The organism is Streptomyces yamdrokensis (genome assembly GCF_053890455.1).
The window spans coordinates 57672-115342 of the sequence record NZ_JBSSMB010000003.1; the positions used below are offsets into that span (position 1 = coordinate 57672).

A 57671-nucleotide genomic window follows, 5' to 3' on the forward strand; every position below is an offset into this window, starting at 1 on the left:
TGCAGAAGTGCGGTCCGAAGCCGAACGCGCCGTGGCGCTTGGCGCCGTCGCGCGTGATGTCGAAGGTGTGCGGGTCGGGGAAGACGGACGCGTCCCGGTTGGCCGAGCCGATCCAGGCGACGACCGCCCCGCGGGCCGGGATGGTGCCCCCGCCGATCTGGACGTCGTCGACCGCGTACCGCATGAAGTTGCAGGCGGCCGAGGTCCAGCGCAGTCCTTCCTCGACGAGATTGGGGATCAGCGTCGGGTCGGCCTGGGCCTTGGCGAACTGCTCGGGCCGTTCGACGAGCGCCTGCACGGTGCCGGAGACGGTGTGCGGGGTCGTCACGTTGGCGCCCAGGAGGATGCTGTAGCCGTCGAGGGCGATCTCCTCGTCGCTCAGCGGGGCGCCTGCGGGGCGGACGCTCATGAGGTGGTGCAGGAGGCTGTCGTCCTCCCCGCCGTCCGCCCGTCGCGTGGTGGCCCAGTCCCGGACGTAGTTGAGGAGTTCGTGGTGGGAGATGGCCAGGGTCGCCGCCTCGCTGCCCACCAGGAAGTGCGGGTCGGAGGGGGCGGTGACCATCGCGGTGAGCTGGACGAGTTCCGCCCAGTCCTTCTCGGGGATGCCGAGGAGCGGGCCGGTGACCAGCGCGGGGAGCAGCAGTGCCCGCTCGGCCAGGTCGAAGGTCTCGCCGTCGAGCGCCGGTTCCAGGAAGCGGCGGACCGTCGCGCGGATCTTGTCCTCCCAGGACCGTACGGCCCGGGCGGTGAGCTTGGCGTTGAGCGGCCGGCGGACCTCGGTGTGCCGGGGCGGGTCGGTGGACGTCATCAGGACGCCGGCGGCGGCGTCGTCCGTGCCGAGGTGGGTGGGGACCGTGCCGCGTTCCGAGGTGAATTCCCGGTGGTCGCCGAGCACCCGGCGGACGTCCTCGTAGCGGGTGACCGACCAGAACTCCCGGCCGTCGGGGAGGACCTGGTGGTGCAGGGGCGCCCGCTCGCGCATCACGTCCCAGATCGGGTGCGGGTCGCCCGTGGAGTAGAGGTCCAGGTCGAACAGGTCGAGGGTGTCGAGATCGACGTCGCGCGCGGGACCCGGCGTGAGCCTCACGTCCCGGCCCTCCCCTGCTCGATCAGCTCGGCGACCTTGGTGGGGGTCCCCGCGAGGTAGAAGTCGCGCACGGACAGGCGGACGCCGTGGTCCTGGAGCACCCGTTCGATGATTTTGATTCCGGCCAGTGAGTTGCCGCCGAGCGCGAAGAAGTCGTCCTCCGGCCCCACCCCGGGGCTGTCGAGGTGTTCCCCCCACAGCTCGGCGATCTCCTGCGCCAGGGACGCCGACGCGCCCGAAGGCCCGGCCTGCGGCTGCGGCGTCTCTTCCGGCCCACCTCGCTCGTGAACCACCTGCGGTGAGGATTCCATTTCCAGCCCTTCCTTCGCACTGTCCCGCCGGCGGGACACATTCTTCGAATGGCCGAATCGAGTGTCGCGTGCGTTCGCCTTTCCGCACACCGCTGCCGACGGTGTGCGGCACCCGCCGACCGGTGGGGTTGAGAGCGCACCGGTACGCCCGCACGCTGACACTTCTGGAACATCCGCTCCCCGGACAGCCGTCCCGCCGGCGGGACGGGGGAAGCGGGAAATCGGCTCGCTTTTCGTGCATGGGGAAATGACCCGACGCCGCCACAGGCTCGGTGAAGCGGCACTGGAATTTCAGTGGAACAGCACTGGAAATGAGGGGGCAACGACGTGGAACACACCGGCATGGACGCGGACGTGGTGGTCGCGGGCGCCGGGCCGACCGGCCTGATGCTCGCCTGTGAGCTGCGGCTGGCCGGCGTCGACGTGGTGGTGGCCGAGCGCCTCGCCGAGCCCACGGGCGAGTCCCGGGCCGGCGGGATCCACTCCCGCACCCTGGAGGTGCTGGACCAGCGCGGGATCCTGGACCGCTTCCTGGTGGAGGGCGAGCTGCAGCCGGTGGGCCACTTCGCCGGCCTGTACCTGGAGTTCGACGAGTCCGAGTCCCGGCACCCCTACCCGCTGATGATCCTCCAGTCCACCATCGAGCGGCTGCTGGAGGAGTGGGCCGCCGAACTCGGCGTGCGGGTGCTCAGGTCGGCCGAGGTCAGCGGTCTGCGCCAGGACGAGGACGGCGTGACGGTCGAGCTGGACAGGCCGGAGGCCGGGCCCGCGACGCTGCGCGCCCGCTACCTCGTGGGCTGCGACGGCGGGCGCAGCACGGTGCGCAAGCTGGCGGGCATCGAGTTCCCCGGCACCGAGGCGACGATGACCGCGCTGATCGGCGACGTGGAACTCCCGGAGCTGACCGAGGACTACGTGTGGGTGCGGCGCACCCCGGTCGGCGACTACTCGGCGATCGCCTTCGAGCCGGGCTGGTTCCGGGTGATCACCTCCGAGTTCGACCGGGTCGCGGGCCGCGACGACGCCGTGACGTTCGAGCAGCTGCGTCAGTCGCTGGTCAGGGTCGCGGGGACCGACTTCGGGATGCGCAACCCCCGGTGGGTGTCCCGGTTCAGCGACGCCGCGCGGCAGGCCGCCGAGTACCGCAGGGGCCGGGTGCTGCTCGCGGGCGACGCGGCGCACATCCACTTCCCGGCCGGCGGGCAGGGCCTGAACATGGGCGTGCAGGACGCGGTCAACCTCGGCTGGAAGCTCGCCTCGGTGGTGCGCGGCCGGGCGCCGGAGAGCCTGCTGGACACCTATCACGCCGAGCGCCACCCGGTGGCGGCGCGCGTGCTGCACAACACCCGGGCGCAGTCGGCCCTGGTGCGGCCCGGCCCGCAGACGGACGCACTGCGCGAGGTGTTCGGCTCCCTCATGGTGTTCGAAGACGTCAACCGGTATCTGCGTCACCTGCTGACCGCGCTGGACATCCGCTACCCGGTCCACGGCGACCATCCGCTGGAGGGCCGCCGGGTTCCCGACGCCGACCTGAAGACGGCCGAGGGGATCATCGGCGTGCACGAACTGCTGCACGCCGGCCGCCCCGTCCTGCTGGACCTGCACGGCAGCCCCGAGGTGGCGGCGGTCGCCGGCGGCTGGGCCGACCGCGTGGACCTGGTCGAGGCGCGCGGCGAGGACGGCCACTGGATCGTCCCGGCCATCGGCGAGGTGCCCGCTCCGGCCGCGCTGCTGATCCGTCCCGACGGCCATGTCGCCTGGGCGGCCGACGAGGGCGGCGCGGGCGGCACCGACGCGCTGCGGACCGCCCTCACCACATGGTGCGGGCCGGCCGCCCACGGCTGACCGGACACTCCTGACAACCGGCCGCCGGGACCACACCGTGGTCCCGGCGGCCTTCGCCGTACCCGGACGTGACACCGACCGGCACCAGCGCCGGGTGCCGGCGGACAGCGCGGCGCCGCCCCGGCGGACCGTGGTCCGCCGGGGCGGCGCGGAAAGGGAAAGGGAGCGCGTCAGCGTGCGCGGGCGGACTCCGCCTCGATCACGTCGAGCACCTCACGGCCGAGATCGACCAGGTACATGTGGTCGCCCGGGAACTCGGCGTAGCTGAAGCCGCCCGTGGTCGCGCCCTGCCACTGCCGGGCCTCCTCCGCGGTGACCAGGCCGTCCCGGTCGCCGCGCAGCGAGGTGACCGGCACCGACACCGGTACGTCGGTGCTCGGGACGTAGGCCTCGTGCATCTCGCAGTCGGCCTGGAGGGTGGGGAGGATCAGTTCCCGCATCTCCGGGTGGTCGAGGGCCTCGTGCCGGAACCCGGCGAACTCCTCGACCCGGGCGAGGAACTCGTCGCCCTCCAGCCCCGCCGCGCGCCTCTCGCGCTGCGTCCACGGCCCCGGTGAGCCGCTGACGACCAGCCGCTCGACGTGCACGCCGCGCGCGCCCAGCAGGTGTGTCAGCTCGTAGGCGAGGACCGCGCCCAGGCTGTGCCCGAACAGCACGGTCCTCGCTCCCTCGCCGAGGTCCGCGGCGACGGCGTCGATCTCGCCCTTGGCCGCCTCGACGACGTTGCGGTACGGCGGGTCCAGGAACCGCCGCTCCCTGCCGGGCAGTTCGACCGACGTCACCCGCCACCGAGCCCCCGCCAGCTGCTGCCACGGGTGGAAGAAGGACGGGCCCGCGCCGGCGAACGGCACGCACAGCAGCGTGGTCCGGTCCCGGTTCTCCTCGGATGTGCCGGGTTCTTTCACAACCGACCCCAATCATGCGTTCGATGGTTCGTCGAACCGGATCCGGGACATCATGGCGCGACGTCCCGGAGTTCCCCGGTCAATCGGCCAGCTTGCGGTTGATCACCGCGAAGATCTCGGACACGGGTGCGGGCATGTGCAGGTCGCCGTGGGTGGCCTGCACGTCGTGCTCCTCGATGGAGCCCTGGACGTACGGCCGCCACAGGGGTGCCCACGACCCCTCGTCCTTCAGCGCCGCGTTGAAGAACAGCACGTCGCCGCCGTAGACCGGCGAGTGGTACTTCGCCATGACGGCCTGGTTGTTGGCCAGTACCTTCGACATGGTGTCCAGGAACTGTTCCTTGTTGTCGGTCTTCACGAACTGGCCGAAGTACTCCTCCAGGTCCGCCCGGTACTCCGCCACGGCCCGGCCGGCCAGTTGCGCGAATCCTTCCTGGGCGGGCAGGGAGTCCAGGATGGCCAGGAACGCGACCTCGTGCCCGCGCCGTTCCAGCTCGGCGGCGATGGCGTGCGCGACGGTGCCGCCGTAGGACCAGCCGATCAGGTCGAAGGGCCCTTCCGGCTGGACGCGCAGCATCTGGGTGACGTAGTCGTCGATCATCTCCTCCACCGACCCCGGCAGCACGTCCGTGCCGTCGAAGCCGCGGGACTGCAGGGCGTAGGCCTGCCGGTCCGGCAGGTGCAGCACGAAGCTGAAGTAGCCCCAGCCCACGCCGCCGCCGCCGTGGAAGAACCACACTGGCGGCTTGTCCGTCTCCGGGACGCTGTTCAGCGCCATCACGACCGCGAACGGGTCGGTGTGCTCGTCGTGAGCGCCGCCGGTGAGGAGCACCACGGCCAGTTCGGCCACCGTGGGGTACTTGATGATCGTGCTGAGGGGCAGCGAGACGTCGAACTGCTTGCGGATGCGGGAGCTGAGCCGGGTGGCCATGAGCGAGTGCCCGCCGAGCGCGAAGAAGTCGTCGTCGATGCCGATCTTCTCCACGCCGAGCAGCTCGGCGAAGAGGGAGCACAGCTTCTCCTCGTGCGCGTTGCGCGGTTCCCGGCCGGCCGCGGTGGTCGCGTGCTCCGCCGGCAGGGCCCGCCGGTCGAGCTTGCCGCTCGGGGTCAGCGGGATCCGCGAGAGGGGGACCAGCGTGGCGGGCACCATGTACTCCGGCAGCCCGGCCCGCAGGTGCTCGGTGACTCGGGCGATCAGCGGGCCGGCCGCCTCGGCGTCGTGGACCTGGCACCCCTGCCCCGCCTGGACCCCGCCGTCGCCCGGCACGGCGCCGGGCCGGGGCACCACGTAGCCCACGAGGCGCTTGTCGCCCTGCTGGTTCTCGCGTACGACGACGACCGCGTTGTCGACGTCCGGGTGGGCGGTCAGTGCCTGCTCGATCTCACCGAGTTCGATGCGGAAGCCGCGGACCTTGACCTGGAAGTCGGTGCGGCCGATGTACTCGACCTGACCGTCCCCGGTCCAGCGCACCAGGTCACCGGTGCGGTACATGCGGGCGCCGGGCTCACCGAAGGGGCAGGCCACGAACCGGCCCGCGGTCAGCCCCGTCTGCCCCAGGTAACCCCGCGCCAGACCCGCGCCGGCGAGGTACAGCTCACCGGCGACCCCGGGCGCGACCGGACGCAGCGCCGCGTCCAGGACGTACACCTGCGTGTTCCAGACCGGCGCGCCGATCGGCACCCGGTCCGCGCCCGGCACGTGCTGCCACGCCGTGACCTCCACCGACGCCTCGGTCGGCCCGTAGAGGTTGTGCACCCCGCAGTTCGGCAGCACCTCGACGGCCTTGTTCGCCAGCTCCGCCGGGAACGCCTCGCCCGCCACCTCGATCCAGCGCAGGCTCTCGCACTCCTTGGCCCCCGGCTCGGCGACGAACGCCTCCAGGAGCGAGGGCACGAAGTCGGCGCCGGTCACTCCTTCGCGCCGGATCAGCTCGGCGAGGTAGGACGGGTCCCGGCGGCCGTCGGGACGCGCGATCACGATCGCCGCGCCGGCCTGGAGCGGCGCGAACAGCTCCGGCACCGACACGTCGAAGCTCGCCGTGGTGCTCAGCAGCACCCGGTCCTCGGCACCCACCTCGAAGTGCGACAGCCCCCACGCCAGCCGGTTCATGATCGACCGGTGCGCCACCTGCACACCCTTCGGGCCGCCCGTGGAACCCGAGGTGAAGATGACGTACGCCGCGTGGTCCGGCGACAGGACGCGCTCCGGGTTCGCGTCCGAGTACGCGGAGACCTCCGGCAGCTCATCGTCCAGGACCAGCAGCGGCTTCGCACTGTCCAGCACGTGCCGCACCCGGTCCTCGGGCAGCTCCGGGTCGATCGGCACGTACGCGGCACCGGACTTCACCACCGCGTACAGCGCCACCAGGAGGTCGACCGAGCGCGGGATCCTCACCGCGACCAGCCGCTCCGGACCCGCGCCCTGCTCCACCAGCCAGTGCGCCAGCCGGTTCGCCCGCCGGTTGAACTCCCCGTACGTCAGCGACTCGCCCTCGCCGACCAGCGCCACCCGCTCCGGATCCCGCGCCACCTGCGCCTCGAAGGCACCCGGCAGCGTGCCCGGGACCACCTCGCGCGCCGTGTCGTTGACCCCACGCACCAGCCGGTCCCGCTCGTCCGCGTCCAGCACGTCGACGTCACCGACCGGCACCCTCGGGTCCGCCAGCACCTGCTCCAGCACCCGGACGAACCGCGCGGCGATCACCTCGGCCGTGCCGCGGTCGAACAGGTGGGTCGCGTACTGGAGGTCGCCGCGCAGCGAGCCCGCGGCGTCCTCGGCCAGGAAGAAGAACAGGTCGGACATGGCGGTCGACGTGATGGCCTGCTCGAACTCCACCTTGAGCCCAGGGAGTTCGAGGTCCCGGCTCGCGAAGTTCTGCCAGGCGAACATCACCTGGAACAGCGGCTGGTAGGCGGCCGAGCGGTCGGGGTTGATCGCCTCGACCACCAGGTCGAACGGCACGTCCTGGTGCTCGTAGGCCGTCAGCGCCTTGTTCCGCACCTGGGTGAGCAGGTCGGTGAACATCGGGTCGCCGGAGAGGTCCACGCGCAGCACCTGGGTGTTGACGAAGCATCCGACCAGGTCGGCCAGTGCTTCGTCGGTCCGCCCGGCGATCGGCGAACCGATCGTCACGTCGTTCCCGCCGCCGAGCTTCTGCAGCAGCACCCCCAGGGCGGCCTGGAGGAGCATCGACATGGTCGTCCCACGCTCCTGGGCCAGCTTCTGCAGCCCGGCCGCCACCTTCGGGTCCACGGTGAGGGGGACCGTGTCGCCGCGCGAGCCGGCCTCCGCGGACCGCGGGCGGTCCAGCGGCAGGTTGAGCGGCTGCGGCACCCCGGCCAGTTCGCCCCGCCAGTACTCGATCTGCGCCGCGGCCGCACTGTCCGGGTCGGCCGCGTCGCCGAGCACCTCGCGCTGCCACAGCGCGTACTCCTTGTACTGCACGGGCAGCGGCTCCCACGCCGGCTCCCGGCCCTGAAGGCGGGCGGTGTAGGCCTCGGCCAGGTCCCGGGCCAGCGGCGCGCCGGAGCTGCCGTCCGAGGCGATGTGGTGGATGACCAGGACCAGGACGTGCTCCTCGGGGGAGCAGCGCAGCAGGCTCGCACGGAAGGGCAGCTCGGCCGTCAGGTCGAAGCGGTGGGAGACGGCCTCGTCGATCGCGGCGGCCACGTTCCCCGGCGTCACCTCGACCACCGGCAGCCGCGGCGACGCCTCCTCGAGCGGCAGGATCCGCGAGGAGGGCTCACCCTCGTCGTCCGTCACATAGGTGGTGCGCAGGATCTCGTGCCGGCCGACCACGTCGCCGATCGCCGCGACGAGGGCCGCCCGGTCCAGGGGCCCGGTCAGCCGGAACGCCGCCGATATGTTGTAGGTCTCCGCTCCCTGCTCCAGTTGGTGCAGAAGCCACATACGGCGTTGCGCGAAGGACAGCGGAATCATTGCTTCACTCCTTTGGCGAACATCTGGCGCAGACTGGGGCGACGGGGAGCAACCGATTCCTCCGACCACGCGGCGAGCGCGGCCACTGTCGGCAGGTCGAAGATCTTGCGGATGGGTATCTCTACGCCCAACTCGGCGCGGGCCCGGCTGATCAGCCGGGTGGCCAGGAGCGAGTGCCCGCCGAAGGCGAAGAAGTCGTCGTCGATGCCGACCGTCCCCAGGCCGAGCACCTCCGCGAACAGCGCGCAGAAGGTCTCCTCGCGCGGGGTGCGCGGGGCGCGGCCGGTCGACACCTGGGCGTGGTCCGGGGCCGGCAGCGCCCGCCGGTTCAGCTTTCCGTTGGGCGTCAGCGGGATCTCCGACAGCGGCACCACCGTGGACGGGACCATGTACTCGGGCAGCCGCCCCCGCAGGTGCTGGGGGAGGTCGGCGAGCAGGGGGCCGATCACCCGGGCGAGGCCGGGGTGGTTGTACCGGGTCCGTCCGGCGACGCCGCTGGGCACGAACGCCCCGTGGACCGTCGGCTGTCCGGCGGCCCGTGCGGGCAGCAGGACGGCGTCGAAGCAGCGCACGTCCGCGCCCGACGGGGTGAGGACCGCGTGCCGGCCCTGCTGCCGCGCCCACGCGGTGAACTCCTGCGGGTCGAGCGCCCTGCCGGACGCGGCGGCCGTGGTCACGACACCGGCGGAGGCCGCGGCGGCGGTCTCGGCGTCCAGCCGCGCGTTCGGTATCCCGCTCACCCGCACCGGGCGGTCGCCCGCCTTGTCGACGTGGCGGCGCAGTTCGTCGAGGCCGGGCACCTGACGGCCCCACTCGGTGGCGGGCACGCCCGCCAGGTCGAGCACGTCGGCCGGTTCCTTGTGCAGGACGGCCTCGTACCGGTGCCGGGTCAGCTCGTTGTGCGCCTGTCCCGGCTTCACCCGGATGTCCACGCCGTCGGCGTGCTCGCGCGCCCACTCGGCGAACCACTCGGGGGCGACCACCAGTTCCCGCTCGGCGAGCAGCGCCTTCTCCACCAGCGTCCGCAGCTCCTCGTGCGAGGCGTGCGGGTGCGCGGCGCGCTGCACCGCGGTCAGCAGGACCCGCAGCGTCGTGGCGTTGCGGACGTCACCGACGACGATCCGGCCGCCGGGCGCGACCAGTTCCATCGCCTGGCGCAGCACCCTGTCCAGGTACTCCACGCTCGGGAAGTACTGCGCGACCGAGTTGAGCACCACGGTGTCGAACCCGGCGCGGGGCAGTCCGTCGATGTCGTCGGCGGGCTGGGCGCTCAGCCGGACCCGGTCGCCGTACCCGTCCTGTTCGGCCTGGGCCCGTACGCGGTCCACGACCGGGGCGGACAGGTCGGTGCCCCAGTACTCCTCGACCTGGTCGACGATCTTCGCCAGCAGCAGGCCGGAGCCCACACCGATCTCCAGCACCCGGCGTGGCGAGAACGCCAGTACCTGGGCCACGGCGGTGTCCCGCCACTCCAGCATCTGCTCGCGGGGGATCGGCTCACCGTCGTACGTGGACTTCCACAGCTGGAAGTCCTCGCCCAGCGCCTCGTCCTCGGAGGCCGTGTAGCTGTCGTCGTAGACCTCGCGCCACTCGTCCACCTGGCCGGCGACGTCGGCCACCGCGGCGTGCAGGGCCGGCACCACGTAGCCCACCAGGCGCTTGTCGTCCTGCCGGTCCTCGTGCACCACGACCGCGGCCTGCGCCACGCCGGGGTGGGTGGTCAGTGCGTGCTCGATCTCGCCGAGTTCGATGCGAAAGCCCCGGATCTTGACCTGGAAGTCGGTCCGTCCGACGTATTCCAGACGGCCGTTCCCGCCCCACCGCACCAGGTCCCCGGTGCGGTACATGCGCGTGCCGGGTGCGCCGAACGGGCAGGCCACGAACCGTCCGGTGGTCAGGTCCGGCCGGCCCTGGTACCCGCGGGCCAGGCCGTCGCCGGCGATGTACAGCTCGCCGTTCACCCCGCGCGGGACCGGGCGCAGCCGCGCGTCGAGGACGTACACCTGGGTGTTGCCGATCGGTCGGCCGATCGACGGGACACCGGAGCCCGGTTCGACGGGGGCCGTCGTCGACCAGATCGTCGTCTCGGTCGGGCCGTACATGTTGGACACCTCGGCGGCCTGCCCGGCCAGTGCTTCGGCCAGGGGCGCGGGCAGGGCTTCCCCGCCGACGAGTATCCGCAGGCCCCGCGCGCCGTCCGGGTCGTCGGTGAGCAGCATCTGCCAGAAGGCGGGGGTGGCCTGCACGACGGTGACGTCGTGGCGGCGCATCGCCGCCACCGCGGCCGACGGCTGGGAGAGGGTCTCCTTTCCCGCGAGCACCACCGCCGCTCCGGAGATCAGCGGGAGGTACAGCTCGAGTCCGGCGATGTCGAACGACACGGTCGTCACGGCGAACAGCCGGTCGCTCGGCGTCAGCGGGAACCGCCGCCCCATCGTGGCCAGGAAGTTCGCCAGCGCGCCGCGCGGGACCGCGACGCCCTTCGGGGTCCCGGTCGACCCCGACGTGTAGATCACGTACGCGGTGTTGTCGGGCGAGGCGGCCACGGCCGGCGGTGTGTCCGGGTACGCGGACCGGTCCTCGGCCAGCGCGTCGGCGTCGAGCACGAGCGCCGGGGCCGAGTCCTTCAGGATGTGGTCGATCCGGGAGCTCGGGTGGTCCGGGTCGATCGGGATGTAGGCCGCGCCGGCCTTCAGCACCGCCAGCAGGGCCACCACGAGGTCCGTGGTCCGGGGCAGGCGGACGGCGACCAGGGACTCCGGCCGCACACCGCGGTCGATCAGCCGGTGCGCCAGCCGGTTGGCCCGCGTGTCCAGGTCCCGGTAGGTGAGCGACCGCTCCTCGCCGATGACGGCGAGGGCCTGCGGTGTCGCCCGCGCCTGCCGCTCCACGGCCGCCACCAGGCCCTGTTCCAGGGTCGGTTCAGTGGTGTCGTTGGCCGTGTGCAGCAGCCACCGCCGCTCGTCCTCGCCGAGCACGTCGAGGTCCCCGACGCGGACGCCCGGGTCGGCGACGACCTGCCCGAGGACGCGCACGAACCGGTCGACGATCTCGGCGGCCGTGTCCTGGTCCAGCTTGTCCCGGTGGTACTGCAGGGCCATCTGGAGGTGCGGTTCGGACGCGGCGGTCAGCGTGATCGGGTAGTGCGAGCCGGCGAACGGCTGCAGCCCGGTGATGGCCACACCGGCCGTGGTGTTGGCCTCGTCGAGGGCGTCCCGGTCGACCGGGAACGACTCGAACAGGACCAGGGTGTCGAACAGCGTGCTCAGCCCGGTGGCCTGCTGGATCTCGGCGAGGCTGTGGTGGTGGTGGTCCAGCAGCGCGCCCTGGCGGTTCTGCAGCTCGGTGAGCAGGCCGGCGAAGGTGTCGCGGCGTTCGCAGCGCACCCGGACGGGGATGGTGTTGATGAACATCCCGACCATGTCCCCGGCGTCCAGGAAGGCGGCCGGGCGGCCGGCCACGGTGGCGCCGAAGACGATGTCGGACCGCCCGGTGAGGTTGGCCAGCAGGACGGCCCAGGCGCCCTGCACGAGCGTGTTGACGGTGACGCCGAGCTGCGCGGCGCGCCGGGTCAGGCCGGGCATGTCCTCGAACGTCACGTCGAGGTCCCCCACCCCCGCGGGTCCGTGCTCCGCGGTCGCGCGCGGCACGAGCAGCGTGGGTTCGTCGACGCCGTCGAGTTCAGCCGCCCACACCCGTGCGGACTCCTCCTTGTCCTGCCGGACGAACCAGGCCAGGAACTCGCCGAAGCTGCGGACGGCGGGCAGCCCGGCCGGGTCGCCGTCGGACGCGTAGAGCAGCATCAGGTCCCGCATCAGCAGCGGCGTGGACCAGCCGTCGTACAGCACGTGGTGGCCGGTGAGCACGAGTTCGGACCGGCCGGGCCCGAGGTCGACCAGGGCCAGCCGGATCAGCGGTGGGGTGCTCAGGTCGAAGTGCGCGGCCCGGTCCTCGACGAGGAACCTCTCGAACGCCTCGGTCCGCTCGGCCGCGTCGGCGGCGCTCAGGTCCAGGTGACGCCAGGGCAGGGTCACGTTCCGCGGCACGACCTGCACCACGTCGCCGTCCGCGCGGTCGACGAACGCCGCGCGGAGGTTGTCGTAGCGCTCCAGCAGTGCCTGCCCGGCCCGGCGCATCCGTTCCGGGTCGACGTCGCCGGACAGATGGAACACGAGCTGCATGTGGTAGACGTCGAACGACTCGTCGGCGGTCAGCATCGAGTGGAAGAGAAGCCCGGACTGCACGGGGGTCACCGGCCACACCTCGGCCAGCTCGCCGAGGCGGGCCTCCCAGGTGTCGATCTCCCCCCGGCTCACCTTCACCAGGGACGCATCGCTCGGGGTGAGCCCGCCGGCGCCGGGGGTCACGGCGTGCCGGGCGAGGGCGGTCAGCGCCTCGACCCACAACCCGGCCAGCTCGGTCACCTCGTCGCGGGTGAGGACACCGGTCGGGAAGCCGAAGTAGGCGGTCAGTTCCTCGCCGTCGCCGGTGCTGGTGGCCACCGCGTTGATCTCCAGCGCGGACAGCACCGGCATGTCCGCGTCCGGCGCGGCGATCAGGTCCCGGTGCGTGGTGTCCGGGGCCCAGCCCAGACCCCGCAGTTCCTCGGGGATGTCCGCGCCGGAGGCCCGGCCGAGGTAGTTGAAGCCGATCTGGGGTTCTCGCAGTCCGGCCAGCGCGGCGGCGGTCTCGGGGTTGAGGTGGCGCAGCAGGCCGTAACCGACGCCGTTGTCGGGCACCGCCCGGAGCTGCTCCTTGACGGCCTTGACCGCGTTCCCCGCGTCCTTGCCCGAGGCGAAGGCGTCCGCCACGTCGATGCCGGCCAGGTCGAGCCGGACCGGGTACATGGCGGTGAACCATCCGACCGTGCCCGACAGGTCGGCGCCGGGGACCAGGTGGTCCTCCCGGCCGTGTCCTTCCAGCCGGACCAGCGTCGAGGAGGCGGCGGACACGCCTCGGCCGTGGCGCCAGCGGGCCAGCGCCAGCGCCAGCCCGGCGAGCAGGCCGTCGTCGACACCGCCGCGGAACACCGCGGGCACCGTGTTCAGCAAGGTCTCCGTGACGTCCGCGGGTACCCGGACGCGCACCGTGTCCACGGTGGCCGTCACATCGCGCGCCGGGTCGGTCTCCCGTGCTCCCAGCACCGCTTCGTCGGTGCGCAGGATGTCCTGCCACACGGGCAGTTCCGCCACCCTCGCCGGGGAGGCCGCCTCGTCGGACAGCGCGTGCACCCACCGGCGCAGCGACGTGCCCACCTCGGTCTGTGCCGGGGTGGTGCGGTCGCCCCGGATCCGCTGCCAGGCGGCGGCGAGGTCCGGGACCAGGATCCGCCACGACACCCCGTCGACGACCAGGTGGTGCAGCACGACCAGCAGCCGGTCCGTGTCCGTGCCGGAGGTCAGCCACACGAACTGCGCCATGACGCCCGCGTCCGGGTCGAGCCGGTCCGCGGCCGCGTCCAGCTCGGCCTGCACGTCGACGTCGCCGCAGGGGACTTCCCGCAGCAGCACGCCGGCGTCCACGCTGCCGGGTGCCTCGATCGTCAGGCCCGGCCGCTCCCGGTCGAGCCGGGAGCGCAGCACGTCGTGCCGGTCGAGGACGGCCTGCAGGGTCGCGACCAGCCCGTCGCGGTCGATGTCCTGGGGCAGGGTCAGCAGCGCGGACATGCAGAACCGGCCGATGCCGCCGCCCAGCGCGAGGACGTGCGCCGCCGTCGGCGGCAGCGGCATCCGGCCCACGCCGCCGCCCGGCAGCTCGGCCAGGACCACGCGCTCCTCGTCCTCCCGGCCCTCGACCAGTTCCGCGAGCCGGGCGACCGTGCGGTGCTCGAAGATCTCCCGCGTGGTGACCACCACGCCGCGTGTCTTGGCCCGCGCCACGACCTGGATGGACCGGATGCTGTCCCCGCCGCTGGTGAAGAAGTCGTCGTCGGCCCCCACCTGTTCGGCGCCGAGGACGTCGGCGTACACCTCGGCCAGGAGCCGTTCCGTCTCGTTGCGCGGCGCCCGGTACTCGGTGCCGGCGAACTCCGGCTCGGGCAGCGCGGCCCGGTCCACCTTCCCGTTCGCGGTCAGCGGCAGCCGGTCGAGCACCATGATCGTGGTGGGCACCATGTAGTCCGGCAGCCTCTCGGACACGAAACGGCGCAGGTCCGCCGCCGAGACGGCGGTGTCCGGCGTGGCCGTGCCGTCCGCGGCGCCCGCCGGCGCCACGTAGCCGACGAGGCGCGCGCTGCCGGTGTGGTCCTCGCGGACCGTGACGGCGGCCTGGCCGATCGCGGGGTGCCGGGCGAGGACTGTCTCGATCTCGGTCGGCTCGACGCGGATGCCGTTCACCTTCACCTGGGTGTCGGCGCGTCCGGCGTACCTCAGCCGGCCGTCCCCGTCCCACTGGGCCAGGTCACCGGTGCGGTACATGCGGGCGCCGGCGGGGCCGAAGGGGCAGGCCACGAACCGCTCCGCGGTCGCCGCGCCGTTGCCGTGGTAGCCGCGGGCGACCGGCCCGCCGACGTACAGTTCGCCGATCACACCGGGCGCGACGGGCGTCAGTTCCGGCCCCAGGACGTAGGCGCGCATGTTGGCCAGGGGCTGTCCGACCGGTACCGCGCCGGTCGAGGCCCACTGCCCCTCGAGCGTGTAGGTGGAGGCGTAGAAGCTCTCGGTCTGTCCGTAGGCGTTGACGACGCGGACGTCGGGCAGGGCGTCCTGGATCTTGCGGACCAGGTCGCCCGGGAGTGCCTCGCCGGCGAGGACGACGGTGTCGACGTCGAGCGCGAGACGGCCCGGGGCGTCCTCGGCCAGCTGGTCGAGCAGCGCGGAGAACACCGTGGGGACGGCGCTGACGGTGGTGCCCGACCAGCTGCCGCGTTCGGCGAGTTCGAGCACGTCGCGGACGATCTCCACGCTCGCCCCGGTGGTGAGCGCGGTGAAGATCTCGAACACGGAGACGTCGAAGTTCACGGAGGTCGCGGCGAGCATCCGGGAGCCCGCCTCGACACCCACCGTCCGGCGCAGGTCGCTGACGCCGTTGACGACGGCGGCGTGCGTGACGGCGACGCCCTTGGGGGTGCCGGTGGATCCGGACGTGAACATCACGTAGGCCAGGTGGTCCGGGCCGATCCGGACGGCCGGGGCGTCGGGGGCGGGGCCGTCGAGGTCCTGGTCGTCGAGGTGGAGCACCGGCGCGCGGCATCCGGCCACGGTCGCCGCCGCCTCGCGGTCGGTGAGCACCAGCGCGGGGTCGGCCGTGCTGAGCAGGAGGCCGACGCGGGCGGCCGGGTACTGAGGGTCGATCGGCAGGTAGGCGCCGCCGGCCTTGAGCACGGCGAGGAGCGCGACCACCAGGTCCGCCGACCGGGGCAGCGCCACGGCGACCAGGGCGTCGGGCCCGACCCCGTGGTCGCGCAGCACCGCGGCCAGCCGGGCCGCTCGGCCCTCCAGCTCCGCGTAGGTCAGGGTGGTCCGGCCGGACACCACCGCCGTCGCGTCCGGTGTCCGCGCGGCCTGGGCGGCGACCAGTTCCGGCACCGTCGCCGCCTGCGCCGGTGCCGCCGTCTCGTTCACCCGGGTCAGCAGGTCCCGTTCGGCGCCGGTGAGCACGTCCACGGAACCGAGCCGCGTCCCGGGGTCGGTGACGACCTGCCGGAGCACGCGCACGTAGCGGTCGACGAGGTTCTCGGCCGTGGAGTGGTCGAACAGTTCCGTCGCGTACTCGAGCCGCCCGTACGCGCCCCCGGACGGGGCCGGGACGATGTTGAGGAACAGGTCGAACTTGGCGGTGCCGGTGCCCGCCGGGAGGGGGGTGACGCGCAGGCCCGGTATCTCGATCTGCGACCACTCGAACTGCCAGGCCAGCATCACCTGGAACAGCGGCTGGTAGGCCGTGGTGCGTTCCGGGCTCAGCAGTTCCACCAGGCGTTCGAAGGGGACGTCCTGGTTGTCGTACGCGGCGAGGGCACTCTCCCTCACCTGGTCCAGCAGGTCGTTGAACGACGGGTTGTGCGACAGGTCGACGCGCAGCACCCAGGTGTTGGCGAAGAACCCGATCAGCTGGTCGAGCTGCTCGTCGGCACGTCCTTCGATCGGGCTGCCGATCGTCAGGTCGTTGCCCGCGCCGAGGTGGTGCAGGAGCACCGCGAGCACGGACTGGGCGAGCATCGGCGCGGTGGCGCCGCGCTCGGCGGCCAGCTTCCCGACCCCGGAGAGCAGCTCCGCGTCCAGTTCGAAGTCGACGTGACCGCCGCGGTGGCCGGCCACCGTCGGCCGCGGCCGGTCCAGCGGCAGCTGCACGGGCTGCGGCACCCCGGCCAGCTCCCGCCGCCAGTAGGCGAGTTGCTCCGCGGCAACGCTCTCCGGGTCCTCTTCGTCGCCCAGCAGCTGCCGCTGCCACAGCGTGTAGTCCTTGTACTGCACCGGGAGCGGCGTCCACTCCGGCTCGTCCCCCTGCTGACGGGCCGCGTACGCCGACAGCAGGTCCCGCAGGAACGGCGCCATCGACGCCCCGTCCGCGGCGATGTGGTGGAACACGAACACCAGCACGTGCTCCTGCGGGGAGAGCCGGAACACGGTGGTGCGCAGCGGCAGTTCCGTGTCCAGGTCGAAGCCCTCGCGCGCCGCCTCCTGTACGGCGGCGTCCACCGCCTCGGCGGCCACGTCGACCAGCCGGAACTGGAGGACCGCCTCCTCGGGCGGCAGGATCCGCTGCTCCGGTGTGCCGTCCTCGTTCTCGGCGATCAGGGTGCGCAGGCTGTCGTGCCGGTTCGCGACGTCCGTCACCGCGGCGGCCAGGGCCGCCGTGTCCAGTGCCCCGTCCAGGCGCAGCACGAACGGGATGTTGTAGGTCGCGGACGGGCCTTCCAGACGGTGGAGGAACCACATCCGTCGCTGGGCGAAGGACAAGGGGATCATCGACGCTTCTCCTAAACGGTCATCTGGCCCAGCTGGGGGCGCAGCCGGGGGCGTTTCGACGTGGCCAGTTCCTCGATCTGGACCGCCAGCTGGGCGGCGGTCGGATTACGGAAGACCGTCGTGACTTTCACGTCGACGTCGAGCTCGTTGCGTATGCGGCCGGTCAGCCGGGTGGCCAGCAGCGAGTGCCCGCCGTGGTCGAAGAAGTCGATGTCGATGCCGACCTCCTCCAGGCCGAGCAGTTCGGCGAACAGCCGGCAGAGGACTTCCTCGGTGTGGTTGCGCGGCCCTCGTCCGGCCGCAGCCTCGGTGTGGTCCGGAGCGGGGAGCGCCCTGCGGTCGAGCTTCCCGCTCGGTGTCATGGGCAGTTCGGCGAGCGGCACGATCGCCGAGGGGACCATGTACTCCGGCAGGTGTTCCCGGGCCCGGTCCGTGAGGGCCGTGAGGTCCAGGTCGGTGTGTGCCGTGCCGTTGCCCGGCACCACGTAGGCGACCAGTCGCTGGACGTCGGCGCTGTCCTCGCGTACGACGACGACCGCGTTGTCGACGTCCGGGTGCGCGGTCAGTGCCTGCTCGATCTCACCGAGTTCGATGCGAAACCCGCGGACCTTGACCTGGAAGTCGGTCCGGCCGATGTACTCGACCTGGCCCTCCCCGGTCCACCGCACCAGGTCGCCGGTGCGGTACATGCGGGTGCCCGGCTCACCGAACGGGCAGGCCACGAACCGGTTCGCGGTCAGCCCGGTCTGCCCGAGGTAACCCCGGGCCAGACCGGCGCCGGCGAGGTACAGCTCACCGGCGACCCCGGGCGCGACGGGGCGCAGGGCCGCGTCCAGGATGTACACCCGGGTGTTCCAGATCGGCGCGCCGATCGGCACCCGGCCGGCGCCCGGCACGTGCTGCCACGCCGTGACCTCCACCGACGCCTCGGTCGGCCCGTACAGGTTGTGCACCCCGCAGCCGGGCAGCACCTCGACGGCCTTGTTCGCCAGCTCCGCCGGGAACGCCTCGCCCGCCACCTCGATCCAGCGCAGGCTCTCGCACTCCTTGGCCCCCGGCTCGGCGACGAAGGCCTCCAGGAGCGAGGGCACGAAGTCCGCGCCGGTCACGCCCTCGCGCCGGATCAGCTCGGCGAGATAGGACGGGTCCCGGCGCCCGTCGGGACGCGCGATCACGATCGCGGCGCCGGCCTGGAGCGGCGCGAACAGCTCCGGCACCGACACGTCGAAACTCGCCGTGGTGCTCAGCAGCACCCGGTCCTCGGCACCCACGACGAAGTGCGCCAGGCCCCACTTGAGCCGGTTCATGATCGACCGGTGCGCCACCTGCACGCCCTTGGGCCCACCCGTGGAACCGGAGGTGTAGATGACATACGCCGCGTTGTCCGGCGACAGAACCCGCTTCGGGTTCATGTCCGGGTACACGCAGACGTCCGGCAGCTCCTCGTCGAGCACCAGCAGCGGCTTCGCACTGTCCAGCACGTGCCGCACCCGGTCCTCGGGCAGCTCCGGATCGATCGGCAGATACGCCGCGCCGGCCTTCACCACCGCGTAGATCGCGACCAGGAGGTCCACCGACCGCGGGATCCTCACCGCGACCAGCCGCTCCGGACCCGCACCCCGCTCCACCAGCCAGTGCGCCAGCCGGTTCGCCCGCCGGTTGAACTCCCCGTACGTCAGCGATTCCCGCTCACCGACCAGCGCCACCCGCTCCGGGTCACGGGCCACCTGCGCCTCGAACGCACCCGGCAACGTGTCCGGGGCCACCGCACGCGCCGTGTCGTTGACCTGGCACACCAGCCGGTCCCGCTCCTCCTCGCCCAGCACCTCCACCGCACCCACCGGCACGTGCGGGTCCTCAAGGACCTGCTCCAGCACCCGGACGAACCGCGCGGCGATCACCCCGGCCGTCTCGCGGTCGTAGAGGTTGCGCTGGTAGTCGAGGGAGAGTCGCAGGTAGGGGTCGGAGGAGTTGAGGGTGAGGGGGTAGTGCGAGCCGGCGAAGGGCCGGATCGCGTCGATCGTGACGCCCGCCGAGGCGTTCGCCTCGACGATGCCCTCGCGGTCGATCGGGTAGTTCTCGAAGACGACGATCGTGTCGAAGAGGGCCGGCAGTCCGACGCCGCGCTGGATGTCGGCGAGGCCGTAGTAGTGGTGGTCGAGCAGGGTGATCTGCCGGTCCTGGAGGTCGGTGATGACGTCGGCCACGCTCTGGCCGGGCCGGCACAACGCCCTGGTCGGGAGGGTGTTGATGAACAGGCCGACCATTTCCTCGGACCCGGTCAGGTCCGCCGGGCGGCCGTTGACGGCGGCGCCGAAGACCACGTCCCGCTGCCCGGTCAGCTTGGAGAGCAGGATCGCCCACGCGCCTTGCAGGAGCGTGTTCAGCGTGACGCCGAGTTCGGCTGCGCGCCGGGCGAGTTCGCGGCCCTTGTCGATCGACAGCGGCACCTCGACCCGGCCGAGGGCGGACGCGTCCCCCTCGGCACGGCGGCCGGCGGCCACGAGGGTGGGCTCGTCGAACCCGTCGAGCTCGGCCTGCCAGCGGGCCGCCGACGCCTCCCGGTCCTGCCGGGACAGCCAGGCCAGGTAGTCGCCGTAGCTGCGGACCGGGGCGAGCCCGTCGGTCCCGGCGTACAGGCGGATCAGGTCCTTGATCACCAGCGGGGAGGACCAGCCGTCGAAGAGGGTGTGGTGGGCCGTGACGATGAGCTTCGCCCGCTCCGGCCCGCAGGTGAGCAGGGCCAGGCGGAACAGCGGCGGCCGGGCGGGGTCGAGCCGGTCGGCCCGGTCGTCGGCGAGGGCCTGGTCGAGTGCCTCGTCCTGCTCGGCCTCGGCGCGGCCGGTCAGGTCCAGGTGCCGCCAGGGCACGGTGACGTGCTCCGCCACGACCTGCACCGGGTCGCCGTCGGCCGCGGTGAGGAACGCGGAGCGCAGGTTCGGGTACCGCTCCAGGAGCGCCTGCCCGGCCGCCCGCATGCGGGCCGGCTCCACGTGCCCGGACAGGTGCAGCACGAACTGCATGTGGTAGACGTCGAAGGTTCCCTCGGCGAGTGCGGCCTGGAACTGGATGCCGGACTGCCCCGGGGCCTGCGGCCACACCTGCTCCAGCCGGCCGTAGCGTTCCTCCCAGGTCTCGATCTCCTCCTGCCGCACCGGGACCAGCGGAGCGTCCGAGGGGGTGAGGCCGCCGGTGTCCGGGCGGGCGGCGTGCGCGGCCATGCCGTGCAGCGCCTCGACCCACAGCCGGGCCAGCTCCTCGGTCCGCCCGCGGGTCAGGACGCCGGTGGCGAACATGAGGGCGGCCTGGAGCCGGGTGCCGTCGGGGGTGTCCGTGGCGACCGAGTTGACCTCCAGCGCGGACAGCGCGGGCAGGTCCGGGTCGGGCGCCGCGATCAGCTCGGACGACCAGGACGCCGGTCCCCAGCCCTGCGCGCGCAGGTGCTCGGGCACGTCGGACTCGGAGATCCGGCCGAGGTAGTTGAAGCCGATCTGCGGCGCCGGGTAGTCGGCGAGCTGCTCGGCGGTCTCCGGGTTCAGGTAGCGCAGCAGCCCGTAGCCCAGGCCCTTGTCGGGGACCGCGCGCAGCTGCTCCTTGACCAGCTTGACCGCCCGGCCGGCCGCGGGGCCGCCGGCCAGGACGTCGGCCAAGTCCACCCCGCGCACGTCGACCCGGGCCGGGTACATGCTGGTGAACCATCCGACGGTGCGGGAGAGGTCGGCGCCGGGGACGACGTCCTCCTCGCGGCCGTGTCCCTCCAGCCGGACCAGGGCCGAGCGGTCCGTGCCACGCCACCGGTTGACGGCACACGCGAGCGCGGCGAGCAGTACGTCGGTCGCGGTGCCCCGGTACGCCGCCGGCAGCCTGGTGAGGACCGCCTCGGTGACGTCGGCGGGCAGTTCCACGCGCACGGTGTCGACCGTGGCCCACACGTCCACCGCCGGGTCGAACGCCCGTGTGCCCAGGGGTGGGTCGGACGCCTCCAGCAGGTCGCGCCAGTACTCCAGTTCGGCCTCGCGCTTCTCGGAGAGCGCCTCGTCCTGGAGCGCCAGGGCCCAGCGCCGGGCCGAGGTGCCGACCGCGGGCAGTTCGGGTGCCCTGCCGGAGCTGACCTGCTGCCACGCCTCGGCGAGGTCCGACATGAGGATGCGCCAGGTGACGCCGTCCACCACGAGGTGGTGCAGCACCACGAGCAGCCGGCCCTCGCCCGAGCCGGCGGCGAACCAGACGAAGTCCGCCATGGTCCCGGCCTCGGGGTCGAGCCGTCCGACCGCGTCGTCCAGTTCCGCCTTCGCCGCCTGAAGCGCCGCGGGCTCGTCCCACCGTCCGTCGCAGTCGACCCGGCGGATCAGGTCCGCCGCCCGTACGGCGCCCGGCTCGCGGACGACGAGGGTGGGCTCGTCGCCGCGGACCAGGCGGGCGCGCAGCAGGTCGTGCCGGTCGAGCACGGCGTCCAGCGTGGCGGCGAGGCCGTCCGCGTCGATGCCCCCGGGCAGCTCCAGCACCATCGACATAGCGAAACGATTCGTCCCGCCGCCGTGTTCGAACACGTGCCGGGCCACCGGCTGGAGCGGCATCGGGCCGACGCCGCCGCCCTCCAGTTCCGCGAGCACGGGCACCCGGCCCTGGCGGTCGGCGGCCGCCTCGGCCAGCCGGGCCGCCGTGCGGCACTCGAAGATCTCCCGCGTGGTCAGGTCCAGGCCCCGGGCGCGGGCCCGCGCCACCACCTGGATCGAGCGCAGGCTGTCGCCGCCGACGGCGAAGAAGTCGTCGTCGACGCCGACCCGCTCCACACCGAGGACGTCCGCGTAGGCGGCGGCGATGATCCGCTCGGTCTCGGTGCGCGGCTCCCGGTAGGCCTCGCCCAGGAACTCCGGCTCGGGCAGCGCCTTGCGGTCCAGCTTGCCGGTCGGGCCCAGCGGCAGCCGGCCGAGGGCCACGAACGCGGAGGGGACCATGTAGTCGGGCAGGCGGGCGGCGACGTACTTGCGCAGTTCGGCGGCCGAGGCCCCGGCCTGCACATCCACGTCGCCGATGCCGCCGGCGCCGTCGTCGCCGACGGCGCCTTCGCCGGTGTGGACGACGTAGGCGACGAGCTGCTTGCCGCCCGAGGGCGCCTCGCGGCCGATCACCACGGCCTCGCTGATGCCGGGGTGCTGGGTGATCGCGGCCTCGACCTCGGCGGTCTCGATGCGGAAGCCGCGCACCTTCACCTGGCCGTCGCCGCGGCCGACGCACTCCAGCCGGCCCTCGGCGTTCCAGCGGGCCAGGTCGCCGGTGCGGTACATCCGCTCGCCGGCGGGGCCGAAGGGGCTGGCCACGTAGCGTTCGGCGGTCAGGTCCGGCCGGTCGTGGTAGCCGCGGCCGAGGCAGGTGCCGGCGACGTACAGCTCACCGATCACGCCCTGCGGGACGGGGGCGAGTCCCGGACCGAGGACGTAGGCCCGCATGTTGCCGAGCGGGATGCCGATGGGGGCGACGTCGCCCTGCGTCCACTCCTCGGACGGGTCGAGGGAGAAGGTGGTGGCGTAGAAACTCTCGCTCTGTCCGTAGGAGTTGACGATGCGCGCGCCGGGCAGGGCCGCGCGCACCTGGCGCACCAGCCTGGCCGGGAGCACGTCGCCCGCGAAGACGACGGTGCGCACGTCGGGGGTCTTGTCCAGGTGGCCGACCAGTTCGCCGAGCACGGAGGGGACGCCGCTGATGACGTGACCGTTCCAGCCGTCCCGTTCGCCGAGCGCCAGCGCGTTCGGCACCAGTTCGGCCGTGCCGCCGGTGGTGAGGGCGGTGAGCAGTTCGAAGACGGAGACGTCGAAGTTGACGGAGGTGCCGGCCAGCATCCGCCACCCGGGCGTCGGGCCGAGGACGCTCGCCAGTTCCCGTACGCCGTTGACGACGCCCCGGTGGGTGATCGCGGCGCCCTTCGGCTTGCCGGTGGAGCCGGAGGTGTACATCACGTACGCGAGGTTGTCCGGGCCGAGCGGCGCACGGCGGCCCGCGTCGTTTGGCGCGCCCCGGGGCGTGTCCCACCCCGCGCGCTGGTCGACGTCGACGGTCTCGAAGCCGCCGGGCGGCAGTTCCCGCGAGGTCGCCGTGTCGGTGACCGCGAACCGGGGGCGTGCCTCGGCCAGCACGGTGTGCGCCCGCCCGCCGAGGTACTGCGGGTCCATCGGCACGTAGCCGGCGCCGGACTTGAGGATGCCGAGCAGGCCGGCCACCAGGTCCTCGGTGCGCGGCAGGGCGAGAACCACCAGGTCCTCCGGCCCGGCGCCGCGCCGGACCAGCTCCCAGGCGATGCCGTTCGCCCGGTCGTCCAGCTCGCGGTAGGTCAGCGTCCGGCCGTCGCACTCGAGCGCCGGGGCGTCCGGGGTGCGGGCGACCTGGCTCTCGAAGAGCTGCGGGACGGTCAGGTCGGGCACCTCGGCGGCACGGTCGCCGGACCGGGTGAGCCACCGCTCGCGCTCGGTCGCGTCGAGTACGTCGACGGTGGCGACCGCGCGCTCGGGGTCGGCCACGAGCCGGCCCAGGACGCGGACGAAGCGCTGCGCGAGGGCCTCGGCGGTGTCCTGGTCGAAGAGGCTGGTGGCGTACTCCAGCCGGCACCGCGCCCCGCCCTCGTTGTCCGGGAGCAGGTCGAAGAACAGGTCGAACTTGGCCGTGCGGGTCTCCAGCCGCTCGACCTCGACGCCGAGACCGGGCAGCTGGAGCGGCGGCACGGGCGGCTGCCAGGAGAGCATGACCTGGAAGAACGGGTTGTAGGCGGTCGACCGGTGCGGGTTGAGCCGCTCCACCAGCCGCTCGAAGGGCATGTCCTGGTTGTCGTACGCGGCCAGCGACCGCTCCCGGACCCGCTCGAGCACGTCGTGGAAGGTCGGGTTGCCGGAGAGGTCGGCGCGCAGCACCCAGGTGTTGACGAAGAAGCCGACGAGGTCGCGCAGCTCCTCGTCGGTGCGGTCGGTGATGGGCGCGCCGATGGGCAGGTCGTCGCCGCAGCCGAGGTGGTGCAGGAGCACCGCCAGCGCCGAGTGCATGACCATCGACACCGTGGCGTCCCGTTCGACGGCCAGCTTCTCCACGGAGCGGAGCAGGCCGGGGTCGATCGCGAACCGGATCCGGTCGCCCTCGGAGCGCATCACCCTGGGGCGGGGGCGGTCCGTGGGCAGGGGCAGCGGCTGCGGCAGGTCGGCCAGCGCCTCGCGCCAGTACTCCAGTTGCCGGGCCGCCAGGCTCTCCGGGTCGGCCTCGTCGCCGAGCACGTCCAGCTGCCACAGCGTGTAGTCCGCGTACTGCACCGGCAGCGGCTCCCACGCGGGGGCGCCGCCCTCGGCGCGGGCCGCGTAGGCCGTGGTGAGGTCGCGGAACAGCGGCCCGAAGGACTCGCCGTCCACGGCGATGTGGTGGGCCACGACGACGAGGGTGTGGTCGCGCGGTCCGCAGCGCAGCAGGGCGGCGCGCACCGGCACGTCGGCGGCCAGGTCGAAGGTCTCGGTGGCCGTCCGGTCGACCGCCGCCGCCAGCTCCTCCTCGGTGACCTCGACGACCGGCAGGCCGAACGGCTTCTCCCCGGACGCCAGCACCCGCTGGTGCGGGACACCGTCGTCGTCCTCGACGATCACCGTGCGCAGGGCCTCGTGGCGGTCGAGGACGTCGCGGAGCGCCGCCTGGAGCGCCTCCACGTCCAGGTCGCCGGTCAGGCGCAGGGAGAAGGCGCCGTTGTAGGTCGGCGAAGGTCCCTCGAACCGGTCCACGAACCACAGCCGGCGCTGCGCGAACGACAACGGGATCATTGTGTCTCCAAAATCGGCGAACCAGTCAGCGGTCGTCAGTCGTCAGTCGGCGGTCAGCTCTGGTCGAGCAGGTCCAGCAGCTCGTCGTTGTAGAAGTCGTCGATGGAGATCGCGCCCGACAGCGTCGAGAAGTACCGGTCGATCTGCTCCTGGTGGCCGACCAGCTTCTGCAGCATCTCGGCCCGCCCCTCGGGCTTCAGCTCGGCCACGTTGAGCGCGCCCTGGTAGTGGTTGAGGGCCTCGCCGCCCAGTTCGTTCTCGTAGCGCCGCAGCGCCGCGTTGAGCGCGGTGTCGTCGTGCAGCCCGTCCCCGATGCGGTCGGTGAGCGACTGGGCCTGGACGAAGGCCTCGGTGATGCCGCGGGCGGTGATGGAGTCCTTGTGGTTCACCGCGTCGCCGACCAGCGCCCACCCGGGCCCGAAGGCCTTGCGGAAGTAGTTCTCCTGGTGCCCGGTGCCGTAGAGCTGCTCCTCGCGCTTGCCCGCCGCCATCCGCTCCCACAGCTCGGGCGCCGTCGTGCGGAAGGCGTCGAGGTAGGCGGGTTCCACCGCCTTGCGCATCTCGGAGAACTCGTCCTGCGGGAAGTAGGCCATGAGCAGCGTGAGGTCGTCGTTGGTGGGGATGACGCCGATCCACCGCCCCGGCCGCGCGTACAGCTCGAAGTCGGAGGGGACCCCGGACCAGTAGCTGTAGTAGGTGCAGGTCATCCGCGGGTGCTCGATGACGTTCGGCGCGCCGGTCTTGCGGGCCACCAGCGACCGCATGCCGTCCGCGCCGACGACGAGGCGTGCCCGGTCCGTCGCCTCGCCTCCGCCGGGCGTCGTGTACCGCACCCCGACGACCCGGTCGTCCTCGAACAGCAGGTCGTTGACCGCGCAGCCCTGCCGGAAGTCGACGCCGGCCGCGACGGCTCCGTCCGCGAGGATCGGGTCGAGCACGTACCGCCGGGGCGCGTACGTGGTCCGCTGGCCGTCGACCGGCAGGGAGAATCCGTCGATGCGGACCCCGGGCGCCTCGTAGCGCTGGCGGTCGATCGGCCGGCAGCCCGCCTCGACGAGCTTGTCGAGCAGCCCCCACCGCTTGAGCAGGGCCACGCCCTGCGTGTGGAGGTAGTGGGAGGAGAGCGTGTCCTGCGGGAACCGCGCTTTCTCCAGGAGCAGGACTCGATAACCCTGCCGCGCGAATAGCATGGCCGTCGGCGAACCCGCACAACGGGCACCTATGACAATCACGTCGTACATGGCGCGCCTCTCTTACCAGGTAGTTTTTTGGCCAACGCGGCAGCAGCCGGAAAAGTCATCGTGTTGGTGCGCGCTATCGACGCAGCGAATGAATAAACGCTGCCGAGCACGAAATTGATGCTAGCCGCCCGGACGGGCGGCAGAAAGAGAACCCGCGACCGGAATCGCAGGTCGGCGCGGGCTGTGTCGTGTCCCGCCGGCGGGACACGACACAGCCCGCGCCCGACACTACGGGGCCACCGGGTCCAGGGATTCGATGTACGCGGAGATCGACGCCACCGTCGGGTTGAGGAACATCTGGTCCATCGGGACCTCGACGCCCAGTTCCTCCATGAAAGCATCCTGAATTCGGAACATGATCACGGACTGGCCGCCCAGGGTGAAGAAATCGTCGTCGGCCACTATGTCGTCGACTTTCAGCTCCCGGCACCAAATGGCACGCACGCTGTCGGCAATCATCATTGTCCTCTCTGGTTCGCCGACAGGTTTGTTGTCGGCTGCCGCGTCGGCTGTCACGCCGCGCCGCTCATCGCGTACTGCTTCTGGAGCGAGTCGACCAGCGCCGCGCGGTCGACCTTCCCGTGCGGGCTCAGCGGGAGCCGCAGGACGTTCACGAACCTGGCCGGGACCATGTTGCGCGGCAGGGTCTGCAGGAGACGGATACGCACGTCGTCCTCGGTGAGCTCGTCCCGGGTCGGGACGACGAACGCGGTCAGTTCGGCCTCACCGGCGTCGTTGGGCGCGACGACCACGGCGGCCTCCCGGATCCCGGCCAGCCGGCCGAGCGCGCGCTCGATGTCGGTGGGGTCGATACGCATGCCCCGCACCTTCACCTGCGCGTCCATCCGGCCGGCGACCACGAGGTTGCCGGCCTCGTCGATGCGGCCGCGGTCGCCCGTGCGGTACACCCTGAGCGGCGCGCCGTCGACCTCGACCGTCGCGAACTTCGCGTTCTCGGGGCCCGCTCCGCCCAGATAGCCCGCGCCGACGCTCGCCCCGGAGATGCAGACCTCGCCGTACTCCCCCGCGCCGACGCCGCGCAGCTCCTCGTCGAGAAGGTGGATGTCGGTGTTGTAGGCCGGCCTGCCGACCGGGGTGATGTCGTGTCCGCCGCGCCAGTATCCGGCGAGGTCGTAGGAGGTGGCGACGTCCGTGCACTCGGCGACGCCGTACTGGTGCAGGAGGGTGCAGGCGTTGCCCTCGCGCCGCGCCCAGTTGGCGAGCCGTTCGGTCTTCAGCGGCTCGCCGCCGAAGAGCACGTAGTCGAGCCGGGTGAGCGCGTCGCCGCCGCGCGCGGTCTCCCAGTCCACGAGCAGGTACAGGGTGCTGGAGGCGCAGTGCACGACGCGTATGTCGTGCTGGGTGAGGACGCGGTAGGCCATCATGGCGTCGAAGTTCCGGCTCGCCATCAGGTACTGGGTGGCTCCGCAGAACAGCGGTGTCATCAGCGCCCGTTGGGACAGGTCGAACCCGAAGGCGCTGACGACCAGGTTGTGCGACCCGCTGTGCAGGCCGTACTCGAGCTTCAGCCAGTTCATCAGGTTGAACCAGCCCTCGTGCCGCACCGCGGTCAGCTTCGGCGTTCCGGTCGAACCGGACGTGAAGACCGCGTAACACACGTCGTCGCCGGTGACGTGGACGTCGGGGGCGATCGCCGGGAGCTGCGCGAGGTGGTCGGTGAGCTGCTCCAGGTCGACGACCTCGACGCCCGCCGAGTCGACCATCCCCCGCGTCTGGGGGGAGGCGACGATCAGGGCGAGGGAGGGGACCTGGCCCAGCAGGAGCTGGAGCCGGGCCGCCGGATAGGCCGGGTCGAACGGCACGTACGCCGCGCCCGCCTTCAGCGTGCCGAGGATGGCGACGAGCATGTCGGCCGAGTAGTCGAGACAGACGCCGACCTTCGCTTTCCGGCCGTGCCCGCGCGCGGCGAGGAAGTGCGCGAACCGGTTCGCCCGCGCGTCCAGCTCGGCGTATGTCATCTGACGGCCGGCGTGGACGACGGCCACGGCGTCGGGGGTGGCCGCCGCGTTGGCCTCGAACTGCTGGTGCACGACGGGCGCCGGGGGCAGGGCGACCCGCTTTCCCTGAAGGATCATCAACTGGCTCCGATGTGAGAGAAGTCCGGTCAGACGAGTCGCCGGCGCGTCACGAGAACGGGTGCCGGCCGGCGCGTGCGGCGCGACGCGCCTTCAGGCGGTGCCGCTCCCGGCGGTGCGGCGGTCGGCGGTCGCGAGCATCTGAGTCACCCATTCGCCGACGGGCAGACCATGCGCGGCGGCCGCCTTTGAGTAGTGCTCGAGCTGGTCGGCGGAGAGCTCGATGGTGAGGGTGGTGACCTGCGGCCGGCGCTTCTCGGCGGCCGGCGGCTCCGCGGACCGGGGCGCCGCCTGCTGCTCGTCGTCGCCGCTCGGGGAGATCTCGGTGGTGTCGCTCTGCGCGGCCAGGCTGGCGCGCAGTGCCCTGCGGAGTTCGTTGCGCGACCACTTCTGCTGTTCGGCCTTGCGCAGCCAGTAGTCCTGCTCCGGCGGCGACAGACGGGCCACCTCCGCGTGGTGGGCGAAGCTGAGGCCGTCCCGCCTGCGGTCGTGCTCGAACCGCCGGGCCACCCACGCGTAGTTGCGCAGGGTCTGGTAGTCGAGCCCGGTGCGCTCGATGGCCTCCTTGTACCGCCGCCAGCCGTAGGTGGCCTCCCCGAAGAGCAGCCAGTCGGCGAGCCACCACGCCGAGGAGTTCACGAGCTCGCGCAGGTTGGTCCCGATCTGCTCCCAGGACCGCTCCGGCAGGTTCTGCGGGAAGAGCATCCCCGTCTTCTGCACCTTGGCCTGCGTCCCCACGAAGGACAGGACCACGTCGCGCTGCGCCGGCTCACCGCTGGTGTCCACCGGCCTCGTCTTGTACCTGCTCGCCGTTCTCACAGCCCCCGTCACAACCTTCATCTCCCAACTCAGAGCGTCTTCCCGGGCGTCGGCTGGTCACTCGGCCGGGCACCCGGGCGGTATGTACTGCGTGGGCGCCGGCGGGACATGGGCGTGCGGGCCCGCGAAGCCGGTCGCGGGCGTCGCGGGCCGCGGCGCCTTCCACCAGGTTCTTTCGGTTCGTACGTCCGGACAGCGCCGTCCCGGTCGGGACCGCGGACCCGGCGGCGGCAGCCGAGGGACCGGGACGGCACGGGCGGGATCCGCCGCGTCGGCTCGACGAGAGTCCGGGCGGGCCGTTCAGCCCGCCGCCATGGCATCCCGCAGGCTTTTGGGGCGCAGGTCCGTCCAGTTCTGCTCGACGTACTCCAGGCACTCGGCCCTGGCCGCCTCGCCGAAGACCACCCGCCAGCCCGCGGGAACCTCGGCGAACGCCGGCCACAGGGAGTGCTGCTCCTCGTCGTTGACCACGACGTGGAAGCGGCCGTCCTCGTCATCGAAGGGGTTCGTGCTCAACTGGCACCGTCCTTAACCGTCACGGGGTGACTGGGGATGGGAGAACGCCGGGCCCACCGGCCCGGCCTCGGGCCGGGGCCGCCGGCCCTCGACGTACACACGGGAGATCGGCCGCCCGCGTTTTCTGGGACCGGGCGCGGTCGTGGTACGGGCTTGGCTGCCCCACGTGGCCGGTAGCCGACTCGCCGACCACTGTAGCCATGGCCCCGCTCAGATCCGGTCGAGTTCCGCTCGAGACGCCGGGTGGCAGCCGGCGGCCTCCGGACCGGGGCGGGGCGGGCGCCCGGACCAGGGCTGAGACGGGTGTCCGGCGGGCGTCCGACGCGTAGTCGCCCAGGTACGGGGAGTACTGTCCCCACGTCGTGGGCGCGCCGCCCGAGATTCGCTAGAGGGTTCCCACACCGGCGGCGGAGTCCCCCTGGTGCCCGCTCCGTTTCGGCCACCGCCGTTCTATGGTGCGAACGTGCGCAGCCCGATCCGAGGGGGAGCGATGGACAGCACACCACCTGCCTTGCGCCTGTTCGTCCTGCACCACGCGGGAGGCTCGCACGTGCTGTACCGCCACTGGCCTGCCGGGCTGCCGGACACGTGGGACGTGCGGCTGCTCGACGCCCCGGGTCACGGCTTCCTCCTCGATCAGCCTCGGATCGCGGAGGCCGGCCGCCTCGCCGACTTCCTGCTGCACCACATCGAGCCCGAACTGACGGGTCCCTACGCCCTGTTCGGGCACAGCATGGGCGCCCTCCTGGCGTACGAGATCACCCGGCGGGCCCTCGACCGGGGCCTGCCCCGGCCGGTGTGGGTCGGTGTCTCGGCCCGCACCGCGCCGCAGCTCGTGGTTCCGGGGCGGCGCTACCACGCGCTGCCCGAGGCCGAGCTGCGGGAACGTCTGAAGGCGCTCGGCGGCACGCCCGACAGCGTCTTCGACGACCCCGGGCTGTGGACCCTGTTCGAGCCGGTCATCCGCAACGACCTGCGCCTGGTGGAGACCTGGCGCCCCGCTCCCGGCACCGGTCCGCTGCCCGTGGCGCTGTCCGCCTACGCGGGCGCCGAGGACCGCCACGCCTCACCGCCGCGGATGGCGGGCTGGGAGGAGCACAGCGAGCACTTCCTGGGCCTGCGGGTCTTCGACGGCGGTCACTTCTACTTCCAGGGCGATCCCCGGCCGCTGCTGCGGCGGATCGAACGGGACGCGACCACGGCGCTCGACGCGGTGACCGCGGCGCACTCCTCCTGAACTTCCCGTGCCTCCCCAACGCACGGCACACGAGTAAGCACGAGTACGGCATCCGCCACCTACGGACGAGTCTTCTGAAACGGGGAAATGACGATGCGGACGACGACGACACGGAAGAGACCGAGCGCGGGCGTGGTCGCGCTGGCGGCGGCGGCCCTCACGGCCACCGTTCTCACGCATCCCGCCCAAGCGGCCGGGGACGCTCCCGCCGCGGCGGGAGGCCACCAGGCGACGCAGCGTGCGATGGACGCGGCCGTCGCCGCCGGCGTCCCCGGCATCACCGCCGAAGCGCGGGACGCGGACGGGGTCTGGAAGTCGGCGTCGGGTGTGGGCGACCTGACGACGGGCGCCCCGCGCGGCGAGAACGACCGGTTCCGTGTCGGCAGCATCACCAACACGTTCGTGGCGGTCGTCCTGCTCCAGATGGAGGCGGAGAAGAAGCTCGGCCTGGACGACACCGTGGAGCGTCATCTGCCCGGCCTGGTGACCGGCAACGGCAACGACGGCAGCCGGATCACCGTACGCCAGCTCCTCAACCACACCAGCGGTCTGACCGACTACTTCAACGACCCGCAGTACCTCGACACGTACGTGCTGGGCGACGGTTTCCTCCAGCACCGGTACGACACGCTGCCGCCCGGGGCCCGCCTGCGGGTGGCGTTCTCCCACGCGCCGCAGTTCGAGCCGGGCGCCAGGCACTCGTTCTCCCACACCAACGACATCCTGGCCGCGCTGATCGTCGAGAAGGCGGGCGGCAGGTCGTACGAGGAAGAGGTGCGCGAGCGCATCGTCGCGCCCCTGAAGCTGGAGGCGACGTCCCACCCCGGCACGGACTTCGGCCTGCCCCGGCCGAGCGGCCGCGAGCACGCCAGGCTCTTCCTCGCACAGCCGGACCGGATCGACGACGTCACCGAGGTCAACGGGTCGCAGTTCTGGGGCGACAGCGACATCATCTCCAGTACGAGGGACCTGAACCGGTTCTACGCGGCGCTGCTGAAGGGCAAGCTGCTGCCGCCGCGGCAGTTGGCGAAGATGAAGTCGACCGTGGTCAACCCCGACGCCCCCGGCTCGTCCTACGGGCTCGGCATCGAACGGCTCACGCTGGGCTGCGGCACCACCCTCTGGTACCACGACGGGGGAACGATGGGGTCGATCTCCCTGGTCGCCATGACCGAGGACGGTCGCCACCGGCTCGCGTTCAACTACAACGGGACCTGGGCGGCGGAGAGCATCCTGCCCATTCTGGACGCCGAGTTCTGCGAGGCACCCGCCCGCTCGCGCTGAGGCGGCGGGCCGCGAGGACCGGGACACGTGTCCGTCGACGGGGAGAATTCATGACAGTGCGAGCGGCCGTGGCAGGAGCGAGCGGCTACGCGGGGGGCGAGCTCCTGCGTCTGCTCCTGGCCCACCCCGAAGTAGAGATCGGTGCCCTGACCGGGCACTCCAGCGCGGGACAGCGGCTGGGCGCGCTGCAACCGCACCTGGCCCCGCTGGCCGGGCGGGAGTTGCTGCCCACCACCGCCGACGCCCTCACGGGGCACGACGTCGTCTTCCTCGCCCTGCCGCACGGGCAGTCCGCCGCGGTGGCGGAGCACCTGGGCGAGGAGACGCTCGTCGTCGACTGCGGCGCGGACTTCCGCCTCGCGGACGCGGCCGACTGGCAGGCGTTCTACGGCTCGCCGCACGCGGGCACCTGGCCCTACGGCCTGCCCGAACTGCCCGGCGCCCGCGCCGCGCTGGCGGGCACCCGGCGCATCGCGGTGCCGGGCTGCTACCCGACCGCGGTCCTGCTGGCCCTCTTCCCCGCGTACGCGGCCGGGCTGGCCGAGCCCGAGGCGGTGGTCGTCGCGGCGTCCGGCACGTCCGGCGCCGGCAAGGCGGCCCGGGCGGACCTGCTCGGCAGCGAGGTCATGGGCTCCATGCGGCCCTACGGCGTGGGCGGCGGCCACCGGCACACGCCCGAGATGAAGCAGCACCTCGGCGCCGCGGCGGGCCACCCGGTCGCCGTCTCCTTCACCCCCACCCTGGCCCCCATGCCCCGCGGCATCCTCGCCACCTGCTCGGCCGCGGCCCGGCCCGGGGTCGGCGCGGCGGACGTACGGGCCGCGTACGAGAAGGCGTACGGCGACGAGCCGTTCGTGCGGCTGCTGCCCGAGGGGCAGTGGCCCGCCACCGGAGCCGTGTACGGGTCGAACGCCGGGCAGGTCCAGGTGGCCCTCGACCCGGAGGCCGGCCGGATCGTCGCGATCAGCGCCATCGACAACCTCACCAAGGGCACCGCGGGCGGCGCCGTCCAGAGCATGAACGTCGCCCTCGGCCTGCCCGAGTCACTGGGGCTTTCCACGATCGGAGTCGCACCGTGAGCGTCACCGCAGCACGAGGCTTCAGGGCGGCGGGCATCGCCTCGGGAATCAAGCAGAACGGCAGCCGGGACCTGGCGCTCGTCGTGAACGACGGGCCGGGCAGTGCCGCCGCGGGCGTCTTCACCGCCAACCGCGTGCAGGCCGCCCCCGTCCGGTGGTCCCGGCGGATCCTCGCGGACGGCTCGGTCCGCGCGGTGGTCCTCAACTCCGGCGGCGCCAACGCCTGCACCGGGCCGCAGGGCCTCGCGGACACCCGCGCCACCGCCGAGCGGACCGCCGGACGGCTCGGCCTGGACGTCTCCCAGGTGGCGGTCTGCTCCACCGGGCTCATCGGTGTGCGGCTGCCCATGGACCGGCTGCTGACCGGCGTCGAGGACGCCGCCGGCCGGCTGTCCGAGGACGGCGGCGAGGACGCGGCGCGCGCCGTCATGACCACCGACACGGTGCACAAGACGGCCGCCGTGACGAAGGACGGCTGGACGGTCGGCGGCATGGCCAAGGGCGCCGGGATGCTCGCCCCGGGCCTGGCCACCATGCTGGTCGTCCTCACCACCGACGCCGACGTCGACGCCCGGGCGCTGGACCCGGCCCTGCGCGCCGCCGCCCGGGTCACCTTCGACCGCGTCGACTCCGACGGCTGCATGTCCACCAACGACACGGTGCTGCTGCTCGCCTCCGGTGCCGCCGGCGCCGCTCCCGGGTACGAGGAGTTCGCCGACGCCGTCCGCGCGGTCTGCGCCGACCTGGCCCGGCAGCTCGTCGGGGACGCGGAGGGTGCCTCCAAGGAGATCCGCGTCGAGGTCGTGGGCGCCGCGAGCGAGGACGACGCCGTCGAGGTGGGCCGCTCCGTCGCCCGCAACAACCTCCTCAAGTGCGCCGTCCACGGCGAGGACCCCAACTGGGGCCGTGTGCTGTCCGCCGTCGGCACCACCTCCGCCGCGTTCGCGCCGGACCGGCTGAGCGTCGCCATCAACGACGTGTGGGTGTGCAAGGACGGCTCGGTGGGCGAGGACCGCGCGCTGGTGGACATGACCGGCCGCGAGGTCCGGATCACCGTGGACCTCGCCGAGGGCGCGGACCACGCCGTCGTCTGGACCAACGACCTGACCGCCGACTACGTCCACGAGAACAGCGAGTACTCCTCATGAGCGCTTCACCGTCTCCTCGGCCACTCCCCCACTCCTCCGGCCGCGACCGCTCCGGCGAGCACGCGGCCCTGCCCAAGGCCCGCGCCCTCATCGAGGCGCTGCCGTGGGTGGCGCGCCACCACGGCAAGACCGTCGTCATCAAGTTCGGCGGCAACGCCATGGTCGACGACGACCTCAAGGCGGCCTTCGCCATGGACATCCTCTATCTGCGGCACGCGGGCCTGAACCCGGTCGTGGTGCACGGTGGCGGCCCGCAGATCAGCGCGCAGCTCGGGCGTCTGGGTCTGGAGTCCCGGTTCGAGAGCGGCCTGAGGGTCACCACGGACGAGACCATGGAGGTCGTCCGCATGGTCCTGGCCGGGCAGGTGCAGCGCGAGCTGGTCGGGCTGCTCAACGCGCACGGCCCGCACGCGGTGGGCCTCACGGGTGAGGACGCCCGTCTGATGACCGCCGTCAAGCACTACGCCGACAAGGACGGCGCGCCCGTCGACATCGGCCGCGTCGGCGAGATCGCCCACGTCGACGCCGGGATCGTGCGGGGCCTCATCGACAACGGACGCATCCCCGTCGTCTCCCCCATCGCCCGGCCCGAGAACGACAAGGACGCCGCCGAGGGCGGTGTGTTCAACGTCAACGCCGACACCGCGGCCGCGGCCCTCGCCGTCGCGCTCGGCGCCGAGACGCTGCTGATCCTGACCGACGTCGAGGGCCTGTACCGGAACTGGCCCGACAGCGACGAGGTGATCCCCCGCCTGACCGCCGGCGAACTGACCGGGCTGCTGCCCCGGCTGTCCTCCGGGATGATCCCCAAGATGGAGAGCTGCCTGCACGCCGTGAACAACGGCGTGGGCTCCGCCCGCGTCATCGACGGCCGGGTCCAGCACTCCATCCTGCTGCAGATGTTCACCGACGACGGGGCGGGCACGGTGGTCGTCCCGGACGACGACGCCGGCGTCCGGGGGGTGACGGCATGAGCGACGGCGTGCACGGCGGCGTGGACCTCGCCGGCGCCGGCGGAAGCGTCGCGGACCTCGCCTGCGTGGGTGCGGGCAACGCGGCGCTGACCCGGCGCTGGCAGGGCGCCATGATGGACAACTTCGGCACCCCCCGGCTGCCGCTGGTCCGCGGCCGGGGCGTCCGGGTCTGGGACGCGGAGGGCAACGAGTACCTCGACTTCGTCGGCGGCATCGCGGTCAACTCGCTCGGCCACGCTCACCCCGCGCTCGTCCGGGCCGTCTCCGAGCAGGTCGCCTCGCTCGGCCACGTCTCGAACCTGTTCATGGCCGAACCGACCGTGCGGCTCGCCGAGCGCCTGCTGCGGCTCGCCGGGCGCCCGGACGGCCGGGTCTACTTCTCCAACTCCGGCGCCGAGGCCAACGAGGCGGCGTTCAAGATCGGCCGCCTCACCGGCCGTACGCACATGGTGTCGGCGTCCGGCGGCTTCCACGGCCGCACCATGGGCGCCCTGGCCCTCACCGGCCAGCCCGCCAAGCAGCGCCCCTTCCGGCCGCTGCCGGGCGAGGTCACCCATGTGCCGTACGGGGACGTCGAGGCCCTGCGCGATGCCGTCACGCCGGAGACCGCGCTGCTGGTGCTGGAGCCCGTGCAGGGGGAGAACGGCGTGGTCGTCCCCCCGCCCGGCTATCTGCGGGCCGCCCGCGAGATCACCGCGGCAACCGGGACCCTCCTCGTCCTGGACGAGATCCAGACCGGCATCGGGCGCACGGGCCGCTGGTTCGCGGCCGAGACCGAGGGCGTCGAGGCGGACGTCGTCACCCTCGCCAAGGGCCTGGGCGGGGGCCTGCCCATCGGCGCGACGCTCGCCTTCGGCCGGGCCGCGCAGCTGCTCACGCCCGGCGCGCACGGCTCCACCTTCGGCGGGAACCCCGTGGTGTGCGCGGCCGCCCTCGCCGTACTGGACACCATCGAGCAGGCGGGCCTCCTGGACCACGTGGCCCGGACGGGGCAGCGGCTGCGGCACGGTCTGGAGCACCCGCGCCACCCGCTGGTGCGCGAAGTGCGCGGTACCGGGCTGCTGCTGGGCGTCGTGCTCGACGGGGACGCGGCGGCGCGCGTGCAGCGGGCGGCCGAGGACCGGGGGCTCCTGGTGAACGCGGTGATGCCGGACGTCGTCCGGCTCGCCCCGCCGCTGATCGTGTCGGACCGCGAGGTGGACACGTTCCTCGACCGCTTCCGGGCGGCCCTGGGCGAGGTGCCGGCGAGGTGCCGGCGACGGCGGCCTGAGCCGAGAGCGGGCCAGAGGGCCCACCGATGAAGCGCACTTCCCCTGGAGGCATGATGACGTGTCAGGCCGGACGGACCGCGGGGTCGCCCGGCGGCCCGGCGAACACCCACCCCCAGCCCCACGGGGGCCAGGTGCTGACGACGAGAGTGGGCCTGCGGATGCCGGCCCGGATGGCGTACGACGAGTGGGAGCGGGCCGGACAGCAGCTCGCCGGCGTCCTCGACTCGTCCTCCTGGTGGCTGGGCGACTGGCTCGTCTACGGCAAGGACCACTACACCGACCGCTACCAGCGCGGGATTCGCGCCGCCGGCCTCTCGTACCAGACCCTGCGCAACTACGCTTGGGTCGCACGCCGCTTCGGCCTCGCCCGGCGCCGCCCCGCCCTGAGCTTCCAGCACCACGCCGAGCTGGCCTCCATGCCGGCCGACGAGCAGGATCTCTGGCTCGACCGCGCCGAGGAGGGGCGGTGGAGCACCAAGCAGTTGCGCGCCGCCCTGCGCGCCGCCCGCCAGGACGAGCGCCGGCCGCGCACCCTCACCGAGCCGAGCGGCCGCCTGGAGGTCCCCGGCCACCGTCTGCGACGGTGGCACGAGGCGGCGGAGCAGCTGGGCGTCGACTTCGAGCAGTGGGTGACGGCCACGCTGGACAGCGCGGCGGCGAGCGCCCTGGAGGACGCGCGGGACCCCGTCCGGCCGGTGGCCGTCAGCGCGTGAACCGTCGGTGCCGGGGGCCTCGGTGCCGAGACTCCCGGTGCCGAGACTCCCGGCACCGGGGTCCCGGGCAGGTCACGGCAGCCGACTCATCAGCCCGGCGGTCTCGCGCTTGTGCCGGCACGCGCTCTGCCCGAACGACTCCCGTACCCTCTCGCGCACCTCGGCCGGCTGCTCCTGGCTGAGCTTGAACATGCCCTCGGCCCCGGTCACCGTGAACCGGAAGGCGCCCACGGCGGGCAGGATCTTGCGGAAGTAGTCGACCGACTCGGTCATGTCCCAGCCGTCGCCGAACTCCCCCTCATAGGCACGCACGGTGGCCTGCACCACGTCCAGCGTCTCCTCCGTCGAGTCGATCTTCTCCACCACGCCCCGGGCGTGCACCGCGGTGAAGTTCCAGGTGGGGGCGGCCGGGGTCGTCTCGTACGCAGCGGGCGACACGTAGGAGTGCGGCCCGGTGAACGTCAGCAGCAGGATGCCGCCCGTCTGAAGGGCCGACCAGTGCGGGTTCGCCCGGTTCATGTGCCCGAGCAGCGTGGCCCCCGGCAGCCGGCCGGGCCGGTCGCCGGACCTCTCGGGGTCGAATATGACCGGCAGATGCGTGGCGAAAGGACCGTCCTCGGGACTCCCATTGGACACGGCGAGCGCCAATGGATTACCACGGACCAGATCCATCATCCACGAATTGTCCGGTTCGCGATAGAAACTGGGCACGAACATCCGGGTTCACCCTCTCGGTAATTGACTCAAGGCATGACTCAGGCTCAGAGTGTGACTGATCGCATTACTCCGGACACTTACGCCGTCGTCCGCGTCACGCGGAGTTGTCAGAAATCTTCGCCGACCATACCGGTGTCCTGTCGGCAGGACAATGTTTTCGAATATCGCGCACCTCGAGAAGCTCTCGAATGGTCTTCATGCCGTCTTCAAGTTTCCTTTGAGATGCTCCTCGTTCTCCTCGGAGAAACAGCACAGAACGGTCTCTCGGGCCACCGGTCGAGTTTTCCAGACGTAAGCGGGAGAATTTTCCATGGGCATAACGGGCAGGCGTCACCAAGAGATCTACGACGTGATCGGTATCGGGTTCGGCCCGTCCAACATGTCGCTCGCGATCGCCTTGGAGGAGCACGAGGCGAGCGCTCCGCAGCATCCGCTCAAGTATCACTTCTTCGAGCGGCAGCCCACCTTCGGCTGGCACCGGAACATGCTGCTGCCGTCCACGACCATGCAGATCTCATTCCTGAAGGACCTGGCGACCTTCAGGAACCCGATGTCCCGGTTCAGCTTCATCTCCTTCCTGCACTCCTCGAACCGGCTGGTGCAGTTCGTGAACAACCAGGACTTCTTCCCGACCCGGCAGGAATTCCACCAGTACCTGGAGTGGGCGGCCGCCGGCCTGAGCGACCGGGTCACCTACGGCACCGAGGTCACCTCGATCCGGCCCGCCACCGAGGGCGGGACCCTCCGGCCCGACCTCCTGGAGATCGAGGTGCGCGGCGGCGACGGCACCACCAGCGTGGTCACCGCCCGCAACGTGGTCATCTCCACGGGTCTGGTGCCGCGCCTGCCGGAGGGCGTGACGGCCGACGAACGGGTGTGGCACAGCTCGCAGTTCCTGAGCAAGTTCAACGCGCGCGACCCGCAGGAGCTCAAGAGCGTGGCGGTGGTCGGCGCCGGCCAGAGCGCGGCCGAGATCACCCGGTTCTTCTACGACTCGCTGCCGCACGCGCAGGTCTCCGCGGTCATCCCGTCCTACGGCTACTCCGTCGCCGACGACACCCCCTTCGCCAACCAGGTCTTCGACCCCGGCGCGGTCGACGAGTACTACTACGGCACCGACCGGGCCCGGGACGCGTTCTGGCGCTACCACCGCAACACCAACTACTCGGTGGTCGACACCGACGTCATCCGGGCGCTGTACCAGCGGTCGTACGACGAGCAGGTGCGCGGCACCCACCGGCTGCACTTCCGCAACCTCACCCGGGTCGTCGAGGTCGAGAGCACCGGCGGGAGCACGCGGATGGTGCTGCGTTCGCTCTTCGACGACCGGACGGAGGGCCTGGCCGTGGACGCGCTGGTGTTCGCCACCGGCTACGACGGGGTGGACCCGGCCCGCCTGCTCGGCGACGACTTCGACGCGCACTTCGCGCGCGACGCGGCGGGCCGGCACCGGGTGGAGCGCGACTACCGCCTCGTCTCCTCGCCGGAACTGACCTGCGGCGTCTACCTCCAGGGCGGCACCGAGCACACGCACGGTCTGACGTCGGCCCTGCTGTCGAACATGGCGGTACGCAGCGGTGAGATCGCCGACTCGATCGTGCTGGGGCGCACCGAGCGGGAGCTGGGCCGTACCCACTCGGTGGAGGAGGCGTCCTCGGCCGCCTGAGGCCGCCTGTGGCGGCCTCAGGCGCACGTCGTGAGCGGGCCCCGGTGCTGCGGTCGCAGCACCGGGGCCCGCTCCGTGTGGGCGAGACGCGTCGTCCAGGGCGCCCGCGTCAGGCTGCCTCTCCCAGACCGCGCTCGTCCCGCCGTACCCGCCTGCCCCAGTCCCGCCGCCCCGACCGCTCCTGCTCCTGCCGCGCCCGTTGGTCCCTCTGCTCCCGCGCCTGCTGGACGGCGTACACGGCGACGAAGGCGGCGAGTCCTCGCGGGGCGCCGCCCGGCCCGAGGGCAGTGACCGGCACGCTCCGTCCGAACTCCCGCGACAGCGTGCGGTGCGCCGACAGCGCGGCGGCCACCAGTTCACCCTGGGAGCGGTGGGCGCGGCCGGGACGGTCCGCGTCCCCGCGGGTCATCGCGAGCGCCTCGGCCCAGGCCCGGGAGGCGGTCGTCTTGTCGTCGCGCGCGTGCGGTACCGGGATGGGACGTAGCTCCGGCATGGCTGCCTCCTGTGCGTCCGGCTGCTCTCGGTCGAGGGTTCAGGCCAGGTCGTCGCGGGTCACCCGGCGGTGCGCGACGCGCCACTCGCCTGCGGTGCGGACCAGGACGTCCTCCATGACGCACACGCGCAGCCCCTTGGGGCTGCCCCCGCCCGGCGTCACGTACACCAGGGCCGAGCAGCGGGTGTGCAGTGTTCCGTCCGGCTGGGGCTGTACGTCCAGCATGCCGACCCAGTGGTCGAGGCGGCCGCCGGCCCGCAGCTGCCGTTCCGCGCCGGACCGTACGTAGCGGGCGAGCCCGTCGAGGGCGCGCACGGGCTCGGGGAGGGGCGGCAGTTCGAGGACGGCGTCCTCGGTGAAGGTGAGCGCCCAGCGCTCGGCGTCGTGCGCGTCCAGGATCCGCATCTGGTGCGCGTAGAACTCCTGCGCCTCCGCGTACAGGGCGGCGAACGTCCGGCTCTGGAGCGTGCGTTCGACGGTGGTGTCCACCAGCTCGACGGTCATGATCTCAGCCTCCGCTTCCGTCCGTGTCCCTGGGGCGACGCCGGGGGTGGCCCGGCCTCGCCCCAAGGAAGCCGAACTCGGTGCGGACAGTTTCTGAGGCTCGGATCGAGCATCCTTCGAATACTCCTCAAGGCTCCCGCCGCGAGGGGACGCCGACGCCGCCCTGGCAACCGGACACATCTCGTCCGGGCGCCGGACCAACCCGTGCCACCAGCGGATCCACTGCCCTTCGACCGGTGCGAGACATCACCTCAAGACGTCTTTGCCAACCTTCAGGCAACGTTTTGCCAAGCCGGGCCCAGCCGGAAGGCGCCGTCCTAAGGAGCGGGTTACTGATGTTCGACTCCGGCCTCAACGAGCAGCAGGGCGCCCTCGCCGCCGTGCCGGGCGACGGCCCGACCGGCGGGATCAGCAGTTACGACGCCCTGCCGCTCCCGCCGGCGCACCTGCGGGAGTGGCGGGACGCCACCCTCGGCCGGATCCGCGGGCTGCCGCGCCGCCGGGTCCTGCAGATCGGTGCCGGCACCGGGACGCTGCTGACCCGCCTCGCCCGCGACGAGGAGGTCCGGGAGTACTGGGCCACCGCCTCCTCCCCCGCCGCCGTCGCCGCGCTCACCGCGCGGGTGGAGGCCGACCCGGTGCTGGGGGAGAAGGTCCGGCTCGAGTGCCGCGGCGCCGAGGACACCCACGGGCTGCCCGCCGGGCACTTCGACACGATCGTCGTCGACTCGGTGGTCCAGTACGTCCCGGACCTCGCTCACCTGCGCACCCTCGTCGAGCGCCTGCTGCCGCTGCTCGCCCCGGGCGGCTCGCTGTTCCTCGGCGACCTGCGCAACCTCGACCTCGCCCACTGCTTCCGGACCGGCACCGCGCTGGCCCGGCCGGGTGCCGCCCGGGGCGACCGGGAGGCACTGCGCCGCCGCGTCGACCGCGAGGTCGCCCTGGAGGCCGAGCTGCTGCTCTCTCCCGCCCTGTTCGACGCCCTCGCCCGGGACCTGCCCGCGGTGCGCGCGGTCGACGTACGCGTCAAGCGCGGCGTCCAGCACAACGAACTGACCCGCTACCGCTACGACGCGGTCCTCTCTACCGCCGAACCCGCCGCCGACCTCGCCACCGCGCCCCGCGCCCGCTGGGGCGAGGAGATCACCACCGCCGCCGGGCTCGTCGACCACCTGCGCACCCGGCGCCCCGCCGTGCTGCGCCTGGCCGCCGTACCCAACCGCCGGGTGCACGACGAGTACGCGGCCATGCAGTCCCTCTTCGACCCTCTGGAGAGCATCGACCTGGCTCCGCAGGACGCGCCCGCCCCCGCCCCGGAGGCGCTGTGCCGGGCCGCCGAGCGCCTCGGGTACCGCGCCGTGCCCACCTGGGGCGAGCGCCCCGACCTCCTGGACCTCGTCCTGCTCGACCCCGAGCAGGTTCCCGCGGGCCCGCTCACCGGCGTCTACGCGGCACCCGTCGTCGAGGCGGCCGGCTGCGCCAACACCCCGGCGGCAGCGGGCCGCGCCGCCGGCCCGGACACCGTCCCGCAAACCCGCCGGCCGGCCCGTCTGCCGGAGGGCGCGATCCCGTCCGCGCGGACGGCACCGGACACCCTGCCGCCGCACCCGGACGGCGCAGCCGCACCCGCGCTCCGTCCCGCACTGCCCGCTCCGTCCGCTCCGTCCACGCCCACCGTCGCCGCCGCCCGCCCGGACACCCGGCCGGGTACGGGGATCTGGGCGTGCGCGGGTGCGGACGCGCCGCCCGCCGAGGGGGACGTGGCCTCGCTGTTCGCGGCGCAGGTGGCGCGGGCTCCCGGGGCGCTCGCCCTGCCCGGCCTCGACTACGCCGAACTCGACGCCCGCTCCGACCTGCTGGCGCACGCGCTCCTGGAGCACCGGGCAGGCCCCGGCGCCTGCGTGCTCACCGCCCTGTCCTCACCGGCCGGGTTCGCGGTGGCCGCGCTGGCCGTGGTGAAGACGGGAGCCGCGCTGCTGCCCGTCGACCCGGCGCTGGACCTCGCCGAGGCACCGCACCCCGCGGTGCTGCTGCTCGACGAGACCGCGGACCTGCTGCTGCCCGCCGTGCCCGGCGCGGCCCGGCTGGTGCGCGAGGAGACCGCCGGCCCGCTGCCACCGGCCGGACACTGGCCGGTGACGGACGCCGACCGGCTCCGGCCGCCGTGCCCCGGCGCCCCGCTGCTGCTGGTGCCCGGCGAGGACGGCACGGTCGCGGTGGGCGGCGAGGCCGTCGCCGCGGCGGCCGGGGCCGCACCGGCGGACACGGCCTGGCTGGTGCGCGGCTACCCGGACGGGGACGCGGCGATCGGGCTGCTGAGCGCCCTGGTGTGCGGCGCGCGCGTCCATGTCCCGGACGGCTCGCTCACCCGGGACGTGCCGCACGAGGTGCTGGGCTGGCTGCGCCGGCGGGGCGCCCGGATGGTGCTGGGCGGCTCCGACGACGTGCTGTGCGCGCTGTTGGCGCTCGCCCGGGCCGAGGGCGCCGGGCTGAGCGTGAGCGGCGGCTGGGCCGAGGGCAGGCTGGTCGTCGAGCAGGTGCCCGGCTCCCCGCCCCGGCCCGCCCCCAGCTACCGGGCCTACCTCCTCGACTCCCTGCTGCGTCCGGTGGGCCAGGGAGAGACCGGGTCCCTGTACATCGCGGGCGCGGGCGTGGCCCAGGGGTACGCCGGAAAGCCCGGGGCCGACGGCGAACGGTTCCTGCCCGACCCGTTCGGCGGCCCGGACGGCGGCACCGCCCGCATGTGGCGCACCGGCCGCGCCGCCCGCCTCGACGAGGACGGCAGCCTGCGGGTGCTGGACGGTCCGGCCCACGACGACCCGTTCGCCGACGAGCACGCCACCTTCGTCGTCCTCGCCGACGCGACCGGCCACCGCGCCCTGTGGCCGGCGACGGCCGCCGTCCCCGAGGGCTGGTACGAGACCCACGGCGAGGACACCTACGAGCCCTGCCTCGACCACCTCCACAGCCCCCTCGACGACGACCTCGGTGACCTGTTCTAGGGGTGTTTCGAAAGTCCTGTGCGGTGCCCGCGGTGTCCGGTGCGTGCTCTCGGCGTGCCGGACGAAAGCTCTCGTACTGGACGCACTCGGGGTTTCGGCCGGTGCGGCGAGAGTGCGTGCCGGGCGCCGTGGGTGCTGTGCGGGACTTTCGAAACACCCCCCAGACGTCCCACCACCCCGGCACGCACCGAGCACCCGCCGACGCGACCACCCAAGACGCACCGAAGACGACCTTCCGGAGGACCCCATGAACGTCACCAGCAACCGCCCCGTGTTCTCGCCCCCGGCCCCGCCCCCCGTGCGGACCACCCCGCCACCGGCCGCGCGCCGCCCGTGGCCCGCCCGTCCCCGCGCCGGCGGGCGGGCGACCCGCGGAACCTGGACGGGACATCGGCCCTCGCGCGCGAACCGCCGCCGGGCGTACGCCGCCACAACCGGGCGCGGCGGAAGGCGGACCCTTACGTCGCACCGGATCCCGGCGATCCCGTCGGTGGGGCGGCGCCCGGCACGGGACGTCCGGCCTCCGGCGTCCGGCGAGCACCGGCACGCGTCGGGTGCGCGGCTGTCCGCCCGTGCTCCCCGCGCCGGCGGCGGCTCCGCCCGGACGGCGGACGGCCCGGACGGCGGCCGACGCGCGGGCGGGAAAGCGGGCGGGGCCGGCCGCACACCGGGCCCGGCCCGTGGCCGACCGGGTGGTCAGGCCCCGGACGCGGCCGTGCCCCGCTCTCCGGTGGACTCGACCAGGGACTCGGCGAGGATGCGCCAGATGTCCGCGGCCAGGTCGATGTTGGCGTCGGCCTGGGCCTGTTCGGCCAGGGCGCGCAGGCCCTGGACGCCGCTGTCGTCGCCGGAGCGGATGCGCAGCTGGTGGCGCAGGATGTCCAGCCGCATCCGGTCCCGGTAGGTCATCATGGGCTGCGCCTGGGCGAGTTCACCGAGCAGCACGCGGGCGTCGTCGTACCGGGCGGTGAGGAAGGCGAGGTCGGCCTTGAGCGCGGTCAGCTCCTGGCGCAGGCCGGGCGTCCCGACGAAGGCGAGCGCCGACTCCGCCTGCGTGGCGCACCGTTCGGCGGCCTCGGGGTCCGGGGGCCGCTTCTGGAGGTGCAGCCGGCCCGTCGCGGTCCTGAGCCTGAGCCAGAGCACGAGGTCCTCACCGCTGTCGAACTTCTCCAGCGCCTCCTCCAGACGGGCCTGCGCGGTGGCATAGTCGCCCTGCCGGACCAGTACCGCCGCCGCGGTCCACATCGCCTCGGCCCACACCGCGTCCGACCGGCCCAGGACCAGCGCGACCAGCTCGTCCGCGTGGGCCCGGGCGTCGGGCATCCGGCCCGCCTCGGCCTCCACGGAGACCAGGGCGAGCAGCACCGCCGCACGGTCGTCCGCCTCCAGCTCGTCCTCCTGGGCGAGACGGTGGGCGGTCGTCGCGGCGTCGCGGGCGTCGGTGATCTCGCCGAGCGAGCGCAGGCAACGGGCGTACCGGGTCAGCCCGCGCACCCGCAGCGCGGTCAGCCCGACCTGGTCACCGAGCCGTACCAGCTCCTCCAGGTACTCCCGTTCACCGGTGTGGTCGCCCTGGACGCGCCGCTGCCGGGCCAGGTGCCACAGTGCCTGCCAGCGCAGCACCGGCGTCTCGTGCCCCTCGGCGGCGAGGGCCTCGCGGAGGGTTTCGATCGCCGCGTCGGAGCCGGTGGAGGCGGCCAGGGTGAGCGCGTGGGCGAGCGAACCGCCCGCGGGTTCCTCGAAGTCCGCCGCTTCCAGGCCGAGCCGTCCGGCGAGGTAGGCGACGGCCCGTTCGGTGGGCTGGCGGGCGCCGGACTCCAGCCGGGAGAGGTATCCGGTGGACATGCCGTCACCCGCCAGCGCGGTCTGGGACAGCCCGCGGGCCTGGCGCAGTTTCCGGAGACGTCGGCCGAAAGCCGGCTGCTGCAGCATGTGACCAATTCCTGAGGGCAGGCGGGTGGGGGGTGGCCACGAGGCAGAAGGAGCGAGCCGTCCGAAGCCGCGACGAGCGTAGGGCGCCGGGCAACAGCCGGGCAATGTTTTGCCAGGCGCCGTGGCATCGTCCCGTGCGGACCTCTCGTGTTTCTCGTGCGTTCCTCGAGCGGCAGGGCGCACGGCCCGCCGGAGCGCCCCGGCCGGCGGCCCGGTCTCTCACCCGCAGGGCTTCAGTCCGTGCCGTCCGACGCGGGGCCGGACACCAGCGCCAGGTGCCGTCGCCCGGCCGTACGCCGCCGCGGACGCGGGACGCGTACCGCCGGGTCCGCGTCGCCCCCCTCGGCCGCCGGGAAGGCGGACACGGCGCGCAGGCCCGCCGCCACCGGGGCCGCCACCGCCCCGACGCCCGCCGCCGCCACAGGAGCGGGCGGCGCCGCCCGGACGGCCGTCGGCACGGTGTGGTGCCTGTGCCCGGCCAGGACGTCCCGGAGCGCCTTTGCGAACCGGGCGACGTCCTCCGTCGAGTTGTCGTGGTGGACGGAGACGCGCACGGCGGCGGTGACTGCGTGCCCGGGCCGGTACAGCGGGGTCTCCCGCGCGACCGTCTTGCCCGCGGTGACTCCACGGGCGGCGAGCTCCCGGCGCAGCGGCCCGGCGGGCACCTCGGCGTGCCGGAAAGTGACGATGCCGGACTGGACCCGCCCGGGGGCGATCAGCTCGGCTCCGGGCGTCTCCTCCACGGCGGCACGCAGGACGGCGGCGAGGTCCCCGGCGGGAACGGCCTGCTCCTGCTCGGCCAGGGCGGCGTTCAGCGCGACGACGCGCGCGCCCTCCGGCGGAACCAGGGGTGCCGTGCCGTACGGGGCCAGTGCCTGCCGCAACTCGGGCGCCGCGTAGGCGAACCCGACCGACTCCGGGCCGCGCAGGAACCGCCAGCCGTCCCCGGTGAGCAGTTGGCAGCCGATGCGTCCCGCGTCCACAGGGAGCTGGCCGACGGCGTACGAGGCGTCGACGGCGTAGAGGCACCGGTACGGAGCTAGGATGCGGCCGATGTCCTCCACCGGAGCGACGATGCCGCAGCCCGCCGGGACGTGTGCCACCGACACCAGGGCGACGTCGTCGTCGATGTGCGCCGCCATCCACTCCAGGTCCAGGTCGCCGTCCGGGCACAGCGGTACGACCTCCAGCCGGCAACGGGCCCGGTCGCGCAGGGCGGACAGCACGGTCAGGTTGGCGACGCCCTCGTAGGGGGTCGTCCAGATCCGGTCGCCCGGGCCGAGCGGGAGGCGCGGCACCAGGGTGGCGAACGCGTCGGCCGCGCCGGTGGACAGGACGGTGTCGCCGGCCGGCGTGCCCAGCAGGGCCGCCAGGCGCGCGTCGAGTTCGCGGCGCACGACGTGGTGGACGTGCTCGTCCACCTCGTGCGGACCGTGGCGGTCCTCGTGCCGTGTCCACTCGGTGAGTTCCGCGCGGGTGGCGACTGTCATCCGGCCCAGGCCGGCGCTGTCCAGGTGGACCCTTCGGCCACGGTCACCGTGAGGCATCGCGTTCACTTCCGACCTCCCCCGATCAGCGGGCAACTACTGGCAACTCATTGCCTCCTGCTTGACAATAAATTGCCAGAATTGCGGGCGGGTTGGCAATGTCGGCTCCAGCGGCGCTCCAGTGACGAGGACCGCGGACCGGGTGCGGCAAAGGCGCTCCTCGGTGCGCCCCCCAGAGATTTCCTAGCGTTGCCAAGTCATTCCTCGTTCTGCCAAGATTTCGCGTCCTCACTGTTCAGAGGGCCTTCGTGGTGGCAAAACGAGTGCCTCGCCCCGCGCCGAGGAGTGCCTTCGGTGCCCTGCTCGAGCATCCATCAACTGATTTCCGAGTGATTCCCGAGACCTCCTTGCCAATCTTCTTGGCAAGAAGTTGCCATACACCGAACACGGAATTGACACCGAGGAGCCAGCCATGAAGCGCATCACCGCCACCGTCACGACCGTCGCCGCCGCCATCGCCGCCACCCTCCTCTCCACGGCCGGCGTCGCCACCGCGAGCGACATCGGCTGGCCCGTCCCCCCGAAGACCACCGCCGCCACCACCGGGGGCGACATCGGCTGGCCCGTCGCCCCCGGGACCACCGCCACCGAGGGCATCGCCTGAGCCTCCGCCGGGCCGCCGGGCGACCGGACCCCGCCCACCGGTACGCCCCCGTCGGCCGCCGGCCGTCACGGGGGCTTCGGCCGTTTGGGAGCGGCGGCATCCGCGTCCGCGTGTACGCGTCCGCACGGCTCTCACGTGTTCCTCGAGCGTCCCTTTAGCGGATCCGGCCAGGATTTCCAGCGCCATACGTCGGAAGCGCCTGCGCGCTGTCCTGCCCCCGCCAGGGAGTCGTCCATGAAGCATCCGGTTTCTGCACGGCGTGCTGCCCCCAGGAGCGGATGCGTACCTCGGGGGCCGAACCGGGACGTGCCGTCCGACGACGACATCGGATGGCCCAGGAGGTGACGAATGGCCACGGCATTCCCGTCCCGCCCGCACGACGACCTGCTCGGGATCGCGAGGGAGGACGTACTGCGCCGCGCGCGCCCTCTCCGATGGCGGGGGCCGCCGTTCCCTCGCTCACCGAGTCGTCACTGGCCGTCCACTCGGCCCCGCTGACTCTCTCGCACGTGCGTCTGCGCAGATGCGCGACCGCGGTGCGCCGGCGACTCGACGGCTGACCGCCGCCCGTCCCACCCGCCCCGCCGTGTCAGCTCAACTCAGCCCAGGTCGGCCTGACCGACCTGGGCTGAGCGCCTGTTCCTGAGGCCGACATGACAGAAGACTGGTTGTGATCGGTTGGCGAACGGCTTGTTGGACTGGCGTGAGCAATGACACTGCTCGAACGGCTTGAGGGATGGCAGTGAGCTGGAGGGCTTCAACCTGGCGTGGCGTGGTCTACGGGCCCCATGGTGCGATCTTCGGAGTGTCTTGCGTTGAGCGTCTCTGGTGGCGCTGCTCAGACGTGTTGCGGTCAAGTTAACCGTGGCCTGCTGCGCCGTAGCGCAGCCCGTCGTACAGGAGCGTGGCGATGTGTACCGCATCGTCCTTCCAGCCGTTGGCACGCAGCCCGCAGATGCCGCCAAGGGCCCGCAGGACGATGCGTCCGCTGGTCCCCCTGCGGACGAGGCCGGCCGCAACGCCCGCGGCGAGCAGTTCGTCCAGGGCGCGCTCCATCTCGTTGCGCGTGTCATCGAAGGCCGGCGAGTCGGTCGCCATGATGCTCTCCAGCGCCTCCCCCATCCCTCTGCCCACTGCCGCGTGCTCCACGAGCAGCAGCAGGAAGGTGTGCAGGGCTTCGTCCGGAGCGTGTTGCGCGAGCAGTCGGGCGGGAGCCGCGCAGAGCTCGGTGACCTCTTGGCGGTACACCTCCGCGATGAGAGCCTCGCGCGTTTCGAAGTGGCGGTACAGCGTGCCGACGGCCACGCCGGCCCGGCGGGCGATCTCCTCCACGTGGGTGTCCTCGGTGTCGTTGGTGAGGAATGCTTCGCGCGCTGCGGTCAGGAGCGCTTCGCGGTTGCGGCGGGCATCGGCGCGCAGTGGACGTGGTGACGGCAACGGTCCTCCATAAAGTGAGTCCGACTCCGCTTGTGTATAGTAAACGGAGTTAGGTTCACTTTACTGGAGGGGCTCGCCGTGACGATCGTTGATGAAGGGCTTGCCGGCCTGCGCGTGCTGGTGACCGGCGGTAGCCGAGGAATCGGGAAGGCCACGGTTCGTCGCTTCGCCGCAGCCGGTGCCACCGTGCTGACGGCATCGCGAACAGCGCCCGCGGAAGACCTGCCCGCCACTTTCATCCCCGCCGACCTGCGATCCGAGGAGGGAGCGGCGGAACTCGGCCGACGGGTACTGGACAGCGTCGGAGGCGTCGACGTCCTGGTCAACAACGCCGGAGCCGCGACCGGACCCGTGCCGACCCTGGAGCGGTCCGACGCGTCCTGGCTCGCCGACCTGGAGACGAATCTGCTTGGCGCGGTCCGGCTCGACCGGGCCCTGGTTCCCCAGATGGTCGAGCGTGGCTCCGGCGTCGTGGTCCACGTCTCCTCCATCGCCAGCCACCTTCCCCAGCCTGCCGAGGCGCCGTACGCCGCGTCGAAGGCGGCGCTCAACGCCTACAGCCGCGAGCTGGCGACGGCGGTGGGAGGACGCGGCGTACGCGTGGTGTGCGTGGTGCCGGGCTTCGTCGTCACCGAGGGGGCTGTCGGCCATCTTCAGCAGATGGCCGACAGTCAGGGTGTGGGTATCGACGACGTCAAGCAGCAGATCGTGGACCACCTGAAGGTCCCGATGGGGCGGCCCGGCGAACCCGAGGACGTCGCAGAGATGATCGCGTTCCTTGCCTCCGGCCGCGCCAAATGGCTCACCGGTGCGCAGTTCCGTGTCGACGGCGGCATCATCCCGGTGGTCTGAGCCGCACCGTGAAACGCACTTCGAGGGGAGACACCATGAGCTTCAGCCTGACGTCACTGATCGTGGACGCCGCAGACCTGGAGAGCGAGAGCTCGTTCTGGCACCGGCTGCTCGGCGGCTCGATCACGAGGACGGCAACGCACCACTTCCTGCAGGTCGACGGCTTCCCCGTGATCGTGATCCAGCAGGCTCCGAAGCATGTGCCGCCACAGTGGCCCGACGGGGCCTGCCAGCAGATGCACTTCGACCTCGCCACGGACGATGTGGGGAGCGCGGACAAGCGAGTGCTTGACGCCGGCGGTCGACGGCTGCGGCCGACGGACGATGTCGTCGCCTCCGCCCAGCAGGGCTCCCGGGTGTACGCCAGCCCGGCCGGACATCCATTCTGTCTCCGCTCAGCTTGATTCTGCGGACCTGAGCGGCACTTCGGCCGGGGGCCGGGCAGGCCCGGCAGGTGAACCGATCTTGGATCACGGGAGTTCGTGGGAGAGTGGACTTCCGGCTGGGATTCCGGGCCGGTCAGGGTGGAGTTGCCGAGCGTGAACTTGAGAGCGATCAGTCCCGGCTGGCCTCGCGAGAGGCGGATTGTCCGCTTCTGCGGGAGGACCGTCGGGTGCTCCGCCTGGTCATCAGCGTGATCGCGGCCCAGGTGATCAAAGATTCCGAGTGCTGCCGGAACAGCACTTCCTTCGCTGCCTCGCGGTCGGTCATGTCGGCCGGGGTGACCATGACGAACAGCGGCAGGCCCTTGGTGTCCACGACCAGGTGCCGCTTGCGGCCGTTGATTTTCTTCGCGCCGTCGTAGCCGCGCGAGTCCTTCCCGACCGTCTCCGCGGCCTTCACGGACTGGGAGTCGATGACGGTGGCGACCGCGCCGGGCGCCCGGCCCATCTCGCGGCGGATGCGCTTGGCTTGACTTTTATCGTTCAGCGTCAACCACGGAGTCTTGCTTGGACGTCAGTCCCATGCGTTGAAGAGCACTCCGCCCAATGTCGAGATGCCGTAGAAGTGAACTTTCCGCCACTCGCCCTGGGTTAGGACCGAGGTGTCGATGTCCGAGAGCGGCAGAGTGAGCTGCGTGCGATCAAGCACGACAAACCCCAGGTCGGCAAAGGTATGGGCCCACGGTGGCGGTGTGAGGAACTCCTCGGTGTACCAGTCGCGGCGTTCCTGCGCGAATGCGATCCAGGGGTGGTAGGCGTGGCACAGGATGACGCACTCGCCTGTGCCCTCGATGACCGTCGCGGTGTGAAACGTACGGGGGTACGTCTGTTCCTCTATCTCGCCCACATGGCCTTTGGCCGCCCGGGCGGCTGCATACAGCGCTGCCCGGAACGTCCGCTGGTCGGTTTCCGGTAGCAGCCCGTCCTTCGGCTGGAAGAAGCCCGTGGCGCCTCGCGGCAGAGTGAACGCTGTGTCCTTGTCTACGGCCATGTGGCTCATTCTGCGAGGAGAAGCCCTGCCGACGTCTCACCTGCGCTCTGAGCTGCTGCTTTATGCAGTTCGCCGAGGCTTAGTCCCTCTCTTGTGGTGGGACGGGCGAGTATAGACCTCGCCCGTGGCGAGGAACCGGCCCACATCGTGACGAATGGCCGGGCCGCGGTTCTTCGAGCCGGGTGGCCGCCCGGGACCGGGACGCGTCGGTTTGGGTACACCGGCTGGGGAGCCGGTCTTCGTACGGAGGTGCCTGAACCCCCGCCGCACGCGGGCGGGGGTGAGTCTGTTCGGTTCGGCCGGCTTCTCCCAGGGCCGCCGCAGGTCTGCGGTGAGCGGACGGGCGAGCCGGAGCTGGGCATAGGCGGCGATCACCAGCCATGTCCACCGGTCGGCCGCCTCCGGACTGCGAACCTGGGGTTTCGTCCACCCGAGTGTCTGCTTGAACAGGCGGAACGTGTGCTCCAGGTCGAAGCGGCGGAGGAAGGACTGCCAGCAGCGGTCCACGTCGTTCGTGGTGGCGCCGGTGCCCGACCACCACAGCCAGACCGGCTTGTTCACCCCACCGCTGGGCAGCTTCTCCACGACCAGGCGGATGACGGTGCCTTCGATGATGGGCAGTGGTGCGTCGTGGTTGAGCCAGGCTGCGCGCCGGGTCAGCCTCGGGTGGAGCCGGTCCCACGCCTGGGCGTTTGCCTTCCCGTAGAGGCGGGTGTCCGTGACCGTCATGGCCTGCTCGGTGCCCCAGGTGGCTCGGTCGCCGAAGATGAACTCTCCGCCGTGCTTGGGCGGCCGGCCGCCCTTGGGGTCGTAGACCCGCGGCGGTGTCGGCCGTCGCATGACACGGTCTGGGCGGAGCCGGCCGAGGATCTCGACGGGCAGATCGCTGAGCAGGTAGGCGATGCGGGGTGCGTCGTATCCGGCGTCCAGCACGACCAGGACCTCCGGGTCGCCCGGCTTCCACTGGCCTGCGGCGACGAGCCGCTCGACCAGCTCGCGGAGCTGGACCGCGGTCACCGCGGCGACATCAGCGCCGGGCTCCAGCCGGACCGCGTCCAGCACTGCCGTCCAGGACGTGCGGCCGGTCTCCAGCGCGGCCACGATCGGGTACGGCCAGCCCGGCACCATCTGGTGCTTGCCCTCGCCCCGGCCAAAGGTGTGGCAGAAGGACCGGTCGGGGCAGGTGTTGGCGCCCGGCCGCAGCCATGGAGAGACGTCCGCAGCCGGCCCCGTAGTCCTAGCTCGGACACCAGGGAGCAGGTAACCCGCCGGTAGCTTTCGGTGGGTCAGGTCTCCCGTTTCTCGTCGTCGTGCGCCTCGTTGGGCTGAACGAGCGAATCCCAGGGTGGGCGACGGAATGGGCGGGTGTGCGGCAGGAGTGGTCGCCGGAAGACGTGGTGGCGTGTTGGACGCTGGTGGACGGCGACTGGGACCTGGTGGCGAACAAGACCGGTCCGACCCGGCTCGGCTTTTGCCTGATGCTCAAGTTCTTCGAGATGGAAGGCCGGTTCCCGGAGTTCATCGAGGAGTTCCCGCAGCCCGCTGTCGAGTACGTCGCCGGTCTGGTGAAGGTCCCTGCGACTGATCTTGCGAAGTACGACCTGGCGGGGGCGAAGCGGCACCGTAAGCAGATCCGGGAAGCCCTGCACTTCCGGCCTGCGACGCTGGACGACGAGAAGCGGCTGACCGCGTGGCTGGCGGTGGAGGTGTGCCCGGTAGAGCTGGTGGAGGACCGGCAGCGGGAGGCCCTGCTGGTCGAGTGCCGGGCGAGGAAGATTGAGCCGCCGGGCCGGACCCGGATCGAGAAGGTACTGGTCGCCGCCCGCAACCGGTGGGAGAAGGTGTTCTGCGCCCGGACCATCGAGCGTCTGGGCGACGCCGGCGTGGCCCGGCTGCTTGCACTGGTCGCGGAGAACAACGAGGACGGTGCCGGCCTGCTGGCCTTGCTCAAGCGTGATCCCGGCGCGGTCGGCCTGGACTCGCTGCTGACGGAGAGCACCAAACTGAACGACGTACGCAGACTCGGGCTTCCCGAGGGGCTGTTCGCGGACTGCTCGGAGAAGCTGCTGGCCGCGTGGCGGTCGAGGGCGATCAAGATGTACCCCTCGGACTTCCGGGACACCGCCGAGGACGCCCGGATCACACTGCTCGCGGCCCTGTGCTCTTCTCGTCAGGCGGAGATCACTGACGCTCTGGTGGAGCTGCTGGTTGCCCTGGTCCACAAAATCAACGCGCGGGCTGAGCGGCGGGTGGAGAGGCAGCTCACCGCGGAGTTGAAGAAGGTTCGGGGCAAGGAAGGCATCCTCTTCAAGCTCGCTGACGCGGCGATCGGCAAGCCCGACGAGGTGGTACGCGAGGCTCTGTACCCGGTGGTCGGGGAGAAGACGCTGCGCGACCTGGTCGCGGAGGCGAAGGCGAACGAGAAGGTCTTCAAGGCCAAGGTCCGTACCACCCTGCGGTCCTCCTACAGCTCGTACTACCGGCAGATGCTGCCGCCGCTGCTGAGGACGCTGGGCTTCAGGTGCAACAACACTGCCTACCGGCCGGTGATGGACGCGATGGTGCTGCTGGAGAAGTACGCGGAGGTCGACGGCAAGACCCGCTTCTACGACGCCGGCGACACGGTGCCGATGGACGGCGTCGTACGCAAGGACTGGCGCGAGGCCGTCGTGGACGACAAGGGCAAGGTCGAGCGCATCCCGTACGAGCTATGCGTCCTGGTCGCACTGCGGGACGCGATCCGGCGCCGGGAGATCTACGTCGAGGGGGCCTTGCGCTGGCAAAACCCGGAGAACGACCTGCCGGGCGACTTCGAGGCCACCCGCACCGTGCACTACGCGGCGATCCGCCAGCCCCAGGACCCACAGGCGTTCATCGCGAGCCTGAAGCAGCGGATGGCCGACGGCCTGGACAGGTTGTCGGCAGGGCTCGCGGACGGCTCGGCGGGCGGGGTGAAGGTGACCACGCGGCACGGCGACCCGTGGATCACCGTGCCGAAGCTGGAGAAGCTGGACGAGCCGACCGGCCTCCAGGCGCTCAAGGACGAGGTCGTACGCCGATGGGGAGTCCTCGACCTCCTGGACGTGCTGAAGAACGCCGACTTCCTCTCCGGCTTCACCGACGAGTTCACCTCCGTCGCCGCGTACGAGCGCATCGACCGGGGCACCCTCCAGCGCCGCCTGCTGCTTGTGCTGTTCGCACTGGGCACCAACATGGGTATCCGCTCGATCGTTGCGACCGGCGAGCATGGCGAGAGTGAAGCCGCTCTGCGCCATATCCGGCGGCACTTCATCACCGTCGACAACCTCCGCGCCGCCGTCACCCGGCTGGTCAACGCCACCTTCTCCGCCCGCGACACCGCGTGGTGGGGGCAGGGAAACGCGTGTGCCTCGGACTCGAAGAAGTTCGGGTCCTGGTCCAGCAACTTCATGACCGAGTACCACGCACGCTACGGCGGCAACGGCGTGATGATCTACTGGCACGTGGAGCGCAAGAACGTCTGTATCTACTCGCAGCTGAGTCCTGTTCGTCGTCCGAGGTCGTGGCGATGATCGAGGGCCTGCTGCGGCACTGCACGGACGCCGAGATCGAGTCGAACTACGTCGACACGCACGGCGCGAGCGTGGTCGGGTTCGCCTTCACCGAGCTGCTCAACTTCCGCCTGCTGCCCCGGCTGAAGAACATCGGCAGCATCCGCCTGTACCGCCCGGACGACGACCCGCCCGGCTGGCCGGCGCTCGGTGGTTCGCTGACCCGGGCCATCAAGTGGGACCTGATCGAGCAGCAGTACGACCAGATGGTCAAGTACGCCACCGCCCTGCGCCTGGGGACGGCGGAGGCGGAGCAGGTGCTGCGGCGCTTCACCCGCGGCGGGCCCAAGCACCCCACGTACGCCGCACTCGAAGAACTTGGCCGCGCGGTCCGTACGGTCTTCGCCTGCGACTACCTCGCCGCTCCCGGCCTGCGCCGGGAGATTCACGGCGGGCTCCAGGTCGTGGAGAACTGGAACTCGGCGAACACCGTGCTCCACTACGGCAAGGACGGCGCGCTCACCGGCCCGGACAAGGAACACGCCGAGACCTCTATGTTCGCCCTGCACCTGCTCCAGTCCGCGCTCGTGCACGTCAACACGCTGCTGCTTCAGCAGCTCCTCGCCGAACCGGCCTGGGCGAAGAAGCTCTCGGACGAGGACCGGCGCGGGCTCACCGCGCTGTTCTGGTCCAACATCAACCCGTACGGGACCTTCCGCCTGGAGATGGACAAGCGGCTCGACCTCGCGCCGCTTCTTTCGGTGCCCCGTCCCCGCACCCCGGCGGACGGCTCCGGTCAGGCCCTGGCGGAGCCGAGGTGAACCCCGTGCCGACGGGCTGGTGCCTGTACCGGCCTTGGGGGCCAACGGGGCAGCCGATATCGGCGATATTGATCTGAATGGTGAGAGGACCCTGCCGACGCCGCGAGGGGCAGCCGGGTCCCGGCTGCCCCTCGCGGGTGCTCCCGTAGTGGTACTGGCGTCCGTCAGGTCACTCGGCGGCGGATCCACCAGGCGCAGAACCCGGTCAGGGCCAGGGCGAGGCCGAGGTAGAGCCCGGTCTCGGCCCATTGAAGGGCCCAGAAGTTCCCGGCGGGCTGGTACGTCACCTGCTGCTTGTAGCCCAGGGCGCCGAGGTCGGCGACGCAGCGGTCGACCTGCTGCAGGGTGGGCGGGCCCGCCTCAATGTGCAGGCAGTCGGCAAAGGAGGACGGCACGGGGGCCGGCTGACCGGCGGCGTTCAGCGTCTGCTGGGAAGTGACCCAGGACCCGGGCACTTCTTCGAGGTGCGCGACGATCTGCTCGGCGCCGTCCTGGATGCTGAAGGGGGCGCCGCCGGGCTCGATCGGCAGGGTGGTCCGGTCCGCGGCGGCCAGGTGGGTCCGAATCCACATCGGCACGGCGATCTGGACGGCGGCGTAGAGGACGAACGTGGTGGCCATCGCGGGCAGGGTGCGGCGGATGACCAGACCGAGGGCGACGCCCAGGACGAAGGCGAAGGCGGCATGGGCCATGGGGACGACACCCCGTGCGGCGAAGGCCATGGGGTCGAGCCGCGGGAAGTACGTGTCCGTCGCGCCACCGCCGTTGACGGCCCGGTCGATGGGGCTGCTCCACCAGCTCACCGCGAGGCTGGTCAGTCCGGCGGCGGCCATGGAGGCCGCCGCACCAAGGCCCAGCTTGGTCACCAGCCAGCGGGTTCGGGTGACGCCCTGGTTCCACGCGAGGTAGTGGGTGCCGGTCTCCAGTTCACGGGCGATCAGCGGCGCGCCCCAGAACATCCCGATGACCGCCGGCACGGCGAGCACGACCAGCAGTCCGGTGTAGTAGAGAGTCTGGTCCGAACTGGAGACCTGGTCCACCAGGCCGCTGCCGGCCGTCCGGTAGAGGTCAGCCAGCTGCGGGCCGGTGACCGCGAGGGTGGCGGCGAGGGCGGCCACCGCGGCGAACATCACGGCGGCCTGGGTGCGGAACTGGCGCCAGGTCAGCCAGATCATCGGAGGACCTCCAGTGCCGGCCGGGTGTCGCGTACCGCATCGGCGGGCCGGGTCATGTAGGCCAGGACGATGTCTTCCAGACCGAGCGGGCTGACGGTCCAGGACGGATCGTGGACCGCGGTGTCGGTGCGCACCAGGAGGGTGGTCTGCCGTTCGGCGTGGCTGGCGGTGATGACGTGCTGACCGGCCGGGAGCGTGCCCGGGTCCCGGCGCGGTCCGGTGAGCCGGTGGTGGCAGGCGACCAGGTCGTCGATGTCGCCGGCCACCTGCACGTGGGAGTCGACCAGGACGATGACGTAGTCGCAGGTCCGCTCCACGTCGGAGACCAGGTGGGAGGAGAGCACGACGCTCAGCTCGTGCTCGGCGACGGCCTCCATCAGGTCCTGCATGAACTCCCGTCGGGCGAGCGGGTCCAGGGCCGCGACCGGCTCGTCCAGGATGAGCAGCTCCGGGCGCTTGGCGATGCCCAGGGTGAGAGCGAGCTGCGCGCGCTGGCCGCCGGACAGCTTGCCGGCCCGCTGCTTGGGGTCCAGACCGAGGCGACGGATCCGGTCGCGCGCCACGGCGTCGTCCCAGTTCGGGTTGAGGCGCTTGCCGAAGTCGAGGTGGTCGGCGACCCTCAGCGCGGCGTAGGTCGGGGTGTCCTGGGCGACGAAGCCGACCTTGGCCAGCTGTTCCACACCCGCAGCAGGACGGCCACCGCACACCTCGATGGTGCCGGCCGTCGGGGTCAGCATGCCGGACGCCAGGTTCAATAAGGTCGACTTGCCGGCGCCGTTGGGGCCGACCAGGCCGACC

The 57671-nt window shown here is 72.2% G+C and carries 33 protein-coding genes and 3 pseudogenes (2 of these 36 cut by a window edge); 14 read left to right on the forward strand and 22 right to left on the reverse strand.

Features of this window, described 5'->3' with window-relative positions:
- Window positions 1-1087 carry the 5' portion of a cytochrome P450 gene (locus ACWZEH_RS34770; protein ID WP_456200332.1) on the reverse strand. 164 nt of this gene lie to the left of the window's left edge, so 1087 of the gene's 1251 nt are visible here — the first part of the coding sequence; its start codon is at window positions 1085-1087; its stop codon lies beyond the left edge, outside the window.
- Entirely contained in the window at window positions 1084-1398 is a 315-nt protein-coding gene (locus tag ACWZEH_RS34775; RefSeq protein WP_456200334.1) for a phosphopantetheine-binding protein, read from the reverse strand. Before ACWZEH_RS34775 ends, ACWZEH_RS34770 begins: the two co-directional genes overlap by 4 nt.
- Window positions 1399-1740: 342 nt before the next feature.
- On the opposite strand from ACWZEH_RS34775, the gene ACWZEH_RS34780 reads away from it, so the two are divergent.
- Window positions 1741-3243: an FAD-dependent monooxygenase gene (locus ACWZEH_RS34780; RefSeq protein WP_456200346.1), complete on the forward strand. Its 1503-nt coding sequence runs from the start codon at window positions 1741-1743 to the stop codon at window positions 3241-3243.
- Between the two features lie 170 nt (window positions 3244-3413).
- On the opposite strand, the gene ACWZEH_RS34785 is transcribed toward ACWZEH_RS34780, so the two are convergent.
- The 9 genes from ACWZEH_RS34785 to ACWZEH_RS34825 all read right to left on the reverse strand — a co-directional run bounded on the left by ACWZEH_RS34785 (window position 3414) and on the right by ACWZEH_RS34825 (window position 29453).
- Window positions 3414-4148 (reverse strand): thioesterase II family protein, encoded by a 735-nt coding sequence (locus ACWZEH_RS34785; protein ID WP_456200335.1) that lies wholly within the window; start codon window positions 4146-4148, stop codon window positions 3414-3416.
- Between the two features lie 79 nt (window positions 4149-4227).
- A complete protein-coding gene (locus ACWZEH_RS34790) occupies window positions 4228-8088 on the reverse strand; it encodes a non-ribosomal peptide synthetase (RefSeq protein WP_456200337.1) in 3861 nt (1286 codons plus the stop codon).
- Window positions 8085-16994: an amino acid adenylation domain-containing protein gene (locus ACWZEH_RS34795; RefSeq protein WP_456200339.1), complete on the reverse strand. Its 8910-nt coding sequence runs from the start codon at window positions 16992-16994 to the stop codon at window positions 8085-8087. The genes ACWZEH_RS34790 and ACWZEH_RS34795 overlap by 4 nt, the downstream gene beginning before the upstream one ends.
- Window positions 16995-17005: 11 nt before the next feature.
- Window positions 17006-24781: an amino acid adenylation domain-containing protein gene (locus ACWZEH_RS34800; RefSeq protein ID WP_456200341.1), complete on the reverse strand. Its 7776-nt coding sequence runs from the start codon at window positions 24779-24781 to the stop codon at window positions 17006-17008.
- Between the two features lie 53 nt (window positions 24782-24834).
- On the reverse strand, window positions 24835-26022 hold the full coding sequence (locus ACWZEH_RS34805; protein ID WP_456200200.1) for an NAD(P)/FAD-dependent oxidoreductase: 1188 nt from the start codon (window positions 26020-26022) through the stop codon (window positions 24835-24837).
- A gap of 228 nt (window positions 26023-26250) precedes the next feature.
- Complete coding sequence (locus tag ACWZEH_RS34810) at window positions 26251-26538, reverse strand: phosphopantetheine-binding protein (RefSeq protein WP_456200201.1); 288 nt, start codon at window positions 26536-26538, stop codon at window positions 26251-26253.
- The gene (locus ACWZEH_RS34815; protein WP_456200203.1) at window positions 26535-28118 is read right to left on the reverse strand and encodes an amino acid adenylation domain-containing protein; all 1584 of its coding nucleotides are present in this window, start codon (window positions 28116-28118) and stop codon (window positions 26535-26537) included. Before ACWZEH_RS34815 ends, ACWZEH_RS34810 begins: the two co-directional genes overlap by 4 nt.
- 93 nt (window positions 28119-28211) lie before the next feature.
- A complete protein-coding gene (locus ACWZEH_RS34820) occupies window positions 28212-28904 on the reverse strand; it encodes an LmbU family transcriptional regulator (protein ID WP_456200205.1) in 693 nt (230 codons plus the stop codon).
- 333 nt (window positions 28905-29237) lie between these two features.
- Window positions 29238-29453, reverse strand: coding sequence for an MbtH family protein (locus tag ACWZEH_RS34825; RefSeq protein WP_456200206.1), 216 nt, complete (start codon window positions 29451-29453; stop codon window positions 29238-29240).
- 490 nt (window positions 29454-29943) lie between these two features.
- On the opposite strand from ACWZEH_RS34825, the gene ACWZEH_RS34830 reads away from it, so the two are divergent.
- The 7 genes from ACWZEH_RS34830 (at window position 29944) to ACWZEH_RS34860 (ending at window position 37159) form a co-directional block, all read left to right on the forward strand.
- Complete coding sequence (locus tag ACWZEH_RS34830) at window positions 29944-30690, forward strand: thioesterase II family protein (protein WP_456200208.1); 747 nt, start codon at window positions 29944-29946, stop codon at window positions 30688-30690.
- Window positions 30691-30783: 93 nt separating this feature from the next.
- Window positions 30784-31974 carry a serine hydrolase domain-containing protein gene (locus ACWZEH_RS34835; protein ID WP_456200209.1) on the forward strand — a complete coding sequence of 397 codons (1191 nt, stop codon included), beginning with the start codon at window positions 30784-30786 and terminating at the stop codon, window positions 31972-31974.
- Between the two features lie 50 nt (window positions 31975-32024).
- Window positions 32025-33053 (forward strand): N-acetyl-gamma-glutamyl-phosphate reductase, encoded by a 1029-nt coding sequence (argC, locus tag ACWZEH_RS34840; RefSeq protein ID WP_456200211.1) that lies wholly within the window; start codon window positions 32025-32027, stop codon window positions 33051-33053.
- Window positions 33050-34201 carry a bifunctional glutamate N-acetyltransferase/amino-acid acetyltransferase ArgJ gene (gene argJ / locus ACWZEH_RS34845; protein WP_456200213.1) on the forward strand — a complete coding sequence of 384 codons (1152 nt, stop codon included), beginning with the start codon at window positions 33050-33052 and terminating at the stop codon, window positions 34199-34201. The genes argC and argJ overlap by 4 nt, the downstream gene beginning before the upstream one ends.
- Window positions 34198-35175, forward strand: coding sequence for an acetylglutamate kinase (argB, locus tag ACWZEH_RS34850; protein ID WP_456200215.1), 978 nt, complete (start codon window positions 34198-34200; stop codon window positions 35173-35175). The genes argJ and argB overlap by 4 nt, the downstream gene beginning before the upstream one ends.
- Window positions 35172-36476, forward strand: coding sequence for an acetylornithine transaminase (locus ACWZEH_RS34855; RefSeq protein WP_456200217.1), 1305 nt, complete (start codon window positions 35172-35174; stop codon window positions 36474-36476). Before argB ends, ACWZEH_RS34855 begins: the two co-directional genes overlap by 4 nt.
- A gap of 20 nt (window positions 36477-36496) precedes the next feature.
- Entirely contained in the window at window positions 36497-37159 is a 663-nt protein-coding gene (locus ACWZEH_RS34860; protein ID WP_456200219.1) for an LmbU family transcriptional regulator, read from the forward strand.
- A 72-nt stretch (window positions 37160-37231) separates the two neighbouring features.
- Here ACWZEH_RS34860 and ACWZEH_RS34865 read toward each other — a convergent pair whose 3' ends face one another.
- Entirely contained in the window at window positions 37232-37876 is a 645-nt protein-coding gene (locus ACWZEH_RS34865) for an FMN-binding negative transcriptional regulator (protein WP_456200221.1), read from the reverse strand.
- A 310-nt stretch (window positions 37877-38186) separates the two neighbouring features.
- On the opposite strand from ACWZEH_RS34865, the gene ACWZEH_RS34870 reads away from it, so the two are divergent.
- Window positions 38187-39542 carry a lysine N(6)-hydroxylase/L-ornithine N(5)-oxygenase family protein gene (locus ACWZEH_RS34870; protein ID WP_456200223.1) on the forward strand — a complete coding sequence of 452 codons (1356 nt, stop codon included), beginning with the start codon at window positions 38187-38189 and terminating at the stop codon, window positions 39540-39542.
- A gap of 109 nt (window positions 39543-39651) precedes the next feature.
- On the opposite strand, the gene ACWZEH_RS34875 is transcribed toward ACWZEH_RS34870, so the two are convergent.
- Together ACWZEH_RS34875 and ACWZEH_RS34880 are read right to left on the reverse strand one after the other, a co-directional pair.
- Entirely contained in the window at window positions 39652-40035 is a 384-nt protein-coding gene (locus ACWZEH_RS34875) for a hypothetical protein (RefSeq protein ID WP_456200224.1), read from the reverse strand.
- A gap of 39 nt (window positions 40036-40074) precedes the next feature.
- Window positions 40075-40539, reverse strand: a complete 465-nt coding sequence (locus ACWZEH_RS34880) for a nuclear transport factor 2 family protein (protein WP_456200226.1) — start codon at window positions 40537-40539, stop codon at window positions 40075-40077.
- A gap of 335 nt (window positions 40540-40874) precedes the next feature.
- On the opposite strand from ACWZEH_RS34880, the gene ACWZEH_RS34885 reads away from it, so the two are divergent.
- Window positions 40875-43541 carry an AMP-binding protein gene (locus tag ACWZEH_RS34885; protein ID WP_456200229.1) on the forward strand — a complete coding sequence of 889 codons (2667 nt, stop codon included), beginning with the start codon at window positions 40875-40877 and terminating at the stop codon, window positions 43539-43541.
- Window positions 43542-44237: 696 nt separating this feature from the next.
- On the opposite strand, the gene ACWZEH_RS34890 is transcribed toward ACWZEH_RS34885, so the two are convergent.
- Window positions 44238-45473 (reverse strand): helix-turn-helix domain-containing protein, encoded by a 1236-nt coding sequence (locus ACWZEH_RS34890; RefSeq protein WP_456200230.1) that lies wholly within the window; start codon window positions 45471-45473, stop codon window positions 44238-44240.
- A gap of 233 nt (window positions 45474-45706) precedes the next feature.
- Entirely contained in the window at window positions 45707-47020 is a 1314-nt protein-coding gene (locus tag ACWZEH_RS34895; protein ID WP_456200348.1) for an aminotransferase class V-fold PLP-dependent enzyme, read from the reverse strand.
- 412 nt (window positions 47021-47432) lie between these two features.
- On the opposite strand from ACWZEH_RS34895, the gene ACWZEH_RS34900 reads away from it, so the two are divergent.
- Window positions 47433-47624, forward strand: coding sequence for a hypothetical protein (locus tag ACWZEH_RS34900; protein WP_456200232.1), 192 nt, complete (start codon window positions 47433-47435; stop codon window positions 47622-47624).
- A gap of 858 nt (window positions 47625-48482) precedes the next feature.
- On the opposite strand, the gene ACWZEH_RS34905 is transcribed toward ACWZEH_RS34900, so the two are convergent.
- Window positions 48483-49061: a TetR/AcrR family transcriptional regulator gene (locus ACWZEH_RS34905; protein ID WP_456200234.1), complete on the reverse strand. Its 579-nt coding sequence runs from the start codon at window positions 49059-49061 to the stop codon at window positions 48483-48485.
- A 78-nt stretch (window positions 49062-49139) separates the two neighbouring features.
- Between ACWZEH_RS34905 and ACWZEH_RS34910 the strand changes: the two genes are divergently transcribed.
- Together ACWZEH_RS34910 and ACWZEH_RS34915 are read left to right on the forward strand one after the other, a co-directional pair.
- On the forward strand, window positions 49140-49913 hold the full coding sequence (locus tag ACWZEH_RS34910) for an oxidoreductase (protein WP_456200236.1): 774 nt from the start codon (window positions 49140-49142) through the stop codon (window positions 49911-49913).
- A gap of 35 nt (window positions 49914-49948) precedes the next feature.
- A complete protein-coding gene (locus ACWZEH_RS34915) occupies window positions 49949-50317 on the forward strand; it encodes a VOC family protein (protein WP_456200237.1) in 369 nt (122 codons plus the stop codon).
- 238 nt (window positions 50318-50555) lie between these two features.
- Here ACWZEH_RS34915 and ACWZEH_RS34920 read toward each other — a convergent pair.
- The 3 genes and pseudogenes from ACWZEH_RS34920 to ACWZEH_RS34930 form a co-directional block, all read right to left on the reverse strand.
- A pseudogene (locus ACWZEH_RS34920) lies at window positions 50556-50825 on the reverse strand (transposase); the annotation flags it as partial.
- A 45-nt stretch (window positions 50826-50870) separates the two neighbouring features.
- Window positions 50871-51347 carry a hypothetical protein gene (locus ACWZEH_RS34925; RefSeq protein ID WP_456200239.1) on the reverse strand — a complete coding sequence of 159 codons (477 nt, stop codon included), beginning with the start codon at window positions 51345-51347 and terminating at the stop codon, window positions 50871-50873.
- A gap of 60 nt (window positions 51348-51407) precedes the next feature.
- Window positions 51408-52571: pseudogene (locus tag ACWZEH_RS34930) on the reverse strand (NF041680 family putative transposase); the annotation flags it as partial.
- A 191-nt stretch (window positions 52572-52762) separates the two neighbouring features.
- Between ACWZEH_RS34930 and ACWZEH_RS34935 the strand changes: the two are divergent.
- A pseudogene (locus ACWZEH_RS34935) lies at window positions 52763-55698 on the forward strand (Tn3 family transposase).
- 164 nt (window positions 55699-55862) lie between these two features.
- Here ACWZEH_RS34935 and ACWZEH_RS34940 read toward each other — a convergent pair.
- Window positions 55863-56873, reverse strand: a complete 1011-nt coding sequence (locus ACWZEH_RS34940) for a transporter (RefSeq protein WP_456200241.1) — start codon at window positions 56871-56873, stop codon at window positions 55863-55865.
- On the reverse strand, window positions 56870-57671 hold the 3' portion of the coding sequence (locus tag ACWZEH_RS34945; RefSeq protein WP_456200243.1) for an ABC transporter ATP-binding protein. 95 nt of this gene lie beyond the right edge of the window; only the last 802 of its 897 coding nucleotides appear in the window; the start codon falls outside the window, past its right edge; it ends in the stop codon at window positions 56870-56872. Before ACWZEH_RS34945 ends, ACWZEH_RS34940 begins: the two co-directional genes overlap by 4 nt.

Bases quoted from the DNA above. Each gene is read 5' to 3' on its own strand.
- ACWZEH_RS34855 (WP_456200217.1), top strand. From the start codon at position 35,172: ATGAGCGACGGCGTGCACGGCGGCGTGGACCTCGCCGGCGCCGGCGGA.
- ACWZEH_RS34830 (WP_456200208.1), top strand. From the start codon at position 29,944: ATGGACAGCACACCACCTGCCTTGCGCCTGTTCGTCCTGCACCACGCG.
- ACWZEH_RS34925 (WP_456200239.1), bottom strand. From the start codon at position 51,347: ATGGCCGTAGACAAGGACACAGCGTTCACTCTGCCGCGAGGCGCCACG.
- ACWZEH_RS34875 (WP_456200224.1), bottom strand. From the start codon at position 40,035: ATGCCGGAGCTACGTCCCATCCCGGTACCGCACGCGCGCGACGACAAG.
- ACWZEH_RS34940 (WP_456200241.1), bottom strand. From the start codon at position 56,873: ATGATCTGGCTGACCTGGCGCCAGTTCCGCACCCAGGCCGCCGTGATG.
- argB (WP_456200215.1), top strand. From the start codon at position 34,198: ATGAGCGCTTCACCGTCTCCTCGGCCACTCCCCCACTCCTCCGGCCGC.
- ACWZEH_RS34895 (WP_456200348.1), bottom strand. From the start codon at position 47,020: ATGCCTCACGGTGACCGTGGCCGAAGGGTCCACCTGGACAGCGCCGGC.
- ACWZEH_RS34835 (WP_456200209.1), top strand. From the start codon at position 30,784: ATGCGGACGACGACGACACGGAAGAGACCGAGCGCGGGCGTGGTCGCG.
- ACWZEH_RS34860 (WP_456200219.1), top strand. From the start codon at position 36,497: ATGATGACGTGTCAGGCCGGACGGACCGCGGGGTCGCCCGGCGGCCCG.
- ACWZEH_RS34800 (WP_456200341.1), bottom strand. From the start codon at position 24,781: ATGATCCCGTTGTCGTTCGCGCAGCGCCGGCTGTGGTTCGTGGACCGG.
- ACWZEH_RS34780 (WP_456200346.1), top strand. From the start codon at position 1,741: ATGGACGCGGACGTGGTGGTCGCGGGCGCCGGGCCGACCGGCCTGATG.
- ACWZEH_RS34890 (WP_456200230.1), bottom strand. From the start codon at position 45,473: ATGCTGCAGCAGCCGGCTTTCGGCCGACGTCTCCGGAAACTGCGCCAG.
- ACWZEH_RS34805 (WP_456200200.1), bottom strand. From the start codon at position 26,022: ATGTACGACGTGATTGTCATAGGTGCCCGTTGTGCGGGTTCGCCGACG.
- ACWZEH_RS34795 (WP_456200339.1), bottom strand. From the start codon at position 16,994: ATGATCCCCTTGTCCTTCGCCCAGCGACGGATGTGGTTCCTCCACCGT.
- ACWZEH_RS34775 (WP_456200334.1), bottom strand. From the start codon at position 1,398: ATGGAATCCTCACCGCAGGTGGTTCACGAGCGAGGTGGGCCGGAAGAG.
- ACWZEH_RS34865 (WP_456200221.1), bottom strand. From the start codon at position 37,876: ATGTTCGTGCCCAGTTTCTATCGCGAACCGGACAATTCGTGGATGATG.
- ACWZEH_RS34870 (WP_456200223.1), top strand. From the start codon at position 38,187: ATGGGCATAACGGGCAGGCGTCACCAAGAGATCTACGACGTGATCGGT.
- argC (WP_456200211.1), top strand. From the start codon at position 32,025: ATGACAGTGCGAGCGGCCGTGGCAGGAGCGAGCGGCTACGCGGGGGGC.
- ACWZEH_RS34880 (WP_456200226.1), bottom strand. From the start codon at position 40,539: ATGACCGTCGAGCTGGTGGACACCACCGTCGAACGCACGCTCCAGAGC.
- ACWZEH_RS34815 (WP_456200203.1), bottom strand. From the start codon at position 28,118: ATGATCCTTCAGGGAAAGCGGGTCGCCCTGCCCCCGGCGCCCGTCGTG.
- ACWZEH_RS34915 (WP_456200237.1), top strand. From the start codon at position 49,949: ATGAGCTTCAGCCTGACGTCACTGATCGTGGACGCCGCAGACCTGGAG.
- ACWZEH_RS34900 (WP_456200232.1), top strand. From the start codon at position 47,433: ATGAAGCGCATCACCGCCACCGTCACGACCGTCGCCGCCGCCATCGCC.
- ACWZEH_RS34790 (WP_456200337.1), bottom strand. From the start codon at position 8,088: ATGATTCCGCTGTCCTTCGCGCAACGCCGTATGTGGCTTCTGCACCAA.
- ACWZEH_RS34885 (WP_456200229.1), top strand. From the start codon at position 40,875: ATGTTCGACTCCGGCCTCAACGAGCAGCAGGGCGCCCTCGCCGCCGTG.